Origin of the sequence: Pseudomonas sp. R84, assembly GCF_009834515.1 — a bacterium.
Classification (GTDB): Bacteria; Pseudomonadota; Gammaproteobacteria; order Pseudomonadales; family Pseudomonadaceae; genus Aquipseudomonas.
This window is the reverse complement of sequence record NZ_CP019426.1, coordinates 632,880-690,550: the sequence shown is the minus strand read 5'-3', so window position 1 is coordinate 690,550 and position 57,671 is coordinate 632,880. Positions and strand designations below refer to the sequence as shown.

General features: G+C 59.7%; 41 protein-coding genes and 2 tRNA genes (1 of these 43 only partly in view). 16 read left to right on the top strand and 27 right to left on the bottom strand.

The features are described from left to right. The first annotated feature begins 85 nt into the window (after positions 1–85). The 3 genes from PspR84_RS03040 to nadE all read left to right on the top strand — a co-directional run bounded on the left by PspR84_RS03040 (position 86) and on the right by nadE (position 3,257). Positions 86–988: a LysR family transcriptional regulator gene (locus tag PspR84_RS03040; protein WP_127925629.1), complete on the top strand. Its 903-nt coding sequence runs from the start codon at positions 86–88 to the stop codon at positions 986–988. Between the two features lie 213 nt (positions 989–1,201). Continuing rightward, positions 1,202–2,425: a nicotinate phosphoribosyltransferase gene (gene pncB / locus PspR84_RS03035; protein WP_160055381.1), complete on the top strand. Its 1,224-nt coding sequence runs from the start codon at positions 1,202–1,204 to the stop codon at positions 2,423–2,425. 4 nt (positions 2,426–2,429) lie between these two features. Beyond that, positions 2,430–3,257: an ammonia-dependent NAD(+) synthetase gene (gene nadE, locus PspR84_RS03030; RefSeq protein ID WP_007915880.1), complete on the top strand. Its 828-nt coding sequence runs from the start codon at positions 2,430–2,432 to the stop codon at positions 3,255–3,257. 198 nt (positions 3,258–3,455) lie between these two features. On the opposite strand, the gene azu is transcribed toward nadE, so the two are convergent. Next, positions 3,456–3,899, bottom strand: coding sequence for an azurin (gene azu, locus PspR84_RS03025; protein ID WP_095047311.1), 444 nt, complete (start codon positions 3,897–3,899; stop codon positions 3,456–3,458). A 340-nt stretch (positions 3,900–4,239) separates the two neighbouring features. On the opposite strand from azu, the gene PspR84_RS03020 reads away from it, so the two are divergent. Together PspR84_RS03020 and PspR84_RS03015 are read left to right on the top strand one after the other, a co-directional pair. Next, positions 4,240–4,827, top strand: coding sequence for a TIGR00730 family Rossman fold protein (locus PspR84_RS03020; RefSeq protein ID WP_160055379.1), 588 nt, complete (start codon positions 4,240–4,242; stop codon positions 4,825–4,827). Positions 4,828–4,894: 67 nt separating this feature from the next. Next, positions 4,895–5,083, top strand: coding sequence for a hypothetical protein (locus tag PspR84_RS03015; protein WP_077570658.1), 189 nt, complete (start codon positions 4,895–4,897; stop codon positions 5,081–5,083). 211 nt (positions 5,084–5,294) lie between these two features. Here the strand turns inward: PspR84_RS03015 and PspR84_RS03010 are convergent, their stop codons facing one another. The 4 genes from PspR84_RS03010 to PspR84_RS02995 all read right to left on the bottom strand — a co-directional run bounded on the left by PspR84_RS03010 (position 5,295) and on the right by PspR84_RS02995 (position 14,883). Further along, positions 5,295–6,185: a transglutaminase family protein gene (locus PspR84_RS03010; protein ID WP_160055377.1), complete on the bottom strand. Its 891-nt coding sequence runs from the start codon at positions 6,183–6,185 to the stop codon at positions 5,295–5,297. Then, a complete protein-coding gene (locus tag PspR84_RS03005; protein WP_160055375.1) occupies positions 6,185–8,671 on the bottom strand; it encodes a circularly permuted type 2 ATP-grasp protein in 2,487 nt (828 codons plus the stop codon). The genes PspR84_RS03010 and PspR84_RS03005 overlap by 1 nt, the downstream gene beginning before the upstream one ends. 88 nt (positions 8,672–8,759) lie before the next feature. Further along, the gene (locus tag PspR84_RS03000; protein WP_160055373.1) at positions 8,760–12,035 is read right to left on the bottom strand and encodes a transglutaminase family protein; all 3,276 of its coding nucleotides are present in this window, start codon (positions 12,033–12,035) and stop codon (positions 8,760–8,762) included. A gap of 535 nt (positions 12,036–12,570) precedes the next feature. Further along, positions 12,571–14,883 (bottom strand): YgiQ family radical SAM protein, encoded by a 2,313-nt coding sequence (locus PspR84_RS02995; RefSeq protein ID WP_007915855.1) that lies wholly within the window; start codon positions 14,881–14,883, stop codon positions 12,571–12,573. Positions 14,884–15,091: 208 nt separating this feature from the next. Between PspR84_RS02995 and PspR84_RS02990 the strand changes: the two genes are divergently transcribed. The 5 genes from PspR84_RS02990 to PspR84_RS02965 all read left to right on the top strand — a co-directional run bounded on the left by PspR84_RS02990 (position 15,092) and on the right by PspR84_RS02965 (position 27,468). Beyond that, complete coding sequence (locus tag PspR84_RS02990) at positions 15,092–17,665, top strand: hypothetical protein (RefSeq protein WP_160055371.1); 2,574 nt, start codon at positions 15,092–15,094, stop codon at positions 17,663–17,665. 117 nt (positions 17,666–17,782) lie between these two features. After that, complete coding sequence (locus PspR84_RS02985) at positions 17,783–20,395, top strand: DUF6543 domain-containing protein (RefSeq protein WP_174244427.1); 2,613 nt, start codon at positions 17,783–17,785, stop codon at positions 20,393–20,395. Positions 20,396–20,477: 82 nt separating this feature from the next. Next, positions 20,478–23,075 (top strand): hypothetical protein, encoded by a 2,598-nt coding sequence (locus PspR84_RS02980; protein WP_238785203.1) that lies wholly within the window; start codon positions 20,478–20,480, stop codon positions 23,073–23,075. 313 nt (positions 23,076–23,388) lie between these two features. Further along, a complete protein-coding gene (locus PspR84_RS02975; RefSeq protein WP_160055368.1) occupies positions 23,389–23,943 on the top strand; it encodes a hypothetical protein in 555 nt (184 codons plus the stop codon). A gap of 291 nt (positions 23,944–24,234) precedes the next feature. Next, positions 24,235–27,468: an NEL-type E3 ubiquitin ligase domain-containing protein gene (locus PspR84_RS02965; RefSeq protein ID WP_342794696.1), complete on the top strand. Its 3,234-nt coding sequence runs from the start codon at positions 24,235–24,237 to the stop codon at positions 27,466–27,468. 37 nt (positions 27,469–27,505) lie between these two features. Here the strand turns inward: PspR84_RS02965 and dnaB are convergent, their stop codons facing one another. The 7 genes from dnaB to rnr all read right to left on the bottom strand — a co-directional run bounded on the left by dnaB (position 27,506) and on the right by rnr (position 34,734). Next, positions 27,506–28,903, bottom strand: coding sequence for a replicative DNA helicase (gene dnaB / locus PspR84_RS02960; RefSeq protein WP_008078305.1), 1,398 nt, complete (start codon positions 28,901–28,903; stop codon positions 27,506–27,508). 119 nt (positions 28,904–29,022) lie between these two features. Next, the gene (rplI, locus tag PspR84_RS02955; RefSeq protein ID WP_008078307.1) at positions 29,023–29,469 is read right to left on the bottom strand and encodes a 50S ribosomal protein L9; all 447 of its coding nucleotides are present in this window, start codon (positions 29,467–29,469) and stop codon (positions 29,023–29,025) included. An 18-nt stretch (positions 29,470–29,487) separates the two neighbouring features. Beyond that, positions 29,488–30,381, bottom strand: coding sequence for a hypothetical protein (locus tag PspR84_RS02950; RefSeq protein WP_016771937.1), 894 nt, complete (start codon positions 30,379–30,381; stop codon positions 29,488–29,490). A gap of 36 nt (positions 30,382–30,417) precedes the next feature. Beyond that, complete coding sequence (gene rpsR, locus PspR84_RS02945) at positions 30,418–30,648, bottom strand: 30S ribosomal protein S18 (protein ID WP_002551829.1); 231 nt, start codon at positions 30,646–30,648, stop codon at positions 30,418–30,420. Between the two features lie 29 nt (positions 30,649–30,677). Continuing rightward, positions 30,678–31,097 (bottom strand): 30S ribosomal protein S6, encoded by a 420-nt coding sequence (gene rpsF / locus PspR84_RS02940; protein ID WP_007915844.1) that lies wholly within the window; start codon positions 31,095–31,097, stop codon positions 30,678–30,680. Positions 31,098–31,336: 239 nt separating this feature from the next. Beyond that, the gene (gene rlmB, locus PspR84_RS02935) at positions 31,337–32,107 is read right to left on the bottom strand and encodes a 23S rRNA (guanosine(2251)-2'-O)-methyltransferase RlmB (RefSeq protein WP_160055359.1); all 771 of its coding nucleotides are present in this window, start codon (positions 32,105–32,107) and stop codon (positions 31,337–31,339) included. Beyond that, the gene (rnr, locus tag PspR84_RS02930; RefSeq protein ID WP_160055357.1) at positions 32,104–34,734 is read right to left on the bottom strand and encodes a ribonuclease R; all 2,631 of its coding nucleotides are present in this window, start codon (positions 34,732–34,734) and stop codon (positions 32,104–32,106) included. Before rnr ends, rlmB begins: the two co-directional genes overlap by 4 nt. A gap of 226 nt (positions 34,735–34,960) precedes the next feature. Between rnr and PspR84_RS02925 the strand changes: the two genes are divergently transcribed. From PspR84_RS02925 to PspR84_RS02910, 4 genes are all read left to right on the top strand, one after another. Continuing rightward, positions 34,961–35,047 (top strand) — tRNA-Leu (locus PspR84_RS02925). Positions 35,048–35,227: 180 nt separating this feature from the next. Further along, positions 35,228–35,314 (top strand) — tRNA-Leu (locus PspR84_RS02920). 261 nt (positions 35,315–35,575) lie between these two features. Continuing rightward, entirely contained in the window at positions 35,576–36,586 is a 1,011-nt protein-coding gene (locus PspR84_RS02915; protein WP_038360376.1) for an extracellular solute-binding protein, read from the top strand. Beyond that, positions 36,586–38,151: an iron ABC transporter permease gene (locus PspR84_RS02910; RefSeq protein WP_160055354.1), complete on the top strand. Its 1,566-nt coding sequence runs from the start codon at positions 36,586–36,588 to the stop codon at positions 38,149–38,151. The genes PspR84_RS02915 and PspR84_RS02910 overlap by 1 nt, the downstream gene beginning before the upstream one ends. 80 nt (positions 38,152–38,231) lie before the next feature. On the opposite strand, the gene PspR84_RS02905 is transcribed toward PspR84_RS02910, so the two are convergent. The 12 genes from PspR84_RS02905 to PspR84_RS02850 all read right to left on the bottom strand — a co-directional run bounded on the left by PspR84_RS02905 (position 38,232) and on the right by PspR84_RS02850 (position 53,229). Continuing rightward, entirely contained in the window at positions 38,232–40,166 is a 1,935-nt protein-coding gene (locus tag PspR84_RS02905; protein ID WP_160055351.1) for a methyl-accepting chemotaxis protein, read from the bottom strand. 140 nt (positions 40,167–40,306) lie between these two features. Beyond that, positions 40,307–41,596, bottom strand: a complete 1,290-nt coding sequence (locus PspR84_RS02900) for an adenylosuccinate synthase (protein ID WP_007915835.1) — start codon at positions 41,594–41,596, stop codon at positions 40,307–40,309. A gap of 54 nt (positions 41,597–41,650) precedes the next feature. Further along, complete coding sequence (locus PspR84_RS02895) at positions 41,651–42,838, bottom strand: ATP phosphoribosyltransferase regulatory subunit (protein WP_007915833.1); 1,188 nt, start codon at positions 42,836–42,838, stop codon at positions 41,651–41,653. A 313-nt stretch (positions 42,839–43,151) separates the two neighbouring features. Next, positions 43,152–44,021 (bottom strand): protease modulator HflC, encoded by an 870-nt coding sequence (hflC, locus tag PspR84_RS02890; protein ID WP_007915830.1) that lies wholly within the window; start codon positions 44,019–44,021, stop codon positions 43,152–43,154. After that, positions 44,021–45,193 carry an FtsH protease activity modulator HflK gene (gene hflK / locus PspR84_RS02885; protein WP_160055348.1) on the bottom strand — a complete coding sequence of 391 codons (1,173 nt, stop codon included), beginning with the start codon at positions 45,191–45,193 and terminating at the stop codon, positions 44,021–44,023. Before hflK ends, hflC begins: the two co-directional genes overlap by 1 nt. Positions 45,194–45,289: 96 nt before the next feature. Next, a complete protein-coding gene (hflX, locus tag PspR84_RS02880) occupies positions 45,290–46,591 on the bottom strand; it encodes a ribosome rescue GTPase HflX (protein ID WP_122593812.1) in 1,302 nt (433 codons plus the stop codon). 12 nt (positions 46,592–46,603) lie between these two features. Continuing rightward, positions 46,604–46,864 carry an RNA chaperone Hfq gene (gene hfq, locus PspR84_RS02875; protein WP_007902656.1) on the bottom strand — a complete coding sequence of 87 codons (261 nt, stop codon included), beginning with the start codon at positions 46,862–46,864 and terminating at the stop codon, positions 46,604–46,606. 95 nt (positions 46,865–46,959) lie between these two features. Continuing rightward, entirely contained in the window at positions 46,960–47,931 is a 972-nt protein-coding gene (miaA, locus tag PspR84_RS02870; protein ID WP_160055345.1) for a tRNA (adenosine(37)-N6)-dimethylallyltransferase MiaA, read from the bottom strand. Then, positions 47,931–49,832, bottom strand: a complete 1,902-nt coding sequence (mutL, locus tag PspR84_RS02865; RefSeq protein WP_174244491.1) for a DNA mismatch repair endonuclease MutL — start codon at positions 49,830–49,832, stop codon at positions 47,931–47,933. The genes miaA and mutL overlap by 1 nt, the downstream gene beginning before the upstream one ends. An 8-nt stretch (positions 49,833–49,840) precedes the next feature. Next, complete coding sequence (locus PspR84_RS02860; RefSeq protein ID WP_016985708.1) at positions 49,841–51,271, bottom strand: N-acetylmuramoyl-L-alanine amidase; 1,431 nt, start codon at positions 51,269–51,271, stop codon at positions 49,841–49,843. After that, positions 51,272–51,742, bottom strand: a complete 471-nt coding sequence (gene tsaE / locus PspR84_RS02855; RefSeq protein ID WP_160055339.1) for a tRNA (adenosine(37)-N6)-threonylcarbamoyltransferase complex ATPase subunit type 1 TsaE — start codon at positions 51,740–51,742, stop codon at positions 51,272–51,274. It lies immediately after the preceding gene. Next, positions 51,730–53,229: an NAD(P)H-hydrate dehydratase gene (locus tag PspR84_RS02850; RefSeq protein WP_160055336.1), complete on the bottom strand. Its 1,500-nt coding sequence runs from the start codon at positions 53,227–53,229 to the stop codon at positions 51,730–51,732. Before PspR84_RS02850 ends, tsaE begins: the two co-directional genes overlap by 13 nt. Positions 53,230–53,292: 63 nt before the next feature. On the opposite strand from PspR84_RS02850, the gene queG reads away from it, so the two are divergent. Then, the gene (gene queG / locus PspR84_RS02845) at positions 53,293–54,372 is read left to right on the top strand and encodes a tRNA epoxyqueuosine(34) reductase QueG (RefSeq protein WP_160055333.1); all 1,080 of its coding nucleotides are present in this window, start codon (positions 53,293–53,295) and stop codon (positions 54,370–54,372) included. Here the strand turns inward: queG and PspR84_RS02840 are convergent. Both PspR84_RS02840 and orn read right to left on the bottom strand, forming a co-directional pair. Then, positions 54,354–54,965: a trimeric intracellular cation channel family protein gene (locus PspR84_RS02840; protein WP_095120635.1), complete on the bottom strand. Its 612-nt coding sequence runs from the start codon at positions 54,963–54,965 to the stop codon at positions 54,354–54,356. The genes queG and PspR84_RS02840 overlap by 19 nt on opposite strands. A 92-nt stretch (positions 54,966–55,057) precedes the next feature. Then, positions 55,058–55,600: an oligoribonuclease gene (gene orn, locus PspR84_RS02835; RefSeq protein ID WP_077570608.1), complete on the bottom strand. Its 543-nt coding sequence runs from the start codon at positions 55,598–55,600 to the stop codon at positions 55,058–55,060. 107 nt (positions 55,601–55,707) lie between these two features. Here orn and rsgA point away from each other — a divergent pair, with 107 nt between their 5' ends. After that, entirely contained in the window at positions 55,708–56,739 is a 1,032-nt protein-coding gene (gene rsgA, locus PspR84_RS02830; RefSeq protein ID WP_038360332.1) for a small ribosomal subunit biogenesis GTPase RsgA, read from the top strand. A 48-nt stretch (positions 56,740–56,787) separates the two neighbouring features. On the opposite strand, the gene PspR84_RS02825 is transcribed toward rsgA, so the two are convergent. After that, a protein-coding gene (locus PspR84_RS02825) for a sterol desaturase family protein (RefSeq protein WP_160055330.1) crosses the window boundary here: on the bottom strand, positions 56,788–57,671 show its 3' portion. Its footprint extends 280 nt past the window's final position; 884 of the gene's 1,164 nt are visible here — the last part of the coding sequence; the start codon falls outside the window, past its right edge — the gene reads right to left on this strand; it ends in the stop codon at positions 56,788–56,790.

Here is a 57,671-nt window from a genome sequence, read left to right as displayed (position 1 = left end):
AATGGCGAGTCAACAAACGACCTTTACGCGAGATATCATTCCGTTTATTCATGCTGGGCATAGAAAGACAAGAAAAGGATCAGCCATGCTGAACAAACGCCACTTGCCGTCGATCACCGCCCTGCAGTGTTTCGAGGCCGTGACCCGGCACTTGAGTTTCACCCGCGCCGCCGAGGAACTGAACCTGACCCAGAGTGCGGTGAGCAAACAGGTCGCACAGCTTGAAGAGCTGCTGCAGCACCTGTTGTTCCGCCGCGTGCGTCGGCGTTTGCAGATGACCCCGGCCGGGGATTTGTACTTGGTTGAAGTACGAAAAATCCTCACCCAAGTGGAAATGTCGACGCATTACCTGCGCTCCTACGGCGGCGAAACAGAAGTCCTGCGCGTGTCTACGCCATCGACATTCGGCGCACGCTGGCTGGTGCCGCGCCTGAAAGGCTGGCGTCTGCGCCATCCGTCGATTCACCTGGATCTGTGCAATGAACAGGAAGCAGATGATCTGCTGCAAGGGCGCAGCGACCTGGCGTTCTATTTCGGTCAGGGCTCACGGCCAGGGACTGAATGCCTGAAACTGTTCGGCGAAGAACTTGTGCCGGTCTGCGCGCCGGGCAGCCTGCCGGACACACCATTTACTGACCCGACACAACTCACCGATCTGGTCCTGCTGCAAAATGCCTCGCGCCCGCAAGCCTGGCACGACTGGTTCGACAGTCAGGGTTACCAGACCGAACACAGCTACCATGGGCCGCGCTTCGAAACCTTTTATATGTGCATTCGCGCCGCGCAGGTTGGCTGTGGTGTGGCGTTGTTACCGCGTTTTCTAGTGGAAGAGGAATTGGCTGACGGCAAACTGGTCATTCCGTTTGAGCATGCCATGCCCAGCACTGATGCCTATTACCTGGCGTACCCGGAGCATGCGGCGGAAGTGCCCAAGGTGCGGGATTTTGTGAAGTGGATGCTCGAACAGATCGACAGCCCGGAAATTTGACTCGATTGAAAAATGTGGGAGCGAGCCTGCTCGCGAAGAGACCGGCATATTCAGTATCAATGTTGACCGAAATGACGCCTTCGCGAGCAGGCTCGCTCCCACCAGGGTTCTGCGGTGATTTAAAAAACTGCTGGCAATCTTCGTCCCTGATATGCGCCACTAGCGCCATTGATTGAGTCCGCGCACAGGCGCGGCGCACCTGGAGACCCCGTTATGAGCGAGAGCGTGTTTGCCGATCGCATCGTGCAGAACCTGCTCGACACCGACTTCTACAAATTGACGATGATGCAGGCGGTGCTGCACAACTACCCCAACGTCGAAGTCGAATGGGAGTTTCGTTGCCGTAACAGCGAGGATCTGCGCCCGTATCTGGCCGAGATCCGTTATCAGATCGAGCGTCTGGCCGAGCTGAGCCTGAGCGCCGACCAACTGAGTTTCCTTGAGCGGATCAGCTTCCTCAAACCGGACTTCCTGCGTTTCCTCGGACTGTTCCGCTTCAACCTGCGCTATGTGCACACTGGTATCGAAAACGGCGAGTTGTTCATCCGTCTGCGCGGGCCGTGGCTGCATGTGATTCTCTATGAAGTGCCATTGCTGGCGATCGTCAGCGAAGTGCGTAACCGCTATCGCTACCGTGAAACCGCACTGGAACAGGCGCGCGAGCAGCTCTATCGCAAGTTCGACTGGCTGACCGCCAACGCTTCGGCCGATGAGTTGTCGCAACTGCAAGTCGCCGATTTCGGCACCCGTCGACGCTTTTCGTACGGCGTGCAAGCTGAAGTGGTGAACGTGCTCAAACACGATTTCCCCGGACGTTTTGTCGGCACCAGCAACGTGCACCTGTCCCGCGAACTGGACATGAAACCGCTGGGCACCATGGCCCACGAATGGATCATGGCCCACCAGCAACTCGGTCCACGGCTGATCGACAGCCAGATCGCCGCACTCGATTGCTGGGTTCGCGAGTACCGTGGTCTGCTGGGCATCGCGCTCACCGATTGCATCACCACCGATGCGTTCCTCGGCGATTTCGACCTGTTTTTCGCCAAGCTTTTCGACGGTCTGCGCCACGACTCCGGTGATCCTGTGGTGTGGGGCGAAAAATGCATTGCGCACTATCACAGGCTCGGCATCGACCCGATGAGCAAGACCCTGGTGTTCTCCGACAGCCTGACCCTGCCCAAGTCGCTGGAGATCTTCCGCGCGCTGCACGGTCGGATCAACGTCAGCTTCGGCATCGGCACCAACCTCACCTGTGACATTCCGGGTGTCGAACCGATGAGCATCGTGCTTAAAATGACTGCCTGCAACGGCCAACCGGTGGCGAAGATCTCCGACGAGCCAGGCAAGTCCCACTGCAAAGACCCCAATTTTGTTGCCTATTTGCGACACGTTTTCCAGGTTCCTGCCGATTCCAGTCTATCTAGCAAGGAGTGAATTCATGCAAGCCGTACAGCGTGAGATTGCTGAGCAGCTCAAGGTGCAACCGCCGTTCGCCGACTACCAGGCTCTGCAGGCCGAAGTCGCCCGGCGCATTACCTTTATTCAGGATTGCCTGGTCAATTCCGGGCTCAAGACGCTGGTGCTGGGCATCAGCGGCGGCGTCGACTCGCTGACCGCCGGCCTGCTGGCCCAGCGCGCGATGCGTGAGCTGCGCGACCAGACCGGCGACAATAGCTACAAATTCATCGCCGTGCGCCTGCCGTACGAAACCCAGTTCGATGAACACGATGCCCAGGCCTCGGTGGACTTCATTGCTCCAGACGAGCGCCACACGGTCAACATTGGCCCGGCAGTGAAGTCGCTGGCCAGTGAAGTGGCAGCGTTTGAAGGCAAGCATGCGGTGTCGGTGGACTTTGTGCTCGGCAATACCAAGGCACGCATGCGCATGGTCGCCCAATACACCATCGCCGGCGCGGCGCATGGTCTGGTGATCGGCACCGATCATGCGGCGGAAGCGGTGATGGGTTTCTTCACCAAGTTCGGTGACGGCGCCTGCGATCTGGCGCCGCTCAGCGGTCTGGTGAAAAACCAGGTTCGCGCGATTGCGCGCAGCTTTGGTGCGCCGGAGTCACTGGTCGAGAAAGTGCCAACGGCGGACCTTGAGGATTTGTCGCCGGGCAAACCCGACGAAGCGTCCCATGGTGTGACGTACGCCGAGATTGACGCGTTCCTGCACGGCGAGCCGGTGCGTCAGGAAGCGTTCGACATCATCGTTGCGACTTACAACAAGACCCATCACAAACGTGTGATGCCGTTTGCGCCGTAAGCGCTGATGGAATGAAAAAGCCCGCTGAGGAGTGATCCTCAGCGGGCTTTTCTTTGGCCATTGCTTTCATTGATGCGGATGGCCCCTTCGCGAGCAGGCTCGCTCCCACATGGTTCGCTGTCGGACCCAGCATTTGTGCACAACTAAAACCTGTGGGAGCGAGCCTGCTCGCGAAGAACGATGACGCGGTTGAACGGCTTACTTAACAGTAATCGTGCCTTTCATCATCGAGATGTGCCCAGGGAACGAGCAGAAGAAGCCGTAGCCACCGTCAGCAATCTTCGCTACGTCAAAGGTCAGCGAGTCGGTTTCCTTGGCGCCGATGATCTTGGTGTGAGCGATGATGCGCGCGTCACCTTCAGGCAGGTAGTTCTTGTCGATGCCGGCGGCCAGGCCAGCGGTGGCGATTGGCTGCATGTCAGCTTCTTTGCTGATCACCAGGTTATGGCCCATGACGTTCTTCGGCAGGTTGCCGGAGTGAGTCAGTTCGATAGTGAAAGTCTTGCAGCTCTTGTCGATTTCGATGGCTTTGGTGCTGAAGGACATCTGATCGGTGGAGTCAACGGTGGTTTTGCACTCAGCAGCCATCAATTGGCTGCTGGCCAACGCCAGCAGGGATACCGCAACAACTTTGGAAAACATGGTGAATCTCCAAGGCAGGGTTAACAAAAACACGAATGGTGGAAAGACTGCCTGAAATCTTCGCAAGTTCCTATGACTTGAGTCAAAAATTGTATACAACTTTCAGGCTATGACACTCATCGACACAATCTAACGGCCAGATTCCCCGACCGGCCCTATGATCGGCGCATCTACTGAGACGGAGTGCCTGTCATGTTCTTTAACGGTCTGTTGTGCAGTTTGCTCGCCGCCTACGCCTGTGGCGCCAGCGGCACCTTTGAATCGCCTGAACGCGAAGTTTAGGCCTTGGATCACGGCGTGCCAGCCATTACCCTGTGACGGATTGACCCAGGAGGAAGGCATGTCTCTGAAATCCGTATGTGTATTTTGCGGTGCCAATGCGGGCACTGATCCGGCTTACACCGAAGCCGCCATTGCCCTTGGCCGGGCCTTGGCCGAACGTAAACTGACCCTGGTCTACGGCGGTGGCGCCGTGGGTTTGATGGGCATCGTTGCCGATGCGGCACTGGCTGCCGGCGGCGAAGTGATCGGCATCATCCCGCAAAGCCTGATGGACAAGGAAATCGGCCACAAAAGCCTGACACGCCTGGAAGTGGTCGATGGCATGCACGCGCGCAAGGCGCGCATGGCTGAACTGAGCGATGCGTTTATCGCCCTGCCCGGCGGCCTCGGTACACTGGAAGAATTGTTCGAAGTATGGACCTGGGGCCAGCTTGGCTACCACGGCAAACCTTTGGGCCTGCTGGAAGTAAACGGTTTCTACAGCAAACTCACTGCTTTTCTTGACCATATCGTCGGCGAAGGCTTCGTTCGCGCGCCACACCGTGACATGCTGCAAGTGAGCGAATCGCCGCAAGCACTGCTCGATGCCCTGGATAACTGGAAGCCGACCGTCACGCCCAAATGGGTCGAGCAAAAACCCGGCTAACCACCGGGCACCGATACAGGGCAGAATACGCGCCGCTCAACCTCACCTTCGACCAAGAGGAACGCCCATGGCCAAACCCAATTACTCCTTCGCCAAACGTCAACGAGACCTGGCAAAGGAACAGAAGAAAGAGGAAAAGCTTCAGCGCAAGAAACAAACCGCTGAAGAAGCAGCACTGAACCCTGAGGGTGAAGTGGCACCGGAAGATGATGTTGATGCAACTGAAACACCGAAAGATCAGGCGCCCGACGCCTGAACCCCACCGGGTTTGATGATCGAATCAGACCCTGCGGATTTGTGACGGGGCTGGCGGTTTCACTGCCGGCCCTCACAGCCTTCCATTCCCCAATACACCCGAATTCCCTGTGGGAGCGAGCCTGCTCGCGAAAGCGGTGTACCAGCTACCTATAAGTTGACTGACCTGACGCCTTCGCGAGCAGGCTCGCTCCCACATTTTTTGATCGTCGTTAATCCAGCGGCATCACGGTGACGCGCACTTCCGGGTCATGATTGCCGCCGCCGAGAATCACCCCGCGCAACGGTGACACATCGGAAAAATCCCGCCCCCACGCCAGCGTGATGTGCTCCAGCGCCGGCTGCACATTGTTGGTCGGATCGAAATCCACCCAGCCCAGCACCGGACAAAACACCGACACCCAGGCATGCGACGCATCGGCGCCGATCAAGCGTGGCTGCCCCGGCGGCGGCTGCGTCAGCAAATAACCACTGATGTAGCGCGCTGCCAAGCCTCGCGAGCGCACGCATGCCAGCATCAAGTGAGCGAAGTCCTGACAAACCCCGCGTCGTCGCTCCAGCACCTCCACCAGCGGTGTCGCCACCTGGGTCGCCTCAGCATCGAAGGTGAATTCGCTGAAGATCTTGTGCATCAAGTCCTGCACGCCCAGCAGCAACGGCCTGCCCGGCGGAAAACAACTTTGCGAGAATTCGACGAAACTGCGTTTCAGATGCACGTACGGTGACTGGAACCGGTAGCGACAGGCTTCGAGCAACTCAGCGGACAACGGCTGACTGCTGTAACTCAGCGCATCGCGGGTCAGCTCCCACGCGGGCGACTGCTTGAAGTCCAGCGCCGGCCGCGCCAGCACTTCAACGGTGAGTTGTGCATTGACCTGCAATTCGTCATGCGGCCGCTCAAAGGCCAATCGGGTCAATGGATTACCAAACACATCCAGCTCATCGCGCCGTGCGGTCGGGTCCGGACTGATCAGCAATTGCTGTGCGGTACAACGCTGCCAATCGCACTTTCGCGGCCACAAGTGCGCCAATTGCTGTGCCAGAGAAACCGGGCTGTCGTAGTGGTAACAGGTGTCGTGGAAAATCTGGTATCGAGCATTCATCAGACAGACACCGTGCGTTGGCTGACGTCATCGACATGGGCGAAATGGCGCAGGGCCAGACGATCCGAGACCTGACTACTGGCGTCGGCAATGTCCTGCAGCAGATCCGCTAGACCACTCAAAGCCGCTCGTACGCTGGCCTCTCCGAACAATGGATTCTCCAGGCAACCCAGATCAAAACGCGCAAGACGCTCGACCAACTGTGGCAACCCCGCTTCCCGTGGGACACCGAAATCATCATTCAAGCGCTTTAACGTGCGGGTCACCAGCTTCAACTGAAACAACACCGCGTGCGGGTTCTGCTCGTCCAGCAGCAACAGGTCGAGCACCGGAATCAATTGCGCCACGGCCAGATAACGTGAGCGATAGGTGATGCTGCTGTTGCCCAACTCCAGCAACCACTCCAGGCCCGCCTGATCGAATGCGCCGGCACCACGCAGAAATGCCGCCAGACTGCTGCTGAGAAATTGCAGTCGCTCGATGCGCCGGCCAATCATCAGAAACCGCCAGCCTTCGTCGCGGGTCATGTCGTCGAGGGCAAACCCGGACAGCGCCGCCAGCGACATCACCAGCCGGTTGAGGAAATCCAGCAGCTCGCCGAAGTCGGGTTCGTCGGTGTCCAGGTCCATCGCTTCGCGCTGCAACTCCACCAGCGCCTGCCAGTTCTCGCGCGAAAGCTTGCCACGCACCTGCGAGGCTGCCCACTGCAACCGCTGCAGGTTGGAGCGCAGACTGAACGACCAGTCCTCACCCAGCAGCGCTGCCAACAGGCGCTCAGGGAGTTCACCTTCGTCCGGCAGCAACGTCAGCCGCTCACCGAGGTCGACCGCCGCCTGTAGCGCTTGCGGGTCATCGCCATCGACATACCGCGCGAGCATGATCCGCAGCAGCCGCGCACTGTCGTCGCAGCGTTCGCAGTAACGGCCGAACCAGAACAGGTTCTCCACCACTCGCGAGGGTAGATACGGATCGCGCCGCACCAGATCGTGCACGCCGACATTACGCTGGCTCTTCCATTGCTCGCCGCTGGGTGGACGATCGCCAAGTACCCAAGTGTCCTTGCTCGCCCCGCCGCGCTGCATCGATACCACTTCGGCATCCGCCTCGGCGGCCACCCGGGTCAAACCACCGGGAAGCACGCGATAACCCTCACCACTGGCCACGGCGTACATACGCATGCCGATCGCCCGTGGTTGCAGTTGTCCATTTTCCGCCTGCCAGATCGGCGCGTGGGACAATTGAGCCAACTCTTGCGCCACATAGGCATACGGGCGCGCCTGCATGCGCTCGGCAAGCGCCTGGCGCTGTTTTTCACTCAGATCACGGCCGAACACAGGCGCGAAGCTTTGCGAGGGGAAGGCCGGTTTGATCAGCAGTTCGGGCAGTTTTTCCAGGGCTTGCGCCAATACCGGCGCCTCACCGCACCACCACGTTGCGATCGACGGCAGGATCATATCTTCGCCAAACAGGTATTGATTGATCTTGGGCAGAAACCCAAGCAATCCCGGCGACTCCAGCACGCCACTGCCCAATGCATTGGCCACCAGCACGCGGCCCTGACGCACCGCTTCGAGCAGACCGGGAACACCGAGCGCCGAGTCCGTGCGCAGCTCCAGCGGATCGCAGAAATCATCATCGAGCCGGCGCATGATCGCGTGCACCCGACGCAGACCACTGAGGGTTTTCAGGTAGACCGTGGCATCGCGCACCGTCAGGTCACCGCCCTCGACCAGCGGGTAACCCAACTGGCGAGCCAGATACAAATGTTCGAAATAACTTTCGTTGAAGCGCCCCGGTGTGAGCAGCACCACCAGCGGCGTGTCATCGTCACTCGGCGCCTGTCGTGCGAGGGTTTCCTGCAATGCGCGGAAGAAACCCGCCAGATGCTGCACCTTGAGATCACGGTACAACTCGGGAAAGGCACGGGACACGATGGTGCGGTTTTCCAGGGCATAGCCGGCGCCCGACGGCGCTTGTGTGCGATCCGCCGTGACCCACCAGCGCCCGTCCGGCGTGCGTGCCAGATCCACGGCGTACAGGTGCAGAAATATCTCTTCCGGCGGCGCGATATGCTGACACGGCCAGAGAAAATTGTTGTGACCGAAGACCAGCTCTGCCGGCAACAAACCTTCGCTGATCAGCCTTTGCGGGCCGTACAAGTCCGCCAGCACAGCATTGAGCAGGCGCGCACGCTGAGCGATGCCTGCCGACAATTGCTGCCACTCATCTGCAGCAATCACATGCGGCAGCAGATCCAGCTCCCAAGGCCGATCCGCGCCTTTGGGATCGGCATAGACGTTATACGTGACACCGTTTTCCTGAATCTGCCGCGCCAGCAATGCCTGACGCTGTACCAGTTGCGCCGGGGTGCTGCGCTGCAACTGGTCGAACAGCCGCCGCCAGTGCGGGCGCACCGCGCCACTGCCGTCGAGCAGTTCGTGATAAGTGCCCGCTGTGAGCGGGTAGCGGTCTAGCAGGTCAGGCATGGAAAGCTCGGCAGACAGCAAGGAACGGTCAGACTAACGCAGGCAGATGACGCGCGGATAGACGAAAAATCCGCGTGTCGCGTAGGCCTTAGAAACGTCGTAAATCGATTGTCATCGGTAGCTCGTCACTGATTTCTACATTCGGTATAGGAAGTTTCCCCGGCGTGTGTCCGACGCGAAAGAACCGCGCCATACGCCGGCTTTCGGCTTCGTTGGCGTTGACTGGCAATGTCTCGTAATTGCGCCCGCCCGGATGGGCAACATGGTACTGACAACCGCCCAGTGACCGGCCCATCCAGGTGTCGAGCAGGTCGAACACCAGCGGCGCGTGCACCGGGATGGTCGGTTGCAAGCAGTTAGCCGGTTGCCACGCGCGATAACGCACCCCAGCGACGAACTCTCCTACGCGTCCGGTCGGATGCAATGGCACGGCGATGCCATTACAGGTCAGCAGATAACGCTGCGGCGGCAAGCCTTTGAGCTTGACCTGCAGGCGCTCCAGCGATGAGTCGACGTAACGCACCGTGCCACCTGTCGCGCCCTCCTCGCCCAGGACATGCCATGGCTCCAGCGCCTGACGCAATTCGAGCTCGATACCGTTAACGGCGTAATCGCCAACCTTGGGAAAACGAAATTCCAGATGCGCGGCGAACCATTCCGCGCGCATTGGATAACCGGCGTTGTTGAGTTCGACGATGACGTCGGCGAAGTCCTGTTCGATAAAGTGCGGCAGCAGGAAACGGTCGTGCAGTTCAGTGCCCCAACGCGCAAGTTTCGCCGGCGCATAAGGCTCACGCCAGAAACGTGCGACCAGTGCTCGCAGTAACAACTGCTGAGCCAGGCTCATGCACGCATGGGGCGGCATTTCAAAGGCGCGCAACTCCAGCAAGCCGAGACGCCCGGTGGCGCCGTCCGGCGAATACAGTTTGTCGATGCAGAACTCGGCACGGTGAGTGTTGCCGGTGACGTCGATCAGCAAATTGCGCAGCAGTCGATCAACCAGCCACGGTGCACATTCCTCGCCCGGCTCGGGCATCTGCGCGAAAGCGATTTCCAGTTCGTACAGCGCGTCATTGCGCGCCTCGTCAACCCGTGGCGCTTGGGACGTCGGGCCAATGAACAAACCGGAAAACAGGTAGGACAGCGAAGGATGGTTGTGCCAGTAACTGATCAGGCTGCGCAACAGATCCGGGCGACGCAGGAACGGCGAATCCGCTGGCGTCGCGCCCCCGAGCACAAAGTGATTGCCGCCGCCGGTACCGGTGTGACGGCCATCGATCATGAATTTCTCGGTGGTCAGGCGGGTCTGGCGCGCCTCTTCATACAGAAACTCGGTGCGCTCGACCAATTCGTCCCACGTGGCCGAGGGTTGCACGTTGACTTCGATCACGCCCGGATCAGGGGTGATACGGAAGTTGCTCAGGCGCGGATCGCTCGGCGGCTCATAGCCTTCCAGCAGCACCGGGCAATGCAATTCTTCGGCGGTGGCTTCGATCGCCGCGACCAGTTCCAGATAATCCTCGAGCCGCTCCAGCGGCGGCATGAACAGGTACAAACGCCCCTCACGGGCTTCGGCACAAAACGCGGTGCGTGTCAGCCAGTCGGCGGATTCGTCGATTTTTGGCACGCGTTCGTCGGGCGTAGCCGCTTCGCCTGGACTATTGAGCTGCGCAGTTTGCGGCAACTCGGGAAAATCCTGATTCGGATCCTGTGGATGAATAAACGGATACTCGGCGGCTTTCACCCACGGCTGCGAACCCAACGGCAAGCGATAACCCAGCGGCGAATCTCCCGGGACCAGACGGCAGTGCTCATCACGCAGGTACCAGCGCCCGCTCTGCCATTGATCGCCCTTGGCGGTGCGCGCCAGCGGCAGCACCTGGCCGATCACCTTGTTCAGGCCCTGACTGAAGACTTTGCGCAGGCGTGCGCGCTCCAGCGGCTCCTCCAGACGCGAATCTTCGGCGCTGACGTTGCTGGGTAATGTGCCCTCGCGCCAGAGGTAATAGAAGTTGTCTTCGTAGGCCGGGAACACAAAACGCGTAGGTAATTTCAGGCGCTCGGCGACACTCGCCAGGAAGCGTCCGGCCAATTCGCCATTGGCGCCGTAATCCTGTTGCTCGTCGGCGATCAAAGCATCGTTATGCCAGATCGGCACGCCGTCACGGCGCCAGTAGCAATTGAGCGACCAGCGCGGCAGTTGCTCGCCGGGATACCACTTGCCCTGACCAAAATGCACCAGACCTTTCGGCGCGTAATGTTTGCGCATGCGCTGGAACAGTTCGGCGGACAGTCGACGTTTATCGTCACCCAACGCGGCGGTGTTCCACTCGGCGCCGTCCGGATCGTCGATGGAAACGAACGTCGGCTCGCCGCCCATAGTCAGGCGCACGTCGTCTGCCAGCAGGTCGGCATCGATCTGCCGACCCAGCGTTTGAATCGCCTGCCATTGCTCATCGCTGTAAGGCTTGGTGACGCGCGGCGCCTCCCAGATCCGCTCCACCGACATTTCGTGGCTGAACGCACATTCGCAAGGTTCGACCAAGCCACTGATCGGTGCCGCCGAGGACGGATCTGGACTACACGCCAACGGGATATGCCCTTCACCGGCAAACAGCCCGGAAGTCGCATCCAGGCCGATCCAGCCCGCGCCCGGCAAATACACCTCGCACCAGGCGTGCAGGTCAGTGAAATCGACGTCAGTGCCGGATGGGCCGTCGAGGCTTTTCACATCGGCGGTCAGTTGAATCAGATACCCGGAGACAAACCGCGCGGCCAATCCAAGGTTGCGCAGTAGTTGCACCAGCAGCCACGCCGAATCCCGGCAGGAGCCGGAGGCATGTTCGAGGGTGTGCTCCGGGGTTTGCACGCCCGGCTCCATGCGGATCAGGTAACCGATGTCTTCGCTCAGGCGCTGGTTGAGCGCCACCAGAAAATCCACCGCTGGCAGCGATGTGCGGTCGATGGCGTCCAGATAGGCTTTGAATTTGGGGGTCAGCGGCAGGGTTTCGAGGTACGGCGCCAATTCCTTACGCTCATCGGCGGCGTAGGCGAAGGGGATTTTCTCGGCGTAGGGCTCGAGGAAGAAGTCGAACGGATTGAACACCGCCATCTCGGCGAGCAGATCGACTTCGATGCGCAACTCATTGGTTTTCTCGGGGAACACCAGCCGCGCGAGGTAATTGCCCTGCGGATCCTGCTGCCAGTTGATGAAATGCTGCTCGGGCGAGACTTTCAGCGCATACGACAGAATCCGCGTGCGGCTGTGGGCGGCCGGGCGCAGGCGAACGATCTGCGGGCCGAGTTCGACAGCGCGGTCGTAGCGGTAATGCGTGACGTGATGCAATGCGACATGAATCGACACGGCGTGCCTCCTGCGAGCCTAAGCGTATTCGAAAGCGCGCAAGACTTATGCCATGCAGAGGCTTGGGCGCTTTCCCGGAATGCTTAAGGCAGTACAGCACCAAAATCGGGCGATGCGGGGAAATGGTTTGGGCTGATTGCACGTAAATGTTGCGAAGAGCGCCCTCACCCTAGCCCTCTCCCGGAGGGAGAGGGGACTGACCGCGTTGGATGTTGGAGATACACCGACTTGAAAGTATTGAGTCGAATCCATTTTTTGAAAAGTAGTGAGATCTGCTGCGAAGAGCCCCTCACCCTAGCCCTCTCCCGGGGGGAGAGGGGACCGACCGCGTTGGATGTTGGAGATACACCGACTTGAAAGTCTCGAGTCGAACTCAAGTTTTGAAAAGCATGGAGATCTGCTCCCTTCCCCCTCGCCCCCATTGGGGGAGAGGGCTGGGGTGAGGGGGGATGGATCTTGCAGACGACAAAAACCCATCCCCAGAAATGCAAAACGCCAACCCGAAGGTTGGCGTTCTGTTCAGCTCAAGCGATGTTTAGCGCGGCACGACCGGCTTGCGTGTCGGCTTCGGCCCTTTGCCTTTCGCGGCGTCCTTGCGCTCCTTGGCCGCCTGCTGGTTGCGGGCAAACGCCGCCGCCTTGGCCTGCTCACGCTTGTCCCAAGGATTACCACCATCACTGGCACGCGGCGGCAGACCGGTGTGCTGGGTGAGGATCTTGGTGGTCTTCTCTTTGCCTTCCTTCGCGACTTTATGGCTGCCGGCTGGCGTCGAGTTCTTGCGACGGGCGCTCTGGTAGCTGTCGGTAGCCGGCTGGTGCGTCGGGATCAGTTGATCCTTGCCCGAACCGATCAGGTCGCCACGGCCCATGCGGATCAGCGCTTCACGCAGCATTGGCCAGCCTTTCGGGTCGTGATACCGCAAGAATGCCTTGTGCAGACGACGCTGCTCTTCGCTCTTGACGATGGTCACGCCGTCGCTTTTGTAGGTGACTTTGCGCAGCGGGTTCTTGCCCGAGTGGTACATCGCGGTGGCGGTGGCCATCGGCGACGGGTAGAACGCTTGCACCTGGTCAGCGCGGAAGCCATTGCCCTTGAGCCACAGAGCGAGGTTCATCATGTCTTCGTCGGTGGTGCCCGGGTGGGCGGCGATGAAGTACGGAATCAGGTACTGCTCCTTGCCCGCTTCCTTGGTGTACTTCTCGAACATGCGCTTGAACTTGTCATAGCTGCCAATGCCCGGTTTCATCATCTGGTTGAGCGGACCTTCCTCGGTGTGTTCCGGGGCGATCTTCAGGTAACCACCAACGTGGTGAGTGACCAGCTCTTTGACGTACTCCGGCGATTCAACCGCGAGGTCGTAACGCAGGCCAGAGGCAATCAGAATCTTCTTCACACCCGGCAAGGCACGGGCGCTGCGGTACAGCTGAATCAGCGACGAGTGGTCGGTGTTCAGGTTCGGGCAGATGCCTGGGAACACGCAGGACGGCTTGCGGCACGCGGATTCGATTTCCGGCGTTTTGCAGGCAATGCGGTACATGTTCGCGGTCGGGCCGCCGAGGTCGGAAATGACGCCGGTGAAACCCGGGACCTTGTCGCGGATCTCTTCGATTTCGCGAATGATCGACTCTTCGGAACGGTTCTGGATGATCCGGCCTTCGTGCTCGGTGATCGAGCAGAAGGTGCAGCCACCGAAGCAGCCACGCATGATGTTCACCGAGAAACGGATCATGTCGTAGGCCGGGATCTTCTCCTTGCCATACGCAGGGTGCGGAACACGTGCGTAAGGCATGCCGAACACGTAGTCCATTTCTTCAGTGGTCATCGGAATCGGCGGCGGGTTGAACCAGACATCGACTTCGCCATGCTTCTGCACCAGTGCGCGGGCGTTGCCCGGGTTGGTCTCGAGGTGCAGCACGCGGTTGGCGTGGGCATACAGAACGGCGTCGCCACGGACCTTTTCAACCGATGGCAGGCGAATTACGGTCTTGTCACGGGTCATGCGCGGGCTGGCCAGGATCTGTACGACCTTGGCTTCCTGCGGATCTTCGACCGGACCCTTTTCCTGTTCGATGGCGCAGGCCTGGGTGTCCTGAGTGTTCACGTACGGGTTGATGATCTTGTCGACCTTGCCCGGACGGTCGATACGCGTCGAGTCGACTTCGTACCAGTCTTTCGGCGTATCACGACGAATGAACGCGGTGCCGCGCACGTCGGTGATGTCTTCGATCTTGTGCCCGTAGGACAGACGCTGGGCAACTTCGACGATCGCGCGCTCGGCGTTGCCGTACAGCAGAATGTCGGCGCTGGCGTCGATCAGGATCGAGTTACGCACGCGATCCTGCCAGTAGTCGTAGTGAGCGATGCGACGCAGCGAGGCTTCGATGCCGCCAAGGACGATCGGCACATGCTTGTACGCTTCTTTGCAGCGCTGGCTGTAAACCAGGCTCGCGCGATCCGGACGCTTGCCGGCCATGCCGCCTGGCGTATAGGCGTCGTCGGAACGGATTTTCTTGTCCGCGGTGTAGCGGTTGATCATCGAGTCCATGTTGCCCGCCGCAACCCCGAAGAACAGATTCGGCTCGCCGAGCTTCATGAAGTCGTCTTTGGACTGCCAGTTCGGCTGCGCAATGATCCCGACGCGGAAGCCTTGCGACTCCAGCAGCCGGCCAATGATCGCCATGCCGAACGACGGGTGATCGACGTAGGCATCTCCGGTAACAATGATGATGTCACAGGAATCCCAGCCAAGCTGATCCATCTCCTCCCTGCTCATCGGCAGGAATGGCGCTGGCCCGAAACATTCGGCCCAATATTTTGGATAGTCAAATAACGGCTTGGCTGCTTGCATGTCGACGACCGGTGTTGAAGTGAAAAATCGCGGGCGCGGAATATAGCACAAATTTTGACCAATTCCGACGGCAATGGTCGGTTTCTCTTACAGCCAGTGTTGCGCATGCCCGTCGACCCGTCACAGGCAGAAAAACATCGATTCAACCCAACATTCATCAGCCCGGCACCTGCGCCAGCTGATGTGACAACCCTTCAAGGATGAAGAAATGTCACCGAAATCGCCCATCAGAGGCACCACCACCGTTGATGTTCATCCACGCCCCGGCAGTCCGAGGGGCGGCCACGTGCCGCACCCGACGATTCCTCTGTCGGCAGGCACGCTACGGATGCCGGAAACCCTCACGACAGGCGCCGATCTGCAGGCGATCAGGTCGGCACCGTCGATCAGGGTCAGCCCATCGCCACCGGATCCGCCCATCCGCCCCCCAGCCCGGGAACCCTCGCTGGAACATTACCTGATCAATGCGCCCGCCTCCCTGCCGGCGCCCGATGGGCACGGCGTCAGAACCTTCAAGGGCCGTCGTTACGTGGATGTGCCGGATGGCGGCATTGTGCAGGTCGTCACTGATGCGCCATCCGGTCTCTACCGGGCACGGCTGGCGAGCGAGCTGACGCCTGCCGGGCCGCTGCTGATACGCGATCGCGAAAGCGGGCTGTGGCATCCGCTGGAGGACGGCAAAAGCATCACTTTCCCCTTGTCCGACACACGCCTGCAGGATTTCGCGACCGATCTGGACTTTACCGGCGTCCAGGTCGGCCGGGACCGTCTGTATCGCTACGGCGGCAAACTCTACGCAGTGATCGCCGAACAGAGTTACCAGGCGCTGCATGACCTTGACGCCTCCTCGCCAGCATTGCCGGTCATGCGCATCGTTCGCCCTGAAGATCCCGTGGCTAGCGACCCTGCCAATGTTTACATCGGTACGCGTGCGGGAAGATCGGAGCCGATTGTCTTTGATGAGCAGCGCGGCTGGGTGGGGACGCTGGTGGGCGGCACGGCAGGCATGCGCCGACGAGCGAATCCGGCAGATGCCTTGCGCGCGGCTGACCTGACGTTCGAGTTACAGACGCTGGAACTGCAATTCAACCAGGCCATGACCACGGGCGAACAGCTGCACTACCGCTGGCAGGCGTTGAAGGGCAGCGAAGCCGAGCGCGCCCATTTGCAGCGCCTCGAAGAACATCATCGGTGGGAACTGTCGATACTGGAAAAAACCCTCGACCTGCACACCGATGAAAAGGAGCGCATCGTCTCGATCATGGGACGTGTCGCCTACCGGGAAAAGATCATCGTGCTGCACAAGGGCCGCATGCTGACCTACAACCAGCTGATGATCGCCAGCGATTCGCGAAAGTTGCTGGACGGGCCGATTTTCGGCGGCCCGGTTGCTGACCATGCGGCCGTGGCAGCCCATTTGTCGAACAAACTGGAGATCCTCAAGAAGCGTCAGGATATCGCCGATGAACTGTTGAACAAGTGGCGCCTGTCACCCGACGATTTGAAAGGCACGGTCTATGATCCGATCGATCTGCACGAAAACGTTGCCTTCTGGATCTACGCCAAAAGCCGCCTGTTCGTCGATGAGGATGCGCCTGTCGACATCAGCAATGCCAATGCCAGATACCTTGCGTTCTGTTTCGGTGAGGTGACCTTTGCTTTTCGTGCGCTCAAGGAAATTCCTCAGCATGCGCGTATTTCCGTGCTCAGTGACTTGCTGGATCAGACGTCAGCCGTCAAAGCCTCGTACGAAAATCTGCCGCTGCCCCCTGGCCCGCAACATGCCGGCTCACGCAGTGAAATCATCGAAGCCATAGAACATTTCGAGCACACGCTGGAACAGCATCTGGATCGCTACCATCAGGAGCAGGACACAACGGCCGCGCTGCCACCCCACGAACAACCGATCGATTTCGATTTCATCCCGGCACAGGGCCAGAGCCCGCAAGCGGCGGCACCGAGGAAAATGTTCCGCAGCAAGCACCACGGGGTCTACAAGATCCGGGTCGGACGGCCACGTCGCACGGCGGCGGGTGAAGACTTGATCGATGTGATGAATCCGCATGACCCGACAGAGGTCCTGCAAACCTACGAACGCCGGGAAGGCGAATGGCGTCGGCAGATGGCCAGGCAAGAAAGAAACCTGTCGACGCTGACTGCTCAGGCGCGGCAGCACCTGGAACAATCCGAAGCGCATTTGCATACCGCGTGGCGCGATGAGAAAGCCAAACGCAATGCCAGCGGTATCGTCGAATTTCTGACTGGCCGGGCCGACGAACTGGATGATCTCGCCCGGCAAATCGGACAAGCGCCCAATCCCGCCGCCAGTGACATTTCCGCGCTGGTACAACGCCTGCACCACGACAGTCAGCGCCTGCTCCAGGAAGGTGAAAACATTCGTGTGCGGCTCTACAAAGACCCCGACTACCTGAGCAACGACCGCGTGGCGTATCTGATCCGCCACGGGCATTTGAGCGCCACTCGCACGCAGAGCCGGATACCGCTGGGCAAGGGCAACAAAAAGGAATTTCTCGACGTCTACACGCTGAACGACAGTCAGGCCGGTACGGTGCTGTGGTACGCGCACTTCCACTACACACAGAAGGACAGTCCTTTAGCGGACTTTCAGGTAAAGCGCGGCCACCTCAAGACTCGCCAGCAAAACCGGCTCGGTACGTCGTCTCAACGCAGGGACGAGCAGGCCGGCCGGGCGCACGTGAAGATCTGGCGTGAAGATATCGACAGCAGGACCGCACAGAGAATCTTCGAACTGGCCTCCTGAAACAGGAACGCCCCATACCGTGCGTGACTGAACAAGCAAACTTGTCCGAAGGCAGGAAGCCCAACGACATCTGTCCCTGAGCCAATGCCTGGGGACAACCACTCAAGGATGATAACCATGGCTACTAAAACGCCCGTCAGAGGCACCGTTTCGGTCGACGTCCATACGCGTCCGAATCAAACACCGGAGACCCGGACGCCGCACCTCGACAGCACGATCAGCGTCGGCACAAGCCGGGACGGACAGCCAGCGCGATCGGGCAACGTCGCCCCGGATAACGACCTCGACGCTATCAGCCCGGCCCCGGCCATCAAGATTCAACCGGCAACGCCTCACGCTGAAAACCAGATATCCGTGCAGCAGCCGATCGAACATTACCGAATGGCTGCGTCGGCCACGTTGCCTGCTATCGACGCCAGCGGATTCAGAACGTACAAGGGTCGCCGCTATGTCGATATGGCCGATGGTGGCATTGTGCTCGTCACAGTGGACGCTGACACGGGCCGGTATCGGGCCAGACTGGCCAGCGAGCGATTGCCTTCCGGCCCGGTGCTGCTGCGCGACGCCGACAGCGGACTTTGGCGTGTCGCCGAGGATCACCACGTTATCAGCGTGCCGCTGACCGATCCCGACCTGCGAACCTTTCGCTCGGATCTGAATTTCAGCACCAGCGAACCCGACAGCGACGGCGTGTTTCGACATGATGGCAAACGCTACGCGCTGATCGACGGCCATGCGTATCAGGTCATGCTCGATACGGATGCCTCCACGCCTGTGCAGAAGGTATGGCGCATCGTCAACGCCAAAGACTCCGTGGCGACAGACAGCGAAAATATCTATCACGCCAGCCGTAGCGGCGAATCGCACGCCATCACGCGCGACGGGCAAGACACCTGGGCGTTTGCCGCCTCAGGTTTACGGGGCGGCATGCGCCGTGGGGAAAGGCCTGGAGCCGGGACACAAGCAAGCCTGGCGACCCTGCTGCACGACTATGCACCCTTCGCAGCGGTCCACAAGGAACTCGTCGAATCGTCTGAGCGGTACAACAGCCTTTACCGCGAGGCGCGTGCTTTGCCCACGGACAGTTCAGCACAGACCGCAGCCCTGATCGCCGTTGAGGTCCATCTGCTCAAGCACATCAAGAAGCAGGCGGACTTTATCCAGTCACTCGTCGACAACAAGGATTGGCTGGTGCGGTTAAAAGCCCGCGGGGAATTCAAAAAGGAGCTGCACACCTTCCGGATGGATCGAGTGAGTTACCTGAATCGGCTCATGACGGTCATGGACTTGAAGCTCGCACCGACCTTCGCAACGCTGAACAGCGACAACTGCAAAAAAATGATCGCTAACCTGAACAAAAAACTGAAGATTCTCGAAGACCGGGAAGTGCTGATGGGGCAGATCAGAAAAGCCTCCCCGGGGGCGGAACCCGATCTCGTCGAACTGAGTCAGGAAGTGCCCACGGCCGAGCGTGTCACCTTCAACAAGTTGAGTTTGTACGTCCACTTGTTCGCAGGCACACCTGATCACACGCCAAACGCGACCATGCACTCGCTGCCCTCCATCAATCTGTTCAACGGCGATCTGCACAACATTCCCGAAGGCTCGCAGCCATTGGCGTTGATGCTGACGCTTGATCAAATCAGACGCGACAAAAGCCGTTTTGAAGCATGGCTGTCGACGGACAGCGTCAAGGCCGAGTACGCCAGGGAAATCCTCGCGCTGACTGACACCGTCGAGAACAGAATCGAGACACGACTGAACGAACTCCTGGCTACGTTTGACCGCAATACCGAACTGCCCAGCCGGGATCAGGACATCGACTTCGACTTCCTTCCAGTACAACCGGGCAATAGCGGAACCACACGCCCGGCAACGCCCAGAAAGGTGTTCAGCACGCGCCGGCACGGTACTTCAAGAATCCTCGTCGGCGAGACGGAAACCGCCGCAGACGGCAGTGTCATCATCAAGGTTTCCAACCCGCTCCAGCCGGATGGCCCGACTGAACGATACGAGAAAAGGCAGGGTGAATGGCTGCCCGTTCGTCCACCCATCGTCAGCACTCCGCGACCGGAACTGATAGCCGAGGCCAACCGCTTATTGGCTGATGTTGAAAAGCACATTGCCGCAGCACGGGCCAAAGAAACCGCGAAAGACAATCCGACGGAAATCATTGAAGACCTGGAAAAAGCCATCGAACCGCTCAACGAGCAGGCACGCCGCCTGCAAAACCACGAAAACGCGGCCGAGGATAGCGAGATCCAGAGCTTGGCCGAACGCTTGCAAACGGCCGCAGACACATTGTCCGCACATGGCCAAAGCGTGCTGGTGCGGATGTACAAGAACAAGGACGTGCTGGACATTCTGCGCCTGAATTATCTGATCGATCACGCTGAGCTGAACGCCGTCAAAACCGTTGATCGCAAACAGCAGGGCAAAGGCCGGGACAAGTCGTTTCTCGACGTCTACTCGATCCGCGATCGCGTCGACAATGCGCCGTTATGGGAAGCGCACTTTCACTACGACAAAGACAACAGCGAGCCGCTGAATTTCACCATCAGGGGCAGCCATCTGAAAACCCTCGAACAGAGCAAGCGCGGCATCGAGTCCCAGCGCCGCGACGAACAGGCCGGTCTGCCCCACGTTGCCATCTGGCGCCAGACTTTCGATGGCAAGACCGCACGCAAGATTTTTGCTCTGGCGAGCGAGGCGACAGCGGCGGTCCGCTGACACAGTCAATCAGGCAATGACGCCGAATACGCCAGCAACTCCGCTCTGCAAGAGTTGCTGGCCACTACAAGGAAAGCAGGAAATGCCAATCAAGTTGCCAGCCAAAGGCACTACCTCCAGCAGCACACTCGTTCGCCCCCTGCCCTCGCCAGACGTGAGCACTGTACGCGCCGATACGACCGTGCGCCCGGGCTTTGAAACCTTCAGCGAGATCGGTCCACCGACTCGGCCCTTCCGGCCGACGGACGACGCTGACCTCGATGCGATTACGCCGGTGCCAACGGTCACGGTTCATCCTTCCCCCACGCAGGCCGAAATCCCACATCCCGTCGACCCACCACTGGAGCATTACCGAGTCATGACCGCTGCTGGCTTGCCAGCGGCGAATGCCGAGGGTTTCAGAATGTACAAAGGACGCCAGTACGTCGAGGTGGCTGACGCAGGCATCATACAAATCGGCAGAGATCCGGACACGGGCCTGTTCCGGGCCAGACTGGCAAGCGAGTCCAGACCTTCAGGCCCTGTCTTGCTGCGCGATGGCGATAGCGGGCGCTGGCGGTTGGCCGATGACGGCGAAGTGACTACTGCCCCTCTTACCGATTCTGGCCTGCAAGCGTTTCGCACGGATCTGGACTTCAGCACCAGCGAGCCTGACAGCGACGGCGTGTTTCGACACGACGGCAAACGCTTTGCACTCATCCACGATCATGCTTATCAGGTCATGCTTGATAAGGATGCCTCTACGTCTGGGCAGAAGGTATGGCGCATCGTCAACGCCAAAGACCCTGTGGCTAGTGACAGCGAAAACATCTATCACGCCAGCCGCAGTGGAGAATCTCGGGCCATCGCACTCAGCGTCCGCAATACCTGGGTTGCTGTTTCCACCGGGTTGCTGGGAGGCATGCGCCGCCATGAGGCCATCCCGATTCTGCTGCAACGATATGAGCCCTTCCTCGCAAGGATAAACGAGCTTAACGAATCAGCTGCGCGGTATGACGTGCTCGCGGGTCAGGCTAATGCCCTGGCGAACGGCAGTGCAGGGCGGACGGCGGCGTTGATTGCCGTTGAAGTTCACCTGCTCAGGCACATCAAAAAACAGGCTGACAATTTGCAGGCAATACTCGACCACAAATCCTGGTTGATGCACCTCAAAGCCAACGGGGTTTACGCCGAAGAGCTGCACGCCCTTCGCCTCGATCAGGTGAAATACCTGAACCTGTTGATGAAAGCCATGAACCTGAGGGGCGAGTCTGTATTCACCACGCTGACTGCCGACAACTGTATAAAAGTCATCAGTCTTATGAACAAAAAGCTGAAGCTTCTCGAAGACCGGGAGGTGGTGATGGGGCAGATCCTGAAAGCAGACCGAGGCGCGGCCCCCATACTTGCCAAGCTCCGTAATAAAGTGGCCACGGCCGAGCGCATCAACTTCAACAAGTTGAACCTGTACGTCCACTTGTTCGCAGGCACGCCTGACTACTCTCCAGAAGTGACCATGCGCTCGCTTTACTCCATCGACCTCATCACCGGCGATCTGCAGAACATTCCCGAAGCGGCGCAGCCATTGTCGCTGATGCTGACCCTCGATCAAATCAGAGGCGACAGGGGCCTTTTTGAAGCAGAGGTATCGGCAGGCAGCGTCACAGCCGAGTACGCCAGGGAGATCCTCGCGCTGACCGATCAGTTCGAGACCGGCATCGAAACCCGTTTGAAAGACATCTTTGCCTCGTTCAACCGCAATACCGAACTGCCCAGCCTGGATCAGAACATCGACTTCGACTTCATTCCGCCCCAGCCTAGCGATAGCGTGTCAGCCCGACCGCCGTCGATGAGGAAAGTGTTCCGCACCCGACGGCACGGCACTTCCAGAGTGATGGTTGGCGACACGGAAACTGCTGCAGACGGCAGCGTAATCGTCAAGGTTTCCAACCCGTTCCAGCCCAATGGCCCGGTCGAACGATACGAGAAAAGGCAGGGTGAATGGCTGCCCGTTCGTCCACCCATCGTCAGCACTCCGCGACCGGAACTGATCGCCGGGGCCAACCGTTTATTGGCTGACGTGGAAAAGCACATTGCCGCAGCACGGGCCAAAGAAACCGCGAAAGACAATCCGACGGAAATCATTGAAGACCTGGAAAAAGCCATCGACCCGCTCAACGAGCAGGCACGCCGCCTGCAAAACCACGAAAACGCGGCCGAGGATGCCGAGATCCAGAGCTTGGCCGAGCGCTTGCAAACGGCCGCAGACACACTGTCCGCACATGGCCAAAGCGTGCTCGTGCGGATGTACAAGAACAAGGACGTGCTGGACATTCTGCGCCTGAATTATCTGATCGATCACGCTGAGCTGAATGCCGTCAAAACCGTTGATCGCAAACAGCAGGGCAAAGGCCGGGACAAGTCGTTTCTCGACGTCTATTCGATCCGCGATCGCGCCGACAACGCACCGTTATGGGAAGCGCACTTTCACTACGACAAAGACAACAGCGAGCCGCTAAATTTCACCATCAGGGGCAGCCACCTGAAAACCCTCGAACAGAGCAAGCGCGGCATCGAGTCCCAGCGCCGCGACGAACAGGCCGGCCTGCCCCACGTTGCCATCTGGCGCCAGACCTTCGATGGCAAGACCGCACGCAAGATTTTTGCTCTGGCGAGCGAGGCGACAGCGGCGATCCGCTGACACAGTCAATCAGGCAATGACGCCGAACACGCCAGCAGCTCCGCTCTGCAAGAGTTGCTGGCCACTACAAGGAAAGCAGGAAATGCCAATAAAGTCACCGCCCAAAAGCACCGCCTCGGGCAACACCTCTATTCGACCGGCACCGGACGTGACCACGCCGCGCGTCGATACAACACCGCGTCCGGGCTTTGACAGTTTCAACACGAATGGACTGCCGGCGCGCCCTCTCACACCAACAGGCGACGCTGACCTCAATGCAATCAGCCCGGCGCCCACGGTCACGGTCCACCCTTCCCCGTCACCAGCCCAAACGGTGCGACCTGTCGATCTGCCGCTGGAGCAATACCGGATCATGGCACCTGTTGGCTTGCCGGCGGCCAATGCCGAAGGTTTCAGGATCTACAGAGGGCGCCCCTATGTCGACGTGGTCGACGTCGGGATCGTGCAGGTCGCCAAGGATGCCGACAGCGGTCTGTTCCGCGCCAGGCTGTCCAGCGAATCGAAGCCTTCCGGCCCCGCTCTGCTGCGCGATCCAGACAGTGGGCGGTGGCATAGGCTGGACGAATTCGAACCGATCACCTTTCCCCTGAGCGATAGCCGTCTGGCACCGTTTCGCACACCGCTCGCTTTCAACCACATAGACCCCGACAGCGACGGACTTCATCGCTTCGACGGCAAACTGTATGCATCGATCGACAACCATGCCTATCAGGTGCTGCACGACCCGGACGCCTCGACGCCATTGGCCACCGTGATGCGCATCGTACGCAGTGACGACCCCATCGCCAGCGACAGCGCCAATGTGTATGTCGCCACTCGCCCCCCGGCGTTTCGCCAACCCACGCGCAACAGATCGCCCAAAGTCTGAAGCGCTGCTGGCGTCATCAGAGCGGCAGCATTCTCTGGCTCGAAGCCGGGAACGGCCCACTGCCGGCGCTGAAAGCGGATTTCAGCCACGTTCGGCATCTGACCCTGCAATCGGTGGCCTGGTCAGACTCCGCCAGTACATTGCTCGGCAACTTCTCCGGTCTGGAAGGTCTGCATATCAGCGGATCAACCCTAAGTACCCTGCCGACAGCCATTGCACAGATGCCCGGATTGCACAGCCTGGACCTGAGCACGAACCGTATCGCCCCTCGATGAACGAGCAGCCGCCGGCCTGAGCTCGCTGGACAATCTCAAGCACCTCGACCTGTCAGGCAACCCGTTGGGTAAAACACCTGATTTCTCCGGAATGCCGAACCTCAAGACCCTGAACCTGAGCAACGCAGAGCTGGATCAGTGGCCAGCCGGTCTGCTCAACCAGACCCGGCTGACGCATCTGGACTTGCGCAACAACCGCCTGAACGCGGTCCCAGAGGCAAACCTCAATCCGCCAGCCGAGCAGTTCGAAGCGCTCGCCCGTATCAACAGCGTCACCCTGCTTGAAGGCAATCCGTTCCCGACCGGCTACTGGACAAAACTGGAAGACTTTTGGCAACGGGTGACAACCGAACAACCGGAACTGGGCAACAACGCCGTGGCTGATGCGTTCAGACTTCCCAGCGACATGCCTGAAACTGTCAGCGTGCAGCGGGTCTACCCCAATAAAAACCCAAAGCAGTTGCGCGCGTTTCTCCTGGCTCTGGATGAAGACGGCAAAGCGCAACTGGCACGCCGTGTCGCAGCACTGGACTTACTGGAATCCCAGCTCGACACCTACGTCAACCGCAGCCAGACCGACTCGTTCGGCGCTGATACCCCGGCCAAAATACAGGCGCGCCATATCGCGGATATCATCAAGGCCTGTTGGCTGGATTCGACGCACACGCTGAGGCTGCCGGAGATCAAAGCGCCACTGCCCCCGCTCAGCGCCGACTTCAGTCATGTCAAATCGCTGTTAATCAATGCCGCTACCTGGTCGGGCGACGCCGATACTTTCCTGTCCGGCTTCCCGAATCTGGAACGGCTGGTGATCAATCACTGCAGGCTGGAAAGTTTGCCCGGCCCCATCGTTGCCATGCATGACCTGGTCAACCTGGACCTGTCGGGTAATCGTCTGCAAATGACAGAGGACAGAGCGGCAATACTCAGTGCCATGAATCAGCTTGAGGCGATCAATCTAGGCGACAATCCGGCCCTTGGTTCGATGCCTGATTTCAGCGGCATGTCCAGGCTGAGGCAGGTGCAGCTCAATAACACAGGCATCGATCAATGGCCGAGCGGATTGCAGGACAAGCCCGATCTGATCATTGTGGATCTAAGCAACAATCGCTTGAAGGAAGTACCGCCGACCTTTCTAGATCCACCGCCGAAGCAACTGCTGGCGATCGCCCGGATCAACGCCGTGACCCAACTCGATGGCAACCGCTTTGCGGCCGGTTACGGGAAGAAGTTCGATGACTTTTGGCGGCGCGTCAGCGCAGTCGCTCCCGAGCTGCTGACTCACACCAACTTCGATAGCGACAACTCCGTTGCCCGGCGTTACCAACGGCTGTTTCCAGGCAAGAACATGAAGCAGTGCAGGGAATACCTGTGGAGCCTCGACGCGGACACCGTCGTTATCAAGGTGCGCAGTCTCGAACGAGAATTCAAAGTACTGAAACGCCAGCTCGACGATTGGGTTTTTTCCGGCGGGGGCAATCGGGGCGGCTACATTCGCGCGGATCAACTGGCACTCAATGCGCAGATCCGGACTGATCGGGTCACGGCCAGCAACAGAATCATCAGTTGCTGGCGCCGAGAGGGGCCGCAAGCTCACGCCCATGACGGTACTCCCATCGGCCTGGAGCTCGATCTCAGCAATCTGCGGCTGCCAAGCCTGCCGGACATAGACGCTGACTTCACTCACGTCGGCTCACTCAAACTGGTCAATATGCACCTGAGCACGTCTCCGGAAGGTTTTTTGACGCGTTTCCGCCATATACGCTGGTTGCAACTGTCGCGCAATCAACTGCGCGAACTGCCACCGGCCATTGGCGAAATGAATGGGCTGACGTTGTTGTCCCTGGATAGCAATAATATCACCCTGACCACCGACACTGCCCGCGTTCTCGCGAGCCGCACTACCTTGCGTGGACTGGAGCTGCAGGGAAACCGGCAACTGGGCATCGCCCCGGACATGAGCCAGATCGTCGACATGCGGACTGTCAGTCTGGCCCACACAGGGATCGACACCTTTCCCACTGGCCTCATCCATCAGCCGCTGCTGGATACCATCGCGCTGAACGGCAACCGCATCACGGAAATTCCCGACGCCATTATCGCGCCGCCGAATGATCAATTGGCCAACACGGTGCGCATCAACAACATCACCGACATTTCGAACAATCCACTGTCGGACGCGACGTACACCCGTCTGCTCCAGTACAACAATCGCCTGACAGCCGCCGGAACACCGCTGACAGGCGCAAGGAACATCTCCAGTACAGCCATAGTACGTCCTACGCCCTTGCGCTGGATCAGGAATGATCCGATGAAGCGCTGGACAGCAGGACTCTCCGACGATCAAGTGGCTAACCGCAGGCGTCAATGGCAAACCTTGCGCGACCAGCCGCGTTCCGGCGGTTTGTTCGACACGCTTGAACTCCTGCTGGACAGTGCCACCGGTCACCACGAACTGCAGGGACGAGTCTGGAAGCTGATCGACAGCATCACCGAAAACACGCCGCAGTCCGAACGCTTGCGCAACGAAGTGTTCGATCGCGCGGGCGAAGCGACCTGCTGTGTTCGGGCGGCGTTTACCTTTACCAACCTCGAAGTCATATCAATGACGCACAACGCTGTGGCCCGAGCCAGCGACAAGACTCAGGGGCCAGAACTGTTCAAGCTGTCCAGGGCGTTGTTCCGCTTGCACGAAGTCGACAAAGTCGCCTCGGCAGACATCGCGCAACGCGAAGCCGCAATTGTCGCTGCCAGAACGCCCGATGAGGCCGCGATCCTGCCCCCACCTCATGTAGGAGAAGAAGTCGAAATCAGGTTGTACTATCGCCACGGCCTGAAAGACCGCCTGCAGCTGCCTGGGCAACCGGAAAAAATGGGCTTCTCACGCCTGGTCAAAGTCTCCGACACGCAGCTGGAAAACGCTTACCAGACGGTCATTGCGCGGGATAACTCGGCTGAGGAGTTTCAGGCATTGGTGTCGAGGGAGTTCTGGCAAAAATACCTGACCAGTAAATATCAGGAAACCTTCGAAACCCAGCGTCAGCCGTTTCAGGACCGGCAAGCAGCCTTGGGTGAGTCATTCGAGGCAAACGAAATGTCGTTCGCCGATTACGACGCGCAATCGAAAACGATGCAGGCCGAGTGGATCATCGAGGAAGCGGCCCTGATCGACAAACTGAGCCGCGAGGAACTGGCGCAGTACAAGGCCAGCGGCACTGATGAGGAAGCCGCCGGCACAAGTGCCAGCTGAATGAGGCGAGTGCTGGCCGAGGATTTTCGGCCAGCCTTTATTCGTCGTCGTCGAAGTTGTAGCTGCCCGGCGCGAGGTTTTCGAAGCGGGTGTATTTGCCGATGAACGCCAGGCGGATAAAACCGATCGGGCCGTTACGCTGCTTGCCGATGATGATTTCGGCGATGCCCTTGTGTTCGGTTTCCGGGTGATACACCTCGTCGCGGTAGACGAACATGATCACGTCGGCGTCCTGCTCGATCGCTCCGGATTCCCGGAGGTCAGAGTTGATTGGACGTTTGTTCGGCCGTTGCTCGAGGGAACGGTTGAGCTGAGACAGCGCCACCACCGGGCAGTTGAATTCCTTGGCCAGCGCTTTCAGGGAACGCGAGATTTCCGAAATCTCGTTAGTTCGGTTGTCGCCGCCGGAACCCGGAATCTGCATCAGTTGCAGGTAGTCGATCATGATCAGGCCGATCTCACCGTGTTCACGCGCCAGACGCCGGGTACGCGCACGCATTTCCGAAGGGCTGATACCGGCGGTGTCGTCGATGAACAGCTTGCGGTCATTGAGCAGGTTGACCGCCGAGGTCAGGCGCGGCCAGTCATCGTCTTCCAGTTGGCCGGAACGCACCTTGGTCTGGTCGATCCGGCCTAACGAGGAGAGCATACGCATGACCAGCGATTCACCTGGCATCTCGAGGGAATACACCAGAACGGCCTTGTCGCTGCGCAGTACGGCGTTCTCCACCAGGTTCATCGCGAAGGTGGTCTTACCCATCGACGGACGACCGGCGACGATGATCAAGTCAGCCGGTTGCAGGCCGCTGGTTTTCTCGTCGAGGTCGGTGTAACCGGTAGACAGGCCGGTGATGGCGTTGTCGGTGTTGAACAAGGTGTCGATGCGGTCGATGGCCTTGGTCAGCAAGTCATTCACACCAACAGGTCCACCGGTTTTCGGCCGGGCCTCGGCAATCGCGAAGATCTGCCGCTCGGCTTCATCGAGGATCTCCTCGGCGGTGCGCCCTTCCGGGTTGAAAGCGCTGTCGGCGATCTCGGTGCTGATGCCGATCAGTTGGCGCAACGTCGCACGCTGGCGGACGATCTGCGCATAGGCCTTGATGTTGGCGACGGATGGCGTGTTTTTCGCCAGCTCGCCGAGGTAACCGAGGCCGCCGACTTGCGAGGTCTGACCTTCCTTGTCCAATTGCTCGGCAAGGGTCACGACGTCGATCGGCGAGTTCTGATCGGCCAGCTTGGCGATCGCACGGAAGATCAGGCGGTGGTCATGTCGATAGAAATCGCCGTCGGAGACTTGATCGAGCACGCGTTCCCAGGCGTTGTTGTCCAGCATCAGACCACCGAGTACAGCCTGTTCGGCCTCGATGGAATGCGGTGGCACCTTCAGGGCAGCGGTTTGCAGATCGTATTGCTCGGGAGCGGAGATATCGTTCATGGCCACTTGTGTAGTTTGGAAAAACAGAGAATTCAGAAAGACAAAGGGCACGACCTGTAAACAGGATCGTGCCCGATGTTAACCGTCTGACGGACAAGCCGCCAGCCGATCAGTGTTGCTTAAGCTGCTACCACGACAACGCGTACGGTGGCTTCAACTTCGGCGTGCAAGTGCACAGCCACGTCGAATTCACCCACGTTGCGGATGGTGCCGTTCGGCAGACGAACTTCGCTTTTCGCAACTTCAACGCCGGAGGCGGTCAGTGCGTCAGCGATGTCGTGAGTACCGATCGAACCGAACAGCTTGCCTTCGTCGCCAGCGGTGGCAGTGATGGTCACTTCCAGCTCGGCCAGTTGGGCAGCACGGCTTTCAGCCGATGCTTTACGGTCTGCAGCAGCTTTTTCCAGCTCAGCACGACGCTCTTCGAACGCAGCGATGTTCGCTGGGGTTGCGGCGGTAGCTTTGCCGTAAGGCAGCAGGTAGTTACGACCGTAACCGGCCTTAACGTTTACTTTGTCACCCAGGTTGCCCAGGTTGGTGACTTTTTCCAGAAGGATCAGTTGCATGTGAAAATCCTCTAACTTTTAACCTTCACCGTTCGCGCTGTCGGTGTCTTTCGACACGTGACGACCGCGAAAATCAATCAGGCTGTCGACAATGGCCAGGACCACGAGCAACGGATAGATCAGCTGCATGAACAACAGCAGCGTGACGTACAACCCCACCAGCCAGAAACCGGCCAGTCGCTTTTGCCCGACCAGCCCGTGAATCAGGGCAAGTCCGGCGAACACCAGCGGTACACTGCACAACGGCGTCAACATGGCCATCTGTGCACCGAGATTCGGGCCCAGAAGCATCAACGCCAGCAGCAACATCGCCGGCCCCAGCGGGATCCGGATGGCGCGAAACTCGCGACCAAAACCACCCGGGTTGTACAACAACGCCTGCCAATGCCGCCCGACAATCAGGCTCAGCACGCTGACGATCTGCAACAGCGCCGCAATCAGTCCGGTCAGGACTGGTGCGATCAGGGACGCGAAACGCGCTTGCTCATCAACCGACAATTGCTTGTAGGTCTCACCGAGAAGCGCCGGCATGACCTTTATCAAGGCCTGCGCGAGCATCTCGATCTGGGCCGCAAACGCTACCCCGAGCACCACCGAAAACACCACTCCAATCACTACGCTGACCAGCAGCGTGCGAACCCAGGACTCACTTGCGCGCAAAACCAACGCAAGTCCCGAAGACCCCAGCAGCACCAGAAGTGCCCGTGGGTCATCGGCATACAGCCACCAGATCAACGCTGGCAGCAGCCCCAGAGACAGAACACCCAAGGCGTCCGTCAGTCCGCGCCGCAGCAGCACAAGGCTCCCCGCGGCAGCACCCAACCAATACAACAACGGCAATGTTGCACATCCGGCCACCACGAGAGTGGCCTGCATACGGCCTCGCATGATGAACTCAGCTAAGGCACGCATGCATTCAATCCTTTGCTACTTGTCGACTGCCCGGTCTCAGCGGCCGTGGCTGTCGGTGTAGGCCAGCAGGGCCAGGAAGCGGGCGCGCTTGATAGCGGTGGCCAGCTGACGCTGATAACGAGCTTTAGTACCGGTGATGCGGCTTGGAACGATTTTGCCGGTCTCGGATACGTAGGCTTTCAGAGTGTTGAGATCTTTGTAATCGATCTCTTTCACGTCTTCAGCGGTGAAACGGCAGAATTTACGACGACGGAAGAAACGTGCCATTTGATAGGCTCCTTAATAAGGTCCGTGGATTACTCGTCAGCGTTATCGCTGTCGTTCTCTTCGCCTTCAGCGCTTTCAGCGCCTTCGTGCTCAGGACGATCGCGACGCTCACGGCGCTCACTGCGGTTTTCTTCAGCCTTGAGCATCTCGGACTGGCCGGTAACGGCTTCGTCGCGACGGATGACCAGGTTACGGATCACTGCATCGTTGTAGCGGAAGTTGTCTTCCAGCTCGGCCAGGGCCTTGCCAGTGCACTCAACGTTCAGCATCACGTAGTGAGCCTTGTGAACATTGTTGATTGCGTAGGCCAGTTGACGACGGCCCCAATCTTCCAGACGGTGGATTTTGCCGCCGTCTTCTTCGATCAGCTTGGTGTAACGCTCAACCATGCCGCCGACTTGCTCGCTTTGATCCGGGTGGACCAAAAAGATGATTTCGTAATGACGCATGAATGCTCCTTACGGGTTGTAGCCTGCCGCTCAAAAACGGTCAGACAAGGAGTGAATGACACTTATGGACTTGCTGGCGCGGGGCACATGCGTGCCTGCCGTCACAGCAAGGGGCGCAATTGTAGAGAAGGGGCAGAAGAGGTGCAAGGTAATTGGTGATTATTTGAACAGCAGCTGTAAGCATCGAGCCTCAAGCTGCAAGCGGGTCCGCTTTTAGCTTGAGGCTTGCAGCTATGAGCTTATGGCTTGCGCGAAGCGCTCGCCTTGGCTTTGGCACCGCGCTGACGCTGCGCTTCGAACAGGCACACGCCAGTTGCCACGGACACGTTGAGACTGCTGACGCTACCGGCCATCGGCAGTTTCACCAGATAGTCGCAGTGTTCACGGGTCAGGCGACGCATGCCTTTGCCTTCGGCGCCCATGATCAGAATGGTCGGGCCGGTCAGATCCTGGTCGTAAATGCTGACTTCAGCTTCGCCTGCCGTGCCGACAATCCACAGACCGCGCTGCTGAAGTTTTTCCAGCGTACGAGCGAGGTTGGTTACCGCCACCAGCGGAATCACTTCCGCCGCGCCGCAAGCGACTTTACGCACGACCGGGGTCAAGGTTGCCGACTTGTCTTTCGGCACGATCACCGCCAGCGCACCGGCCGCATCGGCCGAACGCAGGCAGGCGCCGAGGTTGTGTGGATCGGTCACGCCGTCAAGCACCAGCAGCAACGGTGCGCCGTCAGTGCGATCGAGCAGCTCGTCGAGCATCGCATCGCCCCACACCTGGCTCGGGCTGACTTCCGCGACCACGCCTTGGTGGACACCTTCAACCCAGGCGTCCATTTCGCGGCGCTCGGCCTGACCGACCTGGACACGATTTTCGTTGGCCAGCTCAACCAGCGTCTGCACGCGCGGATCGTTGCGGCTTTCCGCCAACCAGATCTGCTTGACGCGTTTCGGGTGGTGACGCAGCAACGCTTCTACCGCGTGAACGCCGTAGATTTTTTCCAACTGACTCATGACTTCGCCTTCGGTTTACGTGCCCCGCCACTTTTGGCTGGAGCAGAACCCGCTTTTGGCGGGCCTTTACGATGTTTGCTCGGTTTGGCTGGCTTGCCGCCGGAGGCCTTTTCAGGCGCCGACCGCCCGGTCTTTCCCCCGGACGCCGCTTTACCACCGTTTTTGGCATCGGAAAGCAGAGCTTTCTTCATTTCACGGCTTTTGCGCAGCTCGGCGTTCTTCGCCACGGCGTCGCTTGGGCGATAGGCTTCAGCAGCCTTTTCTTTGGCCGGACGACGACCAGCGGTTTTCGCTGGAGCCGCCTCGGCTTTTTCCTTCGCAGCGGGTGCGGCAGTTTCAACACCACGCTTTTTGCGACCGATCGGCGCGCTGATGGTTTTTTCAGCCATCTCGAAGTCGATCTTGCGCTCGTCGAGGTCAACGCGCATGACGCGCACTTCAACGGTATCGCCCAAGCGGAAGCTGCGACCGGTGCGCTCGCCCGCCAGGCGGTGATGCACAGGATCGAAGTGGTAGTAATCGCCCGGCAGCGCGGTGACGTGCACCAGGCCTTCGACGTAGATATCGGTCAGCTCGACGAACAGGCCAAAACCGGTTACCGCGGTGATCACGCCCGGGAACGATTCGCCCACGCGATCTTTCATGAACTCGCACTTGAGCCAGTTCACCACGTCGCGGGTCGCTTCATCGGCACGGCGCTCGCTCATCGAGCACTGCTCGCCGAGTTGCTCCAGTGCCGCTTCGTCGTACGGATAGATACGCGCCTTCGGAATGGTCATCGCACCGGCACGACGAACGTGCGGGGTGTCCTGTTTCGAATGGATCACGCTGCGGATCGCACGGTGCGTCAGCAGGTCCGGGTAACGACGGATCGGCGAGGTGAAGTGGGTATAGGCTTCGTAATTCAGGCCGAAGTGGCCCTGATTGTCAGCGCTGTACACCGCCTGACTGAGCGAGCGCAGCATCACGGTCTGGATCAGGTGGAAATCCGGGCGATCCTTGATGCTCGCGAGCAAGGCCTGATAGTCCTTCGGCGACGGGCCGTCCTTGCCTTTATGCAGGGACAGACCGAGCTCCCCGAGGAAGGCACGGAGTTTTTCCAGACGCTCCGGTGGCGGACCGTCGTGGACACGGTACAGCGCAGGAATTTCGTGCTTTTTGAGGAATTCGGCGGTGGCCACGTTGGCTGCCAGCATGCATTCTTCGATCAGCTTGTGCGCGTCGTTGCGGGTGGTCGGACGGATTTCGGCAATCTTGCGCTCGGTACCGAAGATGATCCGGGTTTCCTGCGTTTCGAAATCGATCGCGCCACGCACGTGACGAGCGGCCAGCAGCACCTTGTACAGCGCATAAAGCTGCTTGAGGTGCGGCAGAACGTCGTTGTACTCACCGCGAAGCTGACGCGCCTCGGTGATTTTCGGTGTTTCCAGCATCGCGCTGACTTTGTTGTAAGTCAGACGAGCGTGGGAATGGATCACCGCTTCATAGAAGCAGTAGTCGGTCATTTCGCCGGACTTGGAGATGGTCATCTCGCAAACCATGGCCAGACGATCGACGTGCGGGTTCAGCGAGCACAGGCCGTTGGACAGCTGCTCAGGCAGCATCGGCACCACGCGCTCGGGGAAGTACACCGAGTTGCCGCGCACTTGCGCTTCGTTGTCCAGCGCCGAGCCGATCTTCACGTAGCTGGAAACGTCGGCAATCGCCACGTACAACTTCCAGCCACCGGAGAACAGGCGCAGTTTGCCCGGTTTGGCTTCGCAATAAACAGCATCGTCGAAGTCGCGGGCATCTTCGCCATCGATGGTGACGAACGGCAGATGGCGCAGGTCGACGCGCTTCTCTTTGTCTTTTTCTTCGACTTCCGGCTTGAGCTTGGCGGCTTCTTTCAGAACGGCTTCAGGCCAGACGTGCGGAATATCGTAAGTGCGCAGGGCCACATCGATTTCCATACCCGGCGCCATGTAGTTGCCGACCACTTCGACCACATCGCCTTGCGGCTGGAAGCGCGGCGTCGGCCAGTGGGTGATTTTCACCTCGACGAACTGACCAATCTGCGCGTTGGCGTTGCGGCCCGGCGTCACCAGCACTTCTTGCTGAATCTTCGGGTTGTCCGCGACGACGAAGCCGATCCCACCTTCTTCAAAGTAGCGGCCGACGATGGTTTCGTGAGCACGCGAGACCACTTCAACGATCACGCCTTCGCGGCGACCGCGACGGTCGAGACCGGAAACACGGGCCAGCGCACGGTCACCGTCGAATACCAGACGCATTTGCGCCGGGCTCATGAACAGGTCGTCGCTGCCGTCGTCCGGCACGAGGAAACCGAAGCCGTCACGGTGACCACTGATGCGGCCGAGGATCAGATCAAGTTTATCCACCGGCGCATACGTGCCACGACGGGTGTAGATCAGTTGAGCGTCGCGCTCCATGGCGCGCAGGCGACGGCGCAGGGCTTCGATCTGGTCTTCTGTGGTCAGACCAAACTCTTCGACCAGTTGCTCGCGGGCAGCAGGCGAACCCCGATCAGCGAGGTGCGCCAGGATCAGTTCGCGGCTAGGAATAGGGTTTTCGTATTTTTCCGCTTCACGAGCGGCCTCGGGATCGAGGGACTGCCAATCGGCCATTAGAGAGTTTTCACCTTGTCTATATGCGGGTTAGTTTGGCATAGGCGCCATGAAACGGGAAATTTCCGACTCTATAAGGCCCAACAGAGGCCCTGTAGCGACGCTGGAAAGCCGTTTCGACCACCACCGGTAAAAAAAATCATATTTTTTGCTGACAGGGGTTTACAGTTAAAAAGACGCTCCGTATAGTGCGCGCCATCGACGACGTACAAGCGTTGACGATACTGCCCAGATGGTGAAATTGGTAGACACGCCAGCTTCAGGTGCTGGTGACCTTACGGTCGTGGAAGTTCGAGTCTTCTTCTGGGCACCAATTTCGAGTTTGAGACTAGATCAGTTTCAAGACTCACACAAAACCCGCGAAAGCGGGTTTTTTGCATTCTAAGCCCGGGTTTTCTTAAAACTGATTTATTAAAATTAAATCAGGGGTTTACAGATCAAAAGGCGCTCCGTATAGTGCGCCACATCAACAGCGGCAACGCTTGCGATGATTGCCCAGATGGTGAAATTGGTAGACACGCCAGCTTCAGGTGCTGGTGACCTTACGGTCGTGGAAGTTCGAGTCTTCTTCTGGGCACCAATTCAAATTCAAGGTTACGGCCTTGAATGTCACAGAAACCCGCGAAAGCGGGTTTTTGCGTTTCTGGCTTCCTGAATCCCCCCGTAGGAGCTGCCGAAGGCTGCGATCTTTTGATCTTGTTTTTCAAAGAGCAAAATCAAAAGATCGCAGCCTTCGGCAGCTCCTACAGGAACGCAGAGCCTCTCGCAAGGCGCACTTGAGAAACAATATCGTTTATCATTGTTGCAAGTTTTTGCAATGCGACAGTGAGGAACCCTGCGAATGACGTTTCGAAATACCCTGCGCCGAGGCCTGACCTTCACCCTTCTCGGCCTGGCGCTCGCCACTCCCCTCACCCAGGCTGCCGATGCGGTTTCCCTGACGCTTTATAACGGCCAGCACAAGGAAGTCGGCGACGCGATCGCCAAAGCCTTCGAAGCCAAGACCGGCATTCACGTCAATGTGCGCAAAGGCAGCAGCAATCAGCTCGCCAGCCAGATCATCGAAGAAGGCGACCGCTCCCCCGCCGATGTGATCTACACCGAAGAATCGCCACCGCTGAACAATCTTGGCGAACTGGGCTTGCTGGCCAAGACCGACGACGCCACTTTGGCTGTGCTTCCGGAAAAATATGTCGCCGGTAACGGCACCTGGATCGGCGTCACTGCCCGCGTTCGCGTGGTCGCCTACAACCCGAAACTGGTCGATGAAAAAGACCTGCCGAAATCGGTGATGGAGTTCTCCGATCCGCAATGGCAAGGCAAAGTCGGTTTCGTACCAACCAGCGGTGCCTTCCAGGAACAAGCCGTCGCCATTATCAAGATGCACGGTCGCGATGCCGCCGAAGAATGGCTGACCGGCCTGCGCGCGTTCGGCAAGACCTACAGCAACAACATGGTTGCCCTCAAAGCCGTGGAAAACGGCGAGGTCGCCACGGTGCTGGTGAACAATTACTACTGGTTCGCCCTGCAACGCGAGAAAGGCAAACTGGATTCGAAACTGCATTACTTCACCGGCGGCGACGTCGGCGGCTTGATCACCGTATCCAGCGCAGCCGTGTTGAAATCCAGCAAGCATCCAAAAGAAGCCCAGCAATTTCTTGCCTACATGGCCAGCGAAGAAGGTCAGCGCGTGATCACTCAGACCACCGCGGAATACCCGCTGCACAAAGGCATGGAATCGGATCGCGGGCTCAAGCCGTTCAGTGAGCTGGAAGCGCCGAACGTCACGCCAGCCGATCTGGGCAATGCCGAAGAAGCACTGGAACTGGAACGCGAAGTTGGCTTGAACTGATGACCGCATCGTTATCCGCCCCCGCCGCGCGCGGGGGTTACGTACCAAAGCGCAAGCGGCCATCGATCTGGCTGGTGCTGCCGGTATTGCTTTTGGTGGTGATGAGCCTGTTGCCGCTGGCCTACGTCGGACTGAAAGCCTGGCAGGCCGGTTGGGCCGAAGCGCTGCACTTGTTGTGGCGTCCGTATGTGTTCGGCCTGCTGCGCAACACCTTGGCATTGATGGTTGGCGTAACCCTCACCTGCGGCGTCATTGGTCTGTCGCTGGCTTGGCTGCTGGAGCGCAGTAACTTGCCGGGGCGACGCTTGTGGGGCGTGATTCTGTGCTTGCCGTTCGCGGTACCAGCATTTGTCAGCAGTTTCACCTGGGTCTCTTTGAGCGCGCAGTTCGAAGGGCTCGGCGGGGCGATTCTGGTGATGAGCCTGTCGAAGTACCCGCTGATCTTCCTGCCGGTGGCGGCGACGCTGCGCAATCTCGATCCCTCCCTTGAAGAATCGGCCCGCACCCTCGGGCAAAATCGCTGGGGCGTGTTTTTCCGAGTCACCCTGCCGCTGCTCTGGCCTTCGCTACTGGCAGGCTCCTTGCTGATCGCCCTGCACATGCTGGTCGAGTTCGGTGCACTGTCGATCATCGGCCTGCAAACCTTCACCACGGCGATCTATCAGCAGTTCGAACTGGAGTTCAGCAACGCCAACGCGGCGATGCTCTCCGCCGTGCTGCTGGCGCTGTGTCTGGTGCTGTTGTGGCTGGAATTACGGGTGCGCGGCAAGGGCCGACATGTACGCACCGGGCAAGGCGCGGCGCGTCAGGCTGAGCAGGTTCGGCTGGGGCCATGGGCAGCAGTCGGTCAGTTGTATTGCCTGATGCTGGCGATTGTCGGCAGCGGGATTCCACTGGGCATGCTGGCGTATTGGCTGGCGGTCGGTTCGTCGGCGGCTTTTCCGGTGGCCGCGATTACTGAAGCCCTGCTCTCGTCTTTGGCGCTTTCTCTCGGCGGTGCAGCATTGTGTCTGGTACTGGCGGTGCCGGTCGGGTTGTTGGTGGTGCGTTACAAAGGCCAACTGGCGATCTGGGCCGAACGCCTGCCTTATCTGCTGCACGCGCTGCCAGGATTGGTGATTGCGTTGACGCTGGTGTATTTCGCCCTGCATTACGTGCCGGCGCTGTACCAGACTTCGGGACTGCTGCTGATTGCCTATGCGCTACTGTTCCTGCCGCTGGCACAGGCGCCGATCCGCACAGCCCTGAACAAGGCTGCACCGCAGCTGGAAGAGGCTGCACGCACGCTGGGCGCTTCGTCGTTCACGGCGTTTTGCCGGGTGACGTTGCCGATCATCTTCCCGGCATTGGGTGCGGCTTTTGCGCTGGTGTTTCTGGATGCGATGAAAGAGCTGACGGCGACGTTGCTGTTGAGTCCGACCGGGCTTAACACGTTGGCGACCGAGGTATGGGCGCATACCGCGAATGTCGAGTTTGCGGCGGCGGCGCCTTATGCGGCGTTGTTGATTCTGGTGTCCGGGTTGCCGGTCTATCTGCTGACGACGCGGATGTATCTGAGCCGCTAAAAGATCGCAGCCTGCGGCAGCTCCTACATGGGATTTCGCGTTTCAATGTAGGAGCTGCCGCAGGCTGCGATCTTTTGATCTTAAGCCCTGAACTGTCCCAGGCTTGCCTTCAGTTGCGCCGCCAGACCATCCAGCACCTTGCCACTCGCCGTGGTCTCCACCACCGCCTGCGCCGCTTTCTCGGCCTGCGCATGAATCGTCTCGACGCGCCCGCGCACTGCCTGCGCACCTTGCGCTTGATGGGCCGCAGCCTGCGTTGCCAGGCCAATCGCCGCATGCACCTGCTCGACCGACGCCTGCACCGACTGCTGCAATCGCGCACTGTCGCGCAACACCAGCAAACCTTCGCTGGCCTGGCGCCCGGCCTGACCGATCGCCTCGACCGCCTCACGTGCGCCCTGCTGTAGAGCGACGATGTGCGCCTGAATGTCGCCGGTAGAGCTTTGTGTCTTGCTCGCCAGCGCACGTACTTCGTCGGCCACCACCGCAAAACCACGCCCGGTCTCGCCCGCGCGCGCTGCTTCAATGGCAGCGTTGAGCGCCAGCAGGTTGGTCTGCTCGGCAATTCCGTGAATCACCGTCAACACCACTTCAATCTGCTCGCTCTGCTGCGCCAGTCGCTCGATCACTTTCGCCCCGGTATCGACCTGCCCCGCCAGCGCCTCGATCAGACTGCCGACCTTGGCGGACGTACGAGTGTTTTCGTCAGTCGCCTGGCGAATATCCACAACCTGCTTCAACGCGGCCTGCATGGCATGGCTTTCCGACTGCGCCTCATCAGCCATTTGCGACAGTGCGCGCAGACTCTCCGCCACTTCATCACGCTGCATGCCCGCCGCCGCATCCGCACCGGCATTGCGCAGGGTCATCGCGCCAATCTCGACGCCGGTGCGCTGCGCAACATCGCCCGCCTCGCGCACGATCGGCTGTAACTTATCCACAAAGCGATTGACCGCCGAAGCCATGTCGCCGATTTCGTCCTTGCTGTTGATCTGTACTCGCTTGGTCAGGTCGCCCTCGCCCGCCGCCATGTCATCCATGGCTGCGTTGAGCATCTTCAGGCGATTGACCACACGATGGCCCAACACTACCGCCAGCAACAGCAGCACACCACAACCGACCAGCGCCAGACCCAGGCCAATGCGCCAGCGCAAGGTTGCCGCTGCTTCCTGAACGGTATTGGCAGTATTGGATTTCATCTCGGTCGCAGTGGACTGCGCCGACTGCAGGCGCGACTGCATGGCTTTGGCACTGTCTGCGGCAGCGCCCTTGAGACTGTCGCCGACCAACTGATCACTGCTGGCGATCAACGCCGAGAAGCGCTTGTCCAGCGCCGCCAGATCGGTTTCCATCGAGGCCGTGGACACCCCCATCAGCACCTTGCCGATTTCCACGCCGTTGGGATTGATCGAGGCTTCAAGGTAGTAAACCGACGGATCGTTCTTGGCCGCATCCAGCACTTTATCCAGCGCGCGTTCGCCTTGGCCTTTTTCCAGCAAGGCCTTGTTGATCGGGTTTTCGCGATTGAGATAGCGGGTCAGGTGCTGGCCGGTGGCGTCGTCGTAGACGACGAACAACACATTGGGATTGCGCTGGGCCCGGCGGGCGAACTCGGACAGGGTCGGCACGTCGCTGTCCCACATGGCACGCGGCGCCACCGAGGCGAGCAACTGCGCCATGTCATTGGCCGAATCCTTCAGATCTTTTTCCAGCGTCGCACGCAACTGCGCCTGCTCGTCTTTCAGTCGCAAAGACAGGCCAGCGGTCAGCCGCTGACGGGTACTGGCGGATAAGGCATCAAGACTCGACGTGACTTCACGCCCGGCCTGCTCCAGCTCGCCGGAGAGTTTCTGGCTGTCGGCGCCGAGGCGCACCGCCAAATCTGCTTCCAGCGCCGTGACGGTGCTCCGCGTCAGGGCAACCGCCACCAGCACCTGCACCAAAAGGGCGATACCAAGGGTAACGAACACGGGGCGCAACAAACGGCTTTGTAACAGTGAGAGAACGGCCGACACTGTGAATACCTCTACTTCTGACGCCATTAATTTGATGGCACTCTTGTAGACAGATTCACAGCAAAGGTCATGCCGTCCAACAGGCATAAACGACAAAGGCCCCGATGAAGGGGCCTTTGTTTTTTTACATCAACGACTTATCAAGCAAACGGATGACGCAGAACGATGGTTTCGTTACGGTCCGGGCCCGTCGAAATAATGTCGATCGGCGCGCCGATCAACTCTTCAACGCGCTTGATGTAGGCACGAGCGTTAGCCGGCAGCTCTTCCAGGGTTTTGGCACCCACGGTCGATTCGGTCCAGCCCGGCACTTCTTCGTACACAGGCTGCAGGCCTACGTAGCTGTCAGCATCGGTCGGAGCAACAGCGTTGCCTTCGGCATCTTTGTAGCCGACGCAGATGTTGATGGTTTCCAGACCGTCGAGCACGTCCAGCTTGGTCAGGCAGATTCCCGAGATGCTGTTCACATCGATAGCGCGACGCAGGATAACGGCATCGAACCAGCCGCAACGACGGGCACGGCCGGTGGTCGCGCCGAACTCGTGACCTTGCTTGGCCAGGTGTGCACCGACATCGTCGAACAGCTCAGTCGGGAATGGACCCGAACCAACGCGAGTGGTGTAAGCCTTGGTGATGCCCAGGATGTAATCCAGGAACATCGGGCCAACGCCGGAACCGGTCGCCACGCCACCGGCGGTGGTGTTGGAGCTGGTCACGTACGGGTAGGTACCGTGGTCGATGTCGAGCAACGAACCCTGAGCGCCTTCGAACATGATGTCTTTGCCTGCGCGACGCAGGTCGTGCAGCTCAGCGGTGACGTCGAGCATCAGCGGCTTGAGCAGCTCAGCGTACTCCTTGCACTCGGCCAGGGTTTTCTCGAACTCGATGGCAGGCTCTTTGTAGTAACCGACCAGCATGAAGTTGTGGTAATCCACCAGTTCACGCAGCTTGTCTTCGAAGCGCGGCATGTTCAGCAGGTCGCCAACACGCAGGCCACGACGAGCAACCTTGTCTTCGTAAGCCGGGCCGATGCCGCGACCGGTGGTACCGATCTTCAGCTCGCCACGGGCCTTTTCACGGGCCTGGTCCAGCGCCACGTGGAAGGACAGGATCAGCGGGCAGGACGGGCTGATACGCAGGCGCTCACGCACCGGTACGCCTTTCTCTTCCAGCTTGGTGATCTCGCGCAGCAGGGCGTCAGGTGCAACCACCACGCCGTTGCCGATCAGGCACTGCACGCCTTCGCGCAGCACGCCCGACGGGATCAGGTGCAGGACGGTTTTTTCGCCGTCGATCACCAGTGTGTGGCCAGCGTTGTGGCCACCTTGGTAGCGCACTACGGCGGCAGCATGTTCGGTCAGCAGATCAACGATCTTGCCTTTGCCCTCATCACCCCATTGGGTGCCCAGGACTACGACATTCTTACCCATAACACTTGTCCTCATTCGCGCAAACTTGGTGCCGGCGATGGCCGGCAGGAAAACTCAAGAAGCCAATGGCGATACTTGCCAAAGCCCGTTCTGCTGAATCAATTGCCGGTCGCAGTCCGCATCACGGGCGGCGGCCAAAGGTTGTCCAGGCAACGCCTGAACGACACGCTGACCCTCACTGCGCAACTGGCAAACCTGCTGCCAGAGTGCCGCATCCGTACTGTCAGGCATCCAGATACCGCCAGACGGTAGCTCGATCTCAGCACGCCCCAGGGTCACCAGGGTTTTCAAATCGGTGGAAAAACCAGTCGCCGGACGCGCGCGACCAAAATCCGCGCCGATGTCGTCGTAGCGACCGCCCTGAGCGATGGACTGGCCAACGCCCGGCACGAACACTGCGAACACCACACCGGTGTGATAGTGGTAGCCGCGCAGCTCACCCAGGTCGAAGTACAGCGGCAGCTCCGGGAAGCGTGCCGACAGCCGCTCGGCGATCGCCAGCAAGTCTTCCAGTGCCGCCAAAACCGGCGCCGGCGCATTGGCCAGTCGTTCGCGGGCAGCGCTCAACACCTCACGACCGCCACACAGGTCAACCAGCGCCCGCAGCATGCCGGACAGGTCGGCCGGCAAGCCTTCGGTCAAGGTAATGACCTCGTCGATGGCCTTGCGTTGCAACGCATCGAACAGCTGTTGCTCTACTTCACCGGACAGACCGGCGGCACGCGCCAGACCACGGTAGATGCCGACATGACCGAGATCCATGTGCACATCCGGCACGTCGGCCAGTTGCAGCATGGCCAGCATCAAGCTGATCACTTCAACGTCGCTGCTCGGGCTGGCGTCGCCGTACAACTCGGCGCCCAACTGGATCGGGCTGCGCGAGGACGACAGTGCACGCGGCTGCGCATGCAGCACGCTGCCGGCGTAGCACAGACGGCTCGGGCCTTCGCGACGCAGGGTGTGCGCATCGATACGCGCCACTTGCGGCGTGATGTCGGCACGGAAACCCATCTGCCGGCCCGATTGCGGGTCGATGACCTTGAAGGTACGCAGATCCAGGTCCTGGCCCGCGCCGGTCAGCAGGGATTCCAGGTACTCGATATGGGGAGTCACGACAAACTCGTAACCCCAGCTCTGGAACAGATCCAACACCTGACGACGCGCAACTTCAATGCGCGCCGCTTCCGGTGGCAGTACTTCTTCGATGCCATCTGGCAGCAGCCAGCGGTCTACCGTTGCCATTACGCCATTCCCCTTTGATCCGGGCGGCCAGCCTGCGGGCGAGCCTTGAGTGAAGCAGAAAATGACTGAACCGTTCAAAACGCACGCGCATGAACGACGCGGCGAAAGGCCTGTTAGCGGCTTCGCCCATCACTTTCCTCGAAATACTCTCGGGCCATTCAACCCGATGCCTGCAACAAAACACAGCAATCAAACGTGCAGACGCAAAAAAGCCGGGAATTTCCCGGCTGCCGCATCATACACACGTTTTCCCAAAGGATCACCCCGCCCGAGGTTTTAGCCGCCGGGCGGAATGATTCAGGTCAACGGCGTATCAAGGCTTGGCCTTTTCCAGGTAGTGGAAAAAGTCGCTGCTTGGGTCGAGGACCAATACGTCGGATTTGTTCGCGAAGCTTTCACGGTAGGCGCGCAGGCTACGGTAGAAACTGTAGAACTCCTGATCCTGACCATAGGCCTTGGAATAAATCGCAGCGGCCTGGGCATCACCGTCACCGCGAACCTCTTCGGATTCACGATAGGCTTCTGCCAGCAACACGCGGCGCTGACGATCGGCGTCGGCACGGATGCCTTCAGCCAGCTCGTTACCCTTGGCGCGGTGCTCGCGAGCTTCACGCTCACGCTCGGTGCTCATACGTTCGAACACGCTGCGGTTTACTTCTTTAGGCAGATCGATGGTCTTGACCCGGACATCGACCACTTCGATACCCAGCTCTTTTTCCGCCATCTTGTTCAGCGAAGCAGTGATGTCAGCCATCAGTGCGTCACGCTCACCCGACACCACTTCGTGCAGGGTGCGCTTACCGAACTGGTCACGCAGACCGGATTCCAGACGACGGGACAGACGCTCGTCGGCGATTTGCTTGAGGCCGGAAGTTGCGGTGTAGAAGCGCTCGGCATCTTTCACGCGCCACTTGGCATAAGCGTCGACCATCACGGCTTTCTTTTCCAGGGTCAGGAAACGCTGTGTCGGTGCATCCAGCGTCATCAGACGTGCGTCGAATTTACGCACCTGGTTAACGTAAGGCACTTTCACATGCAGACCCGGCTGAACATCGGCCTGAACCACACGACCGAATTGCAGCAGCACCGCACGCTCGGTCTGAGCGACGATGTAGAAGCAGTTCCAGCCCACCAGCACGACAACGACGCCAACAATAAGGGCGATCAGCGATTTATTGCTCATCAGCGGGTCTCCCTTGTGCGCGACTGCGGCAGGTCAGTGACATGCGGCGTGACGTCCGTGTTGTTGCTGGCGGCAGCCGAACCGGTGACCGGTGCATTGCTGCCCGAACTGTTCTGAATCATTTTGTCCAACGGCAGGTAAAGCAGGTTGCTCTGGCCGTTCTTGTTGCCGGTCACGAGTACCTTGCTGGTGTTGCTGAAGACTTCCTGCATGGTGTCCAGGTACAGACGCTGGCGGGTGACTTCAGGTGCCTTGCGATACTCGGCGACCAGTTTGGTAAAGCGATCAGCTTCACCCTTGGCACGCGAGACCGTCTCGTCACGGTAACCGTTGGCATCCTCAAGGATACGCTGGGCCTGACCACGGGCTTCCGGCACGACGCCGTTGGCGTAGGTTTCAGCCTGGTTGCGCGAACGCTGCTCGTCTTCACGGGCGCGGATCACATCGTCAAAGGCTTCCTGCACTTCACGCGGTGCCGCTGCGCTCTGTACGTTGACCTGAGTGACGGTGATACCGGTGCGATAGGTATCGAGGAAACGTTGCAGACGCTCCTTGATTTCGCTGGCCATCAATTCACGACCTTCGGTCAGCACCTGGTCCATGGCGGTGGAACCCACCACGTGGCGCAGGGCGCTGTCGGTCGCATGTTGCAGGCTGATTTCCGGCTGATCGACGTTCAGCACGAAGTCCTGCAGGTTGCTGATCTTGTACTGCACGGTCAGCGGCACTTCGACGATGTTCTCGTCTTCGGTCAGCATCTGGCCCTGCTTGGTGTAGGCACGCTCACGCGTGACGTTTTCCATGTACTTTTTATCGATCGGCGGGAAGTAGATGTTCAGGCCCGGGCCGACAGTCTCGTAGTACTTGCCGAAGCGCAGCACCACGGCTTGCTCCTGCTCGTCCACTACGTAAACCGCGCTGTACAGCCAGACAGCCGCCAGCACAACGAGGCCGATCCCGAGCAGACCGCCGAAGCCGCCTCTGCTCTTGCCCGAACCACCGCCGTCATCACCACGTTTCTTACCACCACCGAACAACCCGTTCAGGCTTTCCTGCAGCTTTCGGAAGGCCTCGTCGAGATCCGGTGGCCCCTTGCGGTCGCCGTTATTGCGGCGTTTGCCACCCCAAGGATCCTGATTATTCGAGTTGCCACCCGGCTCATTCCAAGCCATAGCGCTCTCCATCTGATAAAGCAAAGACGCACCCACGGCGCGCCGACCAATGCTACAGAATGCCTGCCGTTGCGGCACAACCGCTTTGTCAGGCTTTTATTGCAAAGTGTGTTGCTCGATGAATTCCATCGGCTGCAATCCTTCGCGGCTTACCAGTCGATTCAACTCGACACGGGGCAAACGAACGGCCAGCAAACTGATGCCTTCTTCGTCGTGCTCTTCTTTCTGCACCGCACCGAGTTCGAAAAACTGCGCACGCAGTCGCGCGAATCGTTGCGGCAAGCGCAAGGTACCGATAAACAAATCACTGCCAAGCAATTCGGCGATGGCTTGTTCAAGCAATTCCAGACCACTGCCATCACGCGCCGACAGCCAGACCCGCTGGGGCTTGCCGTTTTCGTCGCGCTGGATTTGTGGCTCAACACCTTCAAGCAAATCGAGTTTGTTATAGACCTCGAGGATCGGCAAGTCCTGGGCACCAATCTCGCCCAGCACCACCATCACCTGCTCGATCTGCAACATGCGATCCGGTTCGGCCGCATCGATCACGTGCAACAGCAGATCGGAATTGCTCGACTCTTCGAGGGTAGACCGAAATGCTTCGACCAGCTTGTGCGGCAAGTGACGAATGAAGCCCACCGTGTCCGCTAGAACGATCGGCCCCAGGTCGTCAATGTCGAGACGGCGCAGGGTCGGGTCCAGCGTGGCGAACAATTGGTCGGCCGCGTAGACATCGGATTTCGTCACGTTGTTGAAGAGCGTGGATTTGCCGGCGTTGGTATATCCCACCAGAGACACGGTAGGGATATCCGCACGGGAGCGGCCGCGTCGCGATTGCTCGCGCTGGCTGCGCACCTTCTCGAGCCGGCCCTTGATCTGGCGTAGGCGAACCCGCAGCAAACGGCGGTCGGTTTCCAGTTGGGTTTCACCTGGACCGCGCATGCCGATACCGCCACCCTGACGTTCAAGGTGAGTCCAGCCGCGAACCAACCGCGTGCTCATGTGGTCAAGCTGGGCCAGTTCAACCTGGAGCTTGCCTTCATGGGTGCGGGCGCGCTGGGCAAAAATATCGAGAATCAGACCGGTACGGTCGATCACGCGACACTCGAAAACACGTTCGAGGTTACGTTCCTGACTGGGCGTGAGGATGTGATTGAAAATCACCAGATCGGCTTCTTCAGCCTTGACCAGGTCGCGCAGTTCCTCGACCTTGCCGCTGCCGATCAGAAATTTGGCGGTTGGCCGATGACGCGGCACGTTAAAAAACGCAACGGTCTCGGCGCCGGCCGAATTAGCCAATTCCTGAAACTCCTGCGGATCTTCGCGCGCCTCAGGGTCCTGTCCATCCAAGTGAACGAGGATCACTCGCTCACCACCACCGTGGCGCTCAAAGAACAAAGGAGACTCCTATCAGGCGTTACCTGGCTCAGCGTCACCTGCTTCGGATTCGGTTGCGCTAGGCAGACGAATTGGACGAACCGGCACTACTGTCGAGATAGCGTGTTTGTAAACCATTTGGCTCACGGTGTTTTTCAGCAGGATCACGAACTGGTCGAACGACTCGATCGTGCCTTGCAGTTTGATACCGTTGACCAGATAGATGGAAACCCCAACTTTCTCTTTACGTAAAGTATTCAAGTAAGGGTCTTGTAGCGAATGCCCTTTTGACATGTGCCGCACTCCTTTAAGGATTCAATAATAAAAAATAGGTAATTCAGATGGCTTTGGCCGCCACACCCCCAAGGATAGACGGCAATTGCAAGGACTCAGCTCAATATGGAGATGGTCCCAAGGTATTTCAAGGCGCGTGGCAGATTGTCGCAATCAAGACTGTCCAGCCAGTGTAGATCTTCCCAGCTGCGCAGCCAGGTGAACTGGCGTTTGGCCAATTGGCGCGTGGCGATGATGCCGCGCTCCTGCATGTCGGCCAACGTCAGCTTGCCATCCAGGTAATCCCAGACTTGGCGGTAGCCTACCGCACGTATAGACGGCAACCCTGAATGCAGGTCACTTCTTTTACGCAGGGCTACGACCTCGTCGATGAATCCCTGTTCCAACATAATTGTGAATCTTTGTTTAATGCGCTCGTGCAGTACCTGGCGGTTTGCCGGGGCAATGGCCAAGTTCGCGACAGTATAGGGCAATTGTTGCAGTCCCGAAGCGGCTGCTTCAGTACTTTGCGCAGATTGTTGCTGGCGCAGCGCAGTCATGCTCTGACCGCTGACTCGGTAAACTTCCAGCGCGCGACTCAGGCGCTGCGGATCGTTCGGGTGAATCCGCGCCGCGGACACCGGATCGATGACCGCCAATTGGTCGTGCAGGGCTTGCCAGCCAAGGCGTGCAGCCTCTTCTTCGATCTGCGCGCGAACCTCGGCATCGGCCGCTGGCATATCCGCCAGACCTTCGACCAAAGCCTTGTAATAGAGCATCGTACCGCCCACCAACAGCGGAATTTTTCCGCGCGAGGTGATCTCGGCCATGGCTTGCAGGGCGTCACGACGAAAATCCGCAGCCGAATAGGCTTCAGCCGGATCAAGGATATCGATCAAACGGTGCGGATATTCGGCCAGCAGTTCTCTCGAAGGCTTGGCGGTGCCGATGTCCATGCCGCGATAGACCAGCGCCGAATCGACACTGATCAACTCGCACGGCAGCACCTTGGTCAGCTCGATGGCCAGATCGGTCTTGCCCGCAGCGGTCGGGCCCATCAGGAAAATCGCTGGAGGTAGCTGGCTCATCAACGACCGCGCAGGAACAGTTTGTCCAGATCGTCCAGGCCCAATTGGGTCCAGGTCGGTCGGCCATGGTTGCATTGACCGCTGCGCTCGGTGTTTTCCATGTCACGCAGCAGGCCGTTCATTTCCGGCAGGGCCAGGCGCCGGTTGGCGCGAATCGCGCCGTGACAGGCCATGGTGCCGAGCAATTCGTTGAGGTGCGCCTGAATCCTGTCGCTGGTGCCGTACTCCATCAGATCCGACAGCACGTCACCGACCAGACGGTTGGCTTCGGCCTGCTTCAACAAAGCCGGGATCTGGCGGATCGCCAGGGTTTCCGGGCCCAGACGCTGCAATTCAAAGCCCAGTCGCTGGAACCATGCGGCGTGCTCTTCAGCACAATCGGCCTCGCGCTGACTGACCGCCAGCGATTCCGGCACCAGCAATGGCTGGCCACTGAGGCCTTCGCTGGCCATGGCGATTTTCAGACGCTCATACATGATCCGTTCATGGGCGGCATGCATATCCACCAACACCAGACCTTGAGCGTTCTCGGACAGAATGTAGATGCCCTTGAGCTGCGCCAGTGCGTAACCGAGCGGCGGAATATCTTCCTGACCAGCCGGCAGTGCGTTGGCATTGGCCTCAGGCAGCGGCGCGAAAAACTCGCGGTATGCGGCCTGCGCCTCGGCAGCCGGCGGCACCGCCGATTGCGGGCGCGGCGTGTATTGATACTGGTAAGCGCCGCCAGCACCGGCACCGGACGAGGTATTGAACGCCGGTTGCGCCTGCGGCTGCTCCAGCAGCGCATTGGCCGCCAGACGCATTTCGCCCTGTGGGCCGAACTCACCGGCATCGAGGCCGCTTGGGCGGACGATCGCAGTGGTGACAGAACCGGCAAGCTGATCTTCCGGACGCACATCGCCCAACGCGCGGTGCAAGGTGCCATAAAGGAAGTCATGCACCATCCGACCGTCTCGGAAGCGCACTTCGTGTTTGGTCGGGTGAACGTTGACGTCGACGGCTGCCGGATCGACCTCGAAGAACAGCGCAAAGGTCGGATGGCGGCCGTTGAACAACACATCGCGATAAGCCTGACGCACCGCATGGGCCACCAGTTTGTCGCGCACCGCCCGGCCATTCACAAAGAAATACTGCAAATCCGCCTGACTACGGTTGAAGGTCGGCAAACCGACCCAGCCCCAAAGATGCAAGCCATTGCGTTCGATCTCGATCGGCAGCGCCTGCTCAAGGAAGCCCGAGCCGCAGATTGCCGCCACACGCCGGGCACGGGCCGCGTCATCGTGGGCCTCATGCAGACTGAGAATGGTCTTGCCGTTGTGGCGCAGATGAAACGCGACGTCGAAACGCGCCAGCGCCAGACGCTTGATCACTTCTTGCAGATGATCGAATTCGGTTTTTTCGGTCTTGAGGAATTTGCGCCGCGCCGGGGTGTTGAAGAACAGATCGCGGACTTCCACCGAAGTGCCGACCGGATGCGCCGCCGGCTGAACACGAGGCGCCATGTCGCGACCTTCGGTTTCGACTTGCCAGGCTTGATCGGCACCACGGGTGCGCGAGGTCAGGGTCAGACGCGCCACGGAGCTGATCGAGGCCAGCGCCTCACCACGGAAACCCAGGCTCATTACCTGTTCAAGGTCTTCGAGGTTGCGGATCTTGCTGGTGGCGTGACGGGCCAGCGCCAACGGCAAGTCATCGGCGGAAATCCCGCTGCCGTCATCACGTACGCGCAGCAGCTTGACCCCGCCCTGCTCGACGTCGACATCAATACGTTTGGCACCGGAGTCGAGGCTGTTTTCCAGCAGTTCCTTGATCACCGAAGCCGGGCGTTCAACCACTTCACCGGCGGCAATCTGGTTCGCCAGCCGTGGGCTGAGCAGTTCGATGCGGGCAGCCGCGTTCAGCACTTCGTTCATTCTTTGGACGCCAGTTCGGTGCCTGGAATGGTCAAGTGCTGACCGACTTTCAGCTCATCGCTTTTCAGGTTGTTGGCGGCACGCAGCGTGGCCGGCGACACCTGATAACGCACGCCGATCATCGCCAGCGTCTCACCCGGGCCGACGCGGTGATCGCGCGGGCCTTGGGCGATCTTGCCGGAATCACGCAGCCAGGCGATGTACGTGCCCGGCGGCGGGTTCTGCTGGAAGAACTGACGCACGCCGCTGCTGATCGAACGCGCCAGCGCTTGCTGGTGGCTCGACGCCGAGAGTTTGTTCGCTTCGTTGGCGTTGGAGATGAAGCCGGTTTCGACCAGGATCGACGGGATGTCCGGCGACTTCAGCACCATGAACCCGGCCTGCTCCACACGCTGTTTGTGCAGTGGCGTGACACGGCCGATGTTGGTCAGGACTTTCTGCCCGACGTTGAGGCTGGAGGTCAGCGAGGCGGTCATCGACAGGTCGAGCAACACGCCCGCGAGCATGCGGTCCTTGTCGTCGAGGCTGACGTTGCCGGCACCACCGATCAAGTCGGAACGGTTTTCGCTGTCGGCCAGCCAACGCGCTGTCTCGGAAGTTGCACCGCGATCAGACAGGGCAAACACCGAGGCGCCGAAGGCGGCCGCAGACGGCGCAGCGTCGGCGTGAATCGAGACGAACAGGTCGGCGCCCTTCTTGCGGGCGATTTCGGTACGGCCGCGCAGCGGGATGAAGTAGTCGCCGGTACGGGTCAATTCGGCGCGGAAGCCTTTCATGCCGTTGACCTGACGCTGCAACTCGCGGGCGATCTGCAATACCACGTCTTTCTCACGCTGACCGCGCGAGCCGGACGCACCCGGGTCTTCGCCGCCGTGGCCGGCATCGATCACGACAATAATGTCGCGTTTGCCGGCTGGGGCTGGTGGCAACTTGATTGCCGGCTCGGTCGGGGTTACCGGGACCGCTGGCACTGTCGCCACCTGCGGCGTTGGCGCAGGCGGCGGGGCGGCGTCGGCCGGGTTATCGAACAGGTCTACCACCAGACGGTTGCCGTACTGCGCGTTCGGCGCCAGCGAGAAGCTTTTCGGGGTGACGGCTTTCTTCAGGTCGATGACCACGCGCAAATCGGTCGGCGTACGCTGGGCCGAACGCATTGCGGTGATCGGCGTGTTCGCAGTCTGCACATTCAGTGGCGCACCGAGGGTGGCGCCGTTGATGTCGATGACCAGTCGATCCGGAGCGGTCAGGGTAAACACGCTGTGCTGCACCGGACCGCTGAGGTCGAAGACCAGTCGCGTGTTGTCCGGCGCCCGCCACAGGCGCACGCTGTTGACCTTCGAATCGGCCACAGCGTTGACGGTTACTGCCATCAACAACAGTCCAGCGGCAGCCACCAACGCGCGAAAGCGCATACCTAACCCCATCATTTAATTGGATTCCAATGCCAAAGCGGCACACCAGGCCTCGCCACGCGAGCCCTGGGATAAAATTTTCAGCGAACGCCCGCTGTCTTGCGGGCTAATGGTAATGGTCAGGTCAGGCTTTGGCAAAAAGCCTGCACCTTTATCGGGCCACTCGATCAGGCAAAGGGCGTCGTCTTCGAAGTAGTCGCGGATGCCGAGAAACTCCAGTTCTTCCGGATCGACCAGGCGATACAGGTCGAAGTGGAAGGCGCGGATGTCACCGATTTCGTAGGGTTCGACCAAGGTGAAGGTCGGACTTTTTACCGAGCCAACGTGGCCCAAGCCACGAATGATGCCCCGCGATAGCGTGGTTTTGCCCATGCCCAGGTTGCCTTCGAGAAAAATCAGCCCGTGGCCTTGAGTCACGCGGGCAATCCGTGCGCCAAAGTCGCTCATGGCCTGTTCATCGGCCAGGTACAGGGTTACTTCAGACACGGTGCTTGCTCCTCCAACAACTGACGAATGGCTGGAATCAGATCACTGGCCGCCAGCCCACGGCCGAATTTTCCTTGTTGCCTACCGGCATTGGCGTGCAGCCAGACGGCCAGGCAGGCAGCATCGAAGCCGTCCATGCCTTGTGCCAGCAGCGCACCGGTCAAACCGGCCAGCACGTCGCCGAGTCCGGCGGTGGCCATGGCCGGATGACCTTGGTGACACAACGCCAGACGGCCATCGGGGTGAGCGATCAGGCTGCCGGCGCCTTTCAACACCACAACCGCTGTATATTTTTTGCTCAATGCCAGCGCCGCCGCCGGACGATCCGCTTGCACTTCGGCGGTGCTGATTCCCAGCAAGCGCGCGGCTTCGCCCGGATGCGGGGTGATCACGCAATCCTTGGGCAACTCAACGAAACCGCTCGCCAGCAGGTTCAATGCGTCGGCGTCCCATACTTGCGGCAGTGCTGCGTTGGCGGCCGCCGACAACAGTGCGCGGCCCCAACTGGCCTGCCCAAGTCCCGGGCCGACCACCAGCACAGAAACTTTCTCCAGCAAACCCATCAACTGATTGGCAGAAGACGCGCCGAGCGCCATGGCTTCCGGCACTCGACTCAGTGCTGCGGGGATGTGTTCAGGACGGGTCGCCAGCGACACCATGCCCGCGCCACTGCGCAGGGCCGTTTCGGTGCTGAGCAGAATCGCCCCGCCAAAACCGTGATCGCCGCCGATCAACAGCACATGGCCGAAACGGCCCTTGTGCGAAGTCGGGGCACGCGCCGCCAACCTCGGAAGATTAGCCGTGTTGAGCCTTCGGGCGATAAATGGAATGTCACGATAGATGTCGGCGCGGGCCTGCAAATCGTTAAATACCAATTGGCCGACATGATCCGCTGCGTCGCCGGTGAACAGACCGATTTTCAGCCCGATAAAGGTCACCGTAAGATCAGCCTGCACAGCGGCGCCCAGAACATGCCCGGTGTCGGCGCTCAGACCAGAAGGAATATCGACGGCGGTCACCGGCAAACCGCTGGCGTTGATTGCCTTGATCGCCGAGAGATAAGGCTCGCGCACGTCCCCGCTCAGACCCGTGCCGAGCAATGCATCGAGAATGACGCCGCGTAATTCGCTTTCAGCCTGCCAGGCCTGCACCGCAACACCTTCCGCCAACGCTTCGGCATGGGCCTGCGCGGCATCGCCCTGCAAACGCTGCGGATCGCCGACCGCCAACACCCGCACCTGCCAGCCGGCTCGCTGCGCCAAGGCCGCGACCAGATAACCGTCACCGGCATTGTTGCCATGCCCGGCCAGCACCGTCAGTTCAGTCGCCGACGGCCATTGCCGCACCAGTGCTCGCCACGTCGAATGGGCCGCGCGCTGCATCAATTCGAAGCCCGGCGTACCGGCGGCAATCAGCCGTGCATCGAGTTCGCGCACCTGTGCGGCGCCATACAGCGCGTCGGGTAATTGATCTTTCGTGTGCGGCATGCGTCTTCGGGCTCCGATGTCTGGCAGAATTATACGCACCTCAGCTCCGGTTTCTCTCGCCTCATGTCCGCCATCACCACAGACCTGCCCGCCCTCGCCCAATCGATCAAGGATTGGGGTCGCGAGCTGGGCTTTCAGCAAGTCGGCATCAGCGGCCTGGATCTGGCCGAGCATGAGCAGCATCTCGCGCGCTGGCTCGAGGCCGGCTACCACGGCGAAATGGACTACATGGGCGCCCATGGCAGCAAACGCTCGCACCCGGAAGAGCTGGTGCCGGGCACGTTGCGCGTGGTCTCGCTGCGCATGGACTACCTGCCGGGCGATACGCAAATGGCGCAAATGCTGGCGCAACCGGAAAAAGCTTACGTGTCGCGTTATGCCTTGGGCCGCGATTACCACAAATTGATCCGTAAACGTGTGCAGCAATTGGCCGACAAGATTCAATCGGAGATTGGCCCGTTCGGTTTCCGCGCGTTTGTCGACAGCGCGCCCGTGCTGGAAAAAGCCATTGCCGAACAGGCCGGGCTGGGCTGGATCGGCAAAAACACCCTGGTGCTGAATCGCAAGGCCGGCAGCTATTTTTTCTTGAGCGAACTGTTCGTCGATCTACCGTTGCCGGTGGATGAGCCGCACAGCAACGAACACTGCGGCCGCTGTACTGCGTGCCTCGATATCTGCCCGACCAACGCATTCGTCGGCCCTTACGTGCTGGACGCGCGCCGCTGCATTTCCTACCTGACCATCGAACTGAAAAACGCGATCCCCGAAGATTTGCGACCGCTGATCGGCAACCGTGTGTTCGGTTGCGATGACTGCCAGATCGTCTGCCCGTGGAACCGGTTCGCCAAGCACTCCGGGGAAAGCGACTTCAAGCCACGGCACAATCTGGACAACGCTGAACTGGCTGAACTGTTCATGTGGGACGAAGACAAATTTCTCAGCAGTACCGAAGGCTCACCGCTGCGTCGGGCCGGGTATGAACGCTGGCTGCGCAATCTGGCCGTGGGACTGGGCAACGCCCCCTCGAGCATTCCGGTTCTGGAAGCATTGAAGGCGCGCCGTGAATACCCGTCAGCGCTGGTACAAGAGCACGTCGAATGGGCGCTGAAGCAACACGCCAAACGTCAAGGCGCGTCGTTGTAAACGAACTTGGGCATTTCCCAATGAAAGCGAATCGCCAACAAACGCAATAGAAAGCCGCCAAACAGCGTAATCAAAATCGCCTGCTCGCTCGGCACGTTCAGATACAGGCAAAGCATGTAACACCACGCCGCCGCAAACGAGACGCTGGCGTATAGCTCTCGGCGGAAAATCAGCGGTATGTCATTGCAGAAGATATCGCGCAGGATGCCGCCGAAGACGCCAGTGATCACACCGCTGACCGACGCGACCAGCATGCCGTGGCCCATTTCCAGCGCGGTCATGCAGCCAATCAGGGTGAACGCCACCAGGCCGACGGCGTCGAGCACCAGGAACAGCGAACGCAGATGGCGCATCCAGCGCGCGGTGAACACGGTGAACATTGCAGCGACCGAGGTCAGCACCAGGTATTCCGGGTGTTTTACCCAGGTCAGAGGATAATGCCCGAGCAGTACATCGCGCACCGAGCCACCGCCCAAGGCTGTCACGCAGGCGATCAGCACCACGCCAAACCAGTCCATGCCGCGCCGCCCGGCAGAGAGGGCGCCAGTCATGGCTTCAGCAGTAATGGCGATCAGATAGAGCATCAGCAACATGGTGGCGATCCAGGCAGGAAGGCGCGCAGTCTAGCCATTTCAGTGCGGCACCAAAAGGGGGCAATCGCAATGCCCGCCCCCATCGCCAGGCATTAGAACTTGATGAAATGCTTGCGGTAGTGCTGCAACTCGGCGATCGATTCGCGGATGTCGTCCAGCGCCAGGTGCGTGCTGCCTTTCTTGAAGCTGTCGCGCACGTCCGGCGCCCAGCGCGCGGCCAGTTCCTTGAGCGTGGAAACGTCGAGGTTGCGGTAGTGGAAGTAGCTTTCCAGCGACTTCATATGCGTATAAAGGAAGCGGCGATCCTGGCAGATGCTGTTGCCACAGATCGGCGATTTGCCCTTCGGCACCCATTTTTCCAGGAAGGCGATGGTTTCGGCTTCTGCCTCGGCCATGCTGATGCGGCTGTCGCGCACGCGCTGGGTCAGGCCGGAGTTGCCGTGGGTACGAGTGTTCCACTCGTCCATGCGGGCCAGCACTTCGTCACTGTGGTGGATGGCGATCACCGGCCCTTCGGCCAACGTGTTCAGATCGCTATCGGTGACGATAGTGGCCATCTCGATGATGACGTCGTTTTCCGGATCCAGACCGGTCATTTCCAGGTCGATCCAGATCAGGTTCTGCGGGTTTGGCATATTTCGGCTCCTAGGCAATGCTGCGCAGTTTAGCCTAGGCCGGTGGCCGGGCGTGCTAAACTCGCGGCCGTTTTACCTAATCGCTGCATTCTTCAGACGGAACACCCATGGCCAAACGCCAACTCAATCGTCGTCAAAACTGGCGCATCGAAAAGATTCAGGGCGAACGCGCCGCACGCGCCGCCAAACGCGAGTCCTCGGCGGTCGAAGCCCTTGAGGGCGGCGATCTGGGCCCGGAGCAAACAGGTCTGGTGATCGCCCACTTCGGTGTGCAGGTCGAGGTCGAAGCTGTTGACGGCGATCAGGCCGGCCAGGTCTTCCGCTGCCACTTGCGCGCCAACCTGCCCGCACTGGTGACCGGTGATACCGTCGTCTGGCGTGCCGGCAATCAGGGCATTGGTGTGATCGTCGCGCAACTGCCGCGCACCACCGAACTGTGCCGCCCGGACAGCCGTGGTCAGCTCAAACCGGTAGCCGCCAACGTCGACATGATCGTCATCGTCTTCGCGCCGCTGCCCGAGCCTCACGCCAACCTGATCGACCGTTATCTGGTTGCTGCCGAACACGCCGGCATCCGTCCATTGCTGCTGCTGAACAAGTTCGACCTGATCGACGAGCAGAACGCCCCGGCGCTCAATGCGCTGCTGGCGGTGTATCGCACGCTGGGTTATCCGGTGCTGGAAGTCTCGGCGCACCACGGCAACGGCATGGAACAACTGCAACAGCAACTCGACGGGCGCATCAGCGTGTTCGTCGGCCAGTCCGGTGTCGGCAAGTCGTCATTGGTCAACAGCTTGCTGCCTGAGGTTGAAACCCGTGTCGGGCCGCTGTCCGAACTGTCCGGCCAGGGCACGCACACGACAACCACCGCACGGCTGTTTCACTTCCCTGGCGGCGGTGAACTGATCGATTCCCCGGGTATCCGTGAGTTCGGCCTCGGCCACGTCAGCCGCGCCGATGTCGAAGCAGGCTTCATCGAGTTCGATGATCTGCTCGGCACCTGCCGCTTCCGCGATTGCAAACATGACCGCGAACCGGGTTGTGCGCTGCTCAAGGCACTCGAAGACGGACGCATCCAGCAGCAGCGGATGAACAGCTACCGCTCGATCATCGCCAGCCTGCCGGAAAACGGCTATTAAGTAGCCGGACACAAAAAAGCCGCGATCATCTCGCGGCTTTTTTTTGCCTCAAACGCTGGCGGGCGGTTTTGGCACGACCATTTTCGGCTCAGGTTTCTGAAACGCATACAGATGCTGACGCACAATCCCGCCCGGCAACTCCTTGCCGAACACGCCGTAACGTACCGGCCATTCTTTGGGCGGCAACTTGAAGGTGCCGAACAGCATGTCCACCAGCGGCGTGTGGATGGCGTAGTTCTTGTAGATGTAATCCTTGTGCCGAGCATGGTGCCAATGGTGATAGCGCGGCAGCACGATCAGGTAATTCAGCCAGCCGCCGTTGATCCGCACGTTGGCGTGGGCGAGTACTGCCTGAACACCGACCAGAATCACATAGGCATTCAATGCTTGCGGCGCGAAGCCCAGCAGCATCAACGGCACCAGCACACCGGTTCGGGTCAGCAGGATTTCGATGAAGTGCACACGCGAACCGGCGAGCCAGTCCATGTGCGTACTGGAGTGATGCACCGCGTGGATACGCCACAGCCATGGCACCACATGGTAGAGCCGGTGCAGCCAATATTGACCTAGATCGGCAACCAGGATCGCCAGCAGAAACTGCACAACTAGCGGCAGGCTTTGCACGCTGGTCTGCAAGCTTGGCGACATCGCCCAACCGGCGATGTAACTCGAGGAGGCGGTGATGAAGATCAGGATGAATTGCACCAGCATGTGGCTGACGAAAAAGTAGGTCAGGTCGGTGCGCCAGTGCGGGCGCAGGATGTTTTGCTCGGGATCCTTGGAATAAAGCTTCTCCAGAGGAATGAACACGATCGCCGACACCAGCAGCGCCAGCACAAACCAGTCCAGGCCCAGCGAGTACGGGGTCTGTCCGATCGAACTGACCTGAACATTGGTGCCACCGAGGAATACCGCCAGGCCCGATGCGACCA

What these genes read in the sequence shown, in the direction of transcription:
- rsgA (WP_038360332.1), top strand. Translation starts at nt 55,708, where the DNA reads ATGGCCAAACGCCAACTCAATCGTCGTCAAAACTGGCGCATCGAAAAG.
- PspR84_RS02980 (WP_238785203.1), top strand. Translation starts at nt 20,478, where the DNA reads ATGCCAATCAAGTTGCCAGCCAAAGGCACTACCTCCAGCAGCACACTC.
- PspR84_RS02895 (WP_007915833.1), bottom strand. Translation starts at nt 42,838, where the DNA reads ATGGCAACGGTAGACCGCTGGCTGCTGCCAGATGGCATCGAAGAAGTA.
- rnr (WP_160055357.1), bottom strand. Translation starts at nt 34,734, where the DNA reads ATGGCCGATTGGCAGTCCCTCGATCCCGAGGCCGCTCGTGAAGCGGAA.
- orn (WP_077570608.1), bottom strand. Translation starts at nt 55,600, where the DNA reads ATGCCAAACCCGCAGAACCTGATCTGGATCGACCTGGAAATGACCGGT.
- dnaB (WP_008078305.1), bottom strand. Translation starts at nt 28,903, where the DNA reads ATGAACGATATCTCCGCTCCCGAGCAATACGATCTGCAAACCGCTGCC.
- rplI (WP_008078307.1), bottom strand. Translation starts at nt 29,469, where the DNA reads ATGCAACTGATCCTTCTGGAAAAAGTCACCAACCTGGGCAACCTGGGT.
- queG (WP_160055333.1), top strand. Translation starts at nt 53,293, where the DNA reads ATGTCCGCCATCACCACAGACCTGCCCGCCCTCGCCCAATCGATCAAG.
- PspR84_RS03005 (WP_160055375.1), bottom strand. Translation starts at nt 8,671, where the DNA reads ATGCCTGACCTGCTAGACCGCTACCCGCTCACAGCGGGCACTTATCAC.
- PspR84_RS02860 (WP_016985708.1), bottom strand. Translation starts at nt 51,271, where the DNA reads ATGATGGGGTTAGGTATGCGCTTTCGCGCGTTGGTGGCTGCCGCTGGA.
- nadE (WP_007915880.1), top strand. Translation starts at nt 2,430, where the DNA reads ATGCAAGCCGTACAGCGTGAGATTGCTGAGCAGCTCAAGGTGCAACCG.
- rpsF (WP_007915844.1), bottom strand. Translation starts at nt 31,097, where the DNA reads ATGCGTCATTACGAAATCATCTTTTTGGTCCACCCGGATCAAAGCGAG.
- azu (WP_095047311.1), bottom strand. Translation starts at nt 3,899, where the DNA reads ATGTTTTCCAAAGTTGTTGCGGTATCCCTGCTGGCGTTGGCCAGCAGC.
- PspR84_RS02915 (WP_038360376.1), top strand. Translation starts at nt 35,576, where the DNA reads ATGACGTTTCGAAATACCCTGCGCCGAGGCCTGACCTTCACCCTTCTC.
- PspR84_RS03020 (WP_160055379.1), top strand. Translation starts at nt 4,240, where the DNA reads ATGTCTCTGAAATCCGTATGTGTATTTTGCGGTGCCAATGCGGGCACT.
- hflK (WP_160055348.1), bottom strand. Translation starts at nt 45,193, where the DNA reads ATGGCTTGGAATGAGCCGGGTGGCAACTCGAATAATCAGGATCCTTGG.
- hflC (WP_007915830.1), bottom strand. Translation starts at nt 44,021, where the DNA reads ATGAGCAATAAATCGCTGATCGCCCTTATTGTTGGCGTCGTTGTCGTG.
- PspR84_RS02950 (WP_016771937.1), bottom strand. Translation starts at nt 30,381, where the DNA reads ATGCGTGCCTTAGCTGAGTTCATCATGCGAGGCCGTATGCAGGCCACT.
- PspR84_RS02840 (WP_095120635.1), bottom strand. Translation starts at nt 54,965, where the DNA reads ATGTTGCTGATGCTCTATCTGATCGCCATTACTGCTGAAGCCATGACT.
- PspR84_RS02900 (WP_007915835.1), bottom strand. Translation starts at nt 41,596, where the DNA reads ATGGGTAAGAATGTCGTAGTCCTGGGCACCCAATGGGGTGATGAGGGC.
- PspR84_RS02910 (WP_160055354.1), top strand. Translation starts at nt 36,586, where the DNA reads ATGACCGCATCGTTATCCGCCCCCGCCGCGCGCGGGGGTTACGTACCA.
- PspR84_RS02995 (WP_007915855.1), bottom strand. Translation starts at nt 14,883, where the DNA reads ATGCAAGCAGCCAAGCCGTTATTTGACTATCCAAAATATTGGGCCGAA.
- PspR84_RS03015 (WP_077570658.1), top strand. Translation starts at nt 4,895, where the DNA reads ATGGCCAAACCCAATTACTCCTTCGCCAAACGTCAACGAGACCTGGCA.
- PspR84_RS03010 (WP_160055377.1), bottom strand. Translation starts at nt 6,185, where the DNA reads ATGAATGCTCGATACCAGATTTTCCACGACACCTGTTACCACTACGAC.
- pncB (WP_160055381.1), top strand. Translation starts at nt 1,202, where the DNA reads ATGAGCGAGAGCGTGTTTGCCGATCGCATCGTGCAGAACCTGCTCGAC.
- rpsR (WP_002551829.1), bottom strand. Translation starts at nt 30,648, where the DNA reads ATGGCACGTTTCTTCCGTCGTCGTAAATTCTGCCGTTTCACCGCTGAA.
- PspR84_RS02985 (WP_174244427.1), top strand. Translation starts at nt 17,783, where the DNA reads ATGGCTACTAAAACGCCCGTCAGAGGCACCGTTTCGGTCGACGTCCAT.
- PspR84_RS02990 (WP_160055371.1), top strand. Translation starts at nt 15,092, where the DNA reads ATGTCACCGAAATCGCCCATCAGAGGCACCACCACCGTTGATGTTCAT.
- PspR84_RS03040 (WP_127925629.1), top strand. Translation starts at nt 86, where the DNA reads ATGCTGAACAAACGCCACTTGCCGTCGATCACCGCCCTGCAGTGTTTC.
- rlmB (WP_160055359.1), bottom strand. Translation starts at nt 32,107, where the DNA reads ATGAGTCAGTTGGAAAAAATCTACGGCGTTCACGCGGTAGAAGCGTTG.
- hfq (WP_007902656.1), bottom strand. Translation starts at nt 46,864, where the DNA reads ATGTCAAAAGGGCATTCGCTACAAGACCCTTACTTGAATACTTTACGT.
- miaA (WP_160055345.1), bottom strand. Translation starts at nt 47,931, where the DNA reads ATGAGCCAGCTACCTCCAGCGATTTTCCTGATGGGCCCGACCGCTGCG.
- PspR84_RS02850 (WP_160055336.1), bottom strand. Translation starts at nt 53,229, where the DNA reads ATGCCGCACACGAAAGATCAATTACCCGACGCGCTGTATGGCGCCGCA.